General features: G+C 69.1%; 46 protein-coding genes and 9 pseudogenes. 29 read left to right on the top strand and 26 right to left on the bottom strand.

Translation table 11 applies throughout. The features are described 5' to 3' along the window. Positions 1–24 precede the first annotated feature (24 nt). Positions 25–429 (top strand): hypothetical protein, encoded by a 405-nt coding sequence (locus tag ACFT7S_RS20285; RefSeq protein WP_382733697.1) that lies wholly within the window; start codon positions 25–27, stop codon positions 427–429. A gap of 136 nt (positions 430–565) precedes the next feature. On the opposite strand, the gene ACFT7S_RS20280 is transcribed toward ACFT7S_RS20285, so the two are convergent. Continuing rightward, positions 566–1492: a LysR family transcriptional regulator gene (locus ACFT7S_RS20280; RefSeq protein ID WP_382733694.1), complete on the bottom strand. Its 927-nt coding sequence runs from the start codon at positions 1490–1492 to the stop codon at positions 566–568. 134 nt (positions 1493–1626) lie between these two features. Between ACFT7S_RS20280 and ACFT7S_RS20275 the strand changes: the two genes are divergently transcribed. Continuing rightward, a complete protein-coding gene (locus tag ACFT7S_RS20275) occupies positions 1627–2880 on the top strand; it encodes an MFS transporter (protein WP_382733691.1) in 1254 nt (417 codons plus the stop codon). Between the two features lie 58 nt (positions 2881–2938). Here ACFT7S_RS20275 and ACFT7S_RS20270 read toward each other — a convergent pair whose 3' ends face one another. After that, complete coding sequence (locus ACFT7S_RS20270; protein ID WP_382733688.1) at positions 2939–3187, bottom strand: hypothetical protein; 249 nt, start codon at positions 3185–3187, stop codon at positions 2939–2941. Positions 3188–3263: 76 nt separating this feature from the next. On the opposite strand from ACFT7S_RS20270, the pseudogene ACFT7S_RS20265 reads away from it, so the two are divergent. Both ACFT7S_RS20265 and ACFT7S_RS20260 read left to right on the top strand, forming a co-directional pair. Continuing rightward, a pseudogene (locus tag ACFT7S_RS20265) lies at positions 3264–3431 on the top strand (aminopeptidase); the annotation flags it as partial. Between the two features lie 234 nt (positions 3432–3665). Continuing rightward, positions 3666–4730 (top strand): serine hydrolase domain-containing protein, encoded by a 1065-nt coding sequence (locus tag ACFT7S_RS20260; RefSeq protein WP_382733685.1) that lies wholly within the window; start codon positions 3666–3668, stop codon positions 4728–4730. A gap of 59 nt (positions 4731–4789) precedes the next feature. Here ACFT7S_RS20260 and ACFT7S_RS20255 read toward each other — a convergent pair whose 3' ends face one another. Beyond that, a complete protein-coding gene (locus ACFT7S_RS20255) occupies positions 4790–9010 on the bottom strand; it encodes a S8 family serine peptidase (RefSeq protein WP_382733682.1) in 4221 nt (1406 codons plus the stop codon). Positions 9011–9100: 90 nt separating this feature from the next. On the opposite strand from ACFT7S_RS20255, the gene ACFT7S_RS20250 reads away from it, so the two are divergent. After that, positions 9101–10054 (top strand): helix-turn-helix domain-containing protein, encoded by a 954-nt coding sequence (locus tag ACFT7S_RS20250; protein ID WP_382733679.1) that lies wholly within the window; start codon positions 9101–9103, stop codon positions 10052–10054. Positions 10055–10082: 28 nt separating this feature from the next. Here the strand turns inward: ACFT7S_RS20250 and ACFT7S_RS20245 are convergent, their stop codons facing one another. The 3 genes and pseudogenes from ACFT7S_RS20245 to ACFT7S_RS20235 all read right to left on the bottom strand — a co-directional run bounded on the left by ACFT7S_RS20245 (position 10083) and on the right by ACFT7S_RS20235 (position 11784). Next, complete coding sequence (locus tag ACFT7S_RS20245) at positions 10083–10229, bottom strand: hypothetical protein (RefSeq protein ID WP_382733936.1); 147 nt, start codon at positions 10227–10229, stop codon at positions 10083–10085. 52 nt (positions 10230–10281) lie between these two features. Further along, a pseudogene (locus ACFT7S_RS20240) lies at positions 10282–10569 on the bottom strand (DUF6461 domain-containing protein); the annotation flags it as partial. A 414-nt stretch (positions 10570–10983) separates the two neighbouring features. After that, a complete protein-coding gene (locus ACFT7S_RS20235) occupies positions 10984–11784 on the bottom strand; it encodes a helix-turn-helix domain-containing protein (protein WP_382733677.1) in 801 nt (266 codons plus the stop codon). Between the two features lie 88 nt (positions 11785–11872). On the opposite strand from ACFT7S_RS20235, the gene ACFT7S_RS20230 reads away from it, so the two are divergent. Beyond that, the gene (locus ACFT7S_RS20230) at positions 11873–12241 is read left to right on the top strand and encodes a nuclear transport factor 2 family protein (RefSeq protein WP_382733674.1); all 369 of its coding nucleotides are present in this window, start codon (positions 11873–11875) and stop codon (positions 12239–12241) included. A gap of 1059 nt (positions 12242–13300) precedes the next feature. Here the strand turns inward: ACFT7S_RS20230 and ACFT7S_RS20225 are convergent. After that, positions 13301–13843: a hypothetical protein gene (locus ACFT7S_RS20225; protein WP_382733672.1), complete on the bottom strand. Its 543-nt coding sequence runs from the start codon at positions 13841–13843 to the stop codon at positions 13301–13303. A gap of 482 nt (positions 13844–14325) precedes the next feature. Here ACFT7S_RS20225 and ACFT7S_RS20220 point away from each other — a divergent pair, with 482 nt between their 5' ends. The 5 genes and pseudogenes from ACFT7S_RS20220 to ACFT7S_RS20200 form a co-directional block, all read left to right on the top strand. Further along, entirely contained in the window at positions 14326–14763 is a 438-nt protein-coding gene (locus tag ACFT7S_RS20220; protein ID WP_382733669.1) for a hypothetical protein, read from the top strand. A gap of 80 nt (positions 14764–14843) precedes the next feature. After that, positions 14844–15425, top strand: a complete 582-nt coding sequence (locus ACFT7S_RS20215; RefSeq protein WP_382733666.1) for a transposase family protein — start codon at positions 14844–14846, stop codon at positions 15423–15425. Then, positions 15385–15507, top strand: a pseudogene (locus ACFT7S_RS20210) (IS5/IS1182 family transposase); the annotation flags it as partial. The gene ACFT7S_RS20215 and the pseudogene ACFT7S_RS20210, both read left to right, overlap by 41 nt. 73 nt (positions 15508–15580) lie before the next feature. After that, the gene (locus ACFT7S_RS20205) at positions 15581–15856 is read left to right on the top strand and encodes a hypothetical protein (RefSeq protein WP_382733935.1); all 276 of its coding nucleotides are present in this window, start codon (positions 15581–15583) and stop codon (positions 15854–15856) included. A 28-nt stretch (positions 15857–15884) separates the two neighbouring features. Further along, positions 15885–16157 (top strand): annotated as a pseudogene (locus tag ACFT7S_RS20200) (IS630 family transposase); the annotation flags it as partial. Here the strand turns inward: ACFT7S_RS20200 and ACFT7S_RS20195 are convergent. Further along, positions 16099–16305: pseudogene (locus ACFT7S_RS20195) on the bottom strand (hypothetical protein); the annotation flags it as partial. The pseudogenes ACFT7S_RS20200 and ACFT7S_RS20195 sit on opposite strands and share 59 nt — an antisense overlap. On the opposite strand from ACFT7S_RS20195, the gene ACFT7S_RS20190 reads away from it, so the two are divergent. Continuing rightward, a complete protein-coding gene (locus tag ACFT7S_RS20190; RefSeq protein WP_382733663.1) occupies positions 16268–17356 on the top strand; it encodes an amidase in 1089 nt (362 codons plus the stop codon). The pseudogene ACFT7S_RS20195 and the gene ACFT7S_RS20190 overlap by 38 nt on opposite strands. Positions 17357–17369: 13 nt before the next feature. Here the strand turns inward: ACFT7S_RS20190 and ACFT7S_RS20185 are convergent, their stop codons facing one another. Continuing rightward, entirely contained in the window at positions 17370–18560 is a 1191-nt protein-coding gene (locus tag ACFT7S_RS20185; protein ID WP_382733662.1) for a hypothetical protein, read from the bottom strand. Between the two features lie 375 nt (positions 18561–18935). Next, positions 18936–19883 (bottom strand): helix-turn-helix domain-containing protein, encoded by a 948-nt coding sequence (locus tag ACFT7S_RS20180; protein ID WP_382733660.1) that lies wholly within the window; start codon positions 19881–19883, stop codon positions 18936–18938. Between the two features lie 99 nt (positions 19884–19982). Here ACFT7S_RS20180 and ACFT7S_RS20175 point away from each other — a divergent pair, with 99 nt between their 5' ends. Beyond that, on the top strand, positions 19983–21014 hold the full coding sequence (locus ACFT7S_RS20175) for a saccharopine dehydrogenase NADP-binding domain-containing protein (RefSeq protein WP_382733657.1): 1032 nt from the start codon (positions 19983–19985) through the stop codon (positions 21012–21014). Between the two features lie 4 nt (positions 21015–21018). Here the strand turns inward: ACFT7S_RS20175 and ACFT7S_RS20170 are convergent, their stop codons facing one another. Both ACFT7S_RS20170 and ACFT7S_RS20165 read right to left on the bottom strand, forming a co-directional pair. Further along, positions 21019–21915, bottom strand: coding sequence for an aldo/keto reductase (locus ACFT7S_RS20170; RefSeq protein WP_382733655.1), 897 nt, complete (start codon positions 21913–21915; stop codon positions 21019–21021). A 14-nt stretch (positions 21916–21929) separates the two neighbouring features. Continuing rightward, positions 21930–22862 carry an NAD-dependent epimerase/dehydratase family protein gene (locus ACFT7S_RS20165; protein ID WP_382733652.1) on the bottom strand — a complete coding sequence of 311 codons (933 nt, stop codon included), beginning with the start codon at positions 22860–22862 and terminating at the stop codon, positions 21930–21932. Positions 22863–22932: 70 nt separating this feature from the next. Here ACFT7S_RS20165 and ACFT7S_RS20160 point away from each other — a divergent pair, with 70 nt between their 5' ends. Next, positions 22933–23844 (top strand): LysR family transcriptional regulator, encoded by a 912-nt coding sequence (locus tag ACFT7S_RS20160; RefSeq protein ID WP_382733648.1) that lies wholly within the window; start codon positions 22933–22935, stop codon positions 23842–23844. A gap of 130 nt (positions 23845–23974) precedes the next feature. Here ACFT7S_RS20160 and ACFT7S_RS20155 read toward each other — a convergent pair whose 3' ends face one another. The 3 genes from ACFT7S_RS20155 to ACFT7S_RS20145 form a co-directional block, all read right to left on the bottom strand. Continuing rightward, positions 23975–24682, bottom strand: coding sequence for a hypothetical protein (locus ACFT7S_RS20155; RefSeq protein WP_382733645.1), 708 nt, complete (start codon positions 24680–24682; stop codon positions 23975–23977). A gap of 766 nt (positions 24683–25448) precedes the next feature. Next, a complete protein-coding gene (locus ACFT7S_RS20150; RefSeq protein ID WP_382733643.1) occupies positions 25449–26120 on the bottom strand; it encodes a response regulator in 672 nt (223 codons plus the stop codon). Beyond that, positions 26117–27241, bottom strand: a complete 1125-nt coding sequence (locus ACFT7S_RS20145; protein ID WP_382733640.1) for a sensor histidine kinase — start codon at positions 27239–27241, stop codon at positions 26117–26119. Before ACFT7S_RS20145 ends, ACFT7S_RS20150 begins: the two co-directional genes overlap by 4 nt. Before the next feature lie 230 nt (positions 27242–27471). On the opposite strand from ACFT7S_RS20145, the gene ACFT7S_RS20140 reads away from it, so the two are divergent. Then, positions 27472–27975, top strand: a complete 504-nt coding sequence (locus tag ACFT7S_RS20140) for a DUF6223 family protein (RefSeq protein ID WP_382733637.1) — start codon at positions 27472–27474, stop codon at positions 27973–27975. A 24-nt stretch (positions 27976–27999) separates the two neighbouring features. Here ACFT7S_RS20140 and ACFT7S_RS20135 read toward each other — a convergent pair whose 3' ends face one another. Beyond that, the gene (locus ACFT7S_RS20135; RefSeq protein WP_382733635.1) at positions 28000–28176 is read right to left on the bottom strand and encodes a hypothetical protein; all 177 of its coding nucleotides are present in this window, start codon (positions 28174–28176) and stop codon (positions 28000–28002) included. A gap of 68 nt (positions 28177–28244) precedes the next feature. Between ACFT7S_RS20135 and ACFT7S_RS20130 the strand changes: the two are divergent. The 9 genes and pseudogenes from ACFT7S_RS20130 to ACFT7S_RS20090 all read left to right on the top strand — a co-directional run. Beyond that, positions 28245–28475: pseudogene (locus ACFT7S_RS20130) on the top strand (DUF5829 family protein); the annotation flags it as partial. Positions 28476–28786: 311 nt separating this feature from the next. After that, positions 28787–29974: an MFS transporter gene (locus tag ACFT7S_RS20125; RefSeq protein WP_382733633.1), complete on the top strand. Its 1188-nt coding sequence runs from the start codon at positions 28787–28789 to the stop codon at positions 29972–29974. Next, a pseudogene (locus ACFT7S_RS20120) lies at positions 29971–30916 on the top strand (beta-galactosidase). The gene ACFT7S_RS20125 and the pseudogene ACFT7S_RS20120 overlap by 4 nt, the downstream one beginning before the upstream one ends. After that, positions 30916–33324: a beta-galactosidase gene (locus ACFT7S_RS20115; protein ID WP_382733630.1), complete on the top strand. Its 2409-nt coding sequence runs from the start codon at positions 30916–30918 to the stop codon at positions 33322–33324. The pseudogene ACFT7S_RS20120 and the gene ACFT7S_RS20115 overlap by 1 nt, the downstream one beginning before the upstream one ends. A gap of 103 nt (positions 33325–33427) precedes the next feature. Further along, the gene (locus ACFT7S_RS20110) at positions 33428–34507 is read left to right on the top strand and encodes a LacI family DNA-binding transcriptional regulator (RefSeq protein ID WP_382733628.1); all 1080 of its coding nucleotides are present in this window, start codon (positions 33428–33430) and stop codon (positions 34505–34507) included. 326 nt (positions 34508–34833) lie between these two features. Further along, a pseudogene (locus tag ACFT7S_RS20105) lies at positions 34834–35685 on the top strand (chitosanase); the annotation flags it as partial. Further along, positions 35683–36981, top strand: coding sequence for a discoidin domain-containing protein (locus tag ACFT7S_RS20100; protein WP_382733917.1), 1299 nt, complete (start codon positions 35683–35685; stop codon positions 36979–36981). The pseudogene ACFT7S_RS20105 and the gene ACFT7S_RS20100, both read left to right, overlap by 3 nt. Positions 36982–37124: 143 nt before the next feature. Next, on the top strand, positions 37125–38432 hold the full coding sequence (locus ACFT7S_RS20095; protein ID WP_382733625.1) for an MFS transporter: 1308 nt from the start codon (positions 37125–37127) through the stop codon (positions 38430–38432). Further along, positions 38429–39460: a TolB family protein gene (locus tag ACFT7S_RS20090; protein ID WP_382733622.1), complete on the top strand. Its 1032-nt coding sequence runs from the start codon at positions 38429–38431 to the stop codon at positions 39458–39460. The genes ACFT7S_RS20095 and ACFT7S_RS20090 overlap by 4 nt, the downstream gene beginning before the upstream one ends. Before the next feature lie 66 nt (positions 39461–39526). Here ACFT7S_RS20090 and katG read toward each other — a convergent pair whose 3' ends face one another. Next, the gene (katG, locus tag ACFT7S_RS20085; protein ID WP_382733620.1) at positions 39527–41758 is read right to left on the bottom strand and encodes a catalase/peroxidase HPI; all 2232 of its coding nucleotides are present in this window, start codon (positions 41756–41758) and stop codon (positions 39527–39529) included. 418 nt (positions 41759–42176) lie between these two features. Between katG and ACFT7S_RS20080 the strand changes: the two genes are divergently transcribed. After that, positions 42177–42593, top strand: a complete 417-nt coding sequence (locus tag ACFT7S_RS20080; RefSeq protein WP_382733617.1) for a Fur family transcriptional regulator — start codon at positions 42177–42179, stop codon at positions 42591–42593. 31 nt (positions 42594–42624) lie between these two features. Here ACFT7S_RS20080 and ACFT7S_RS20075 read toward each other — a convergent pair whose 3' ends face one another. Then, positions 42625–43257, bottom strand: coding sequence for a GNAT family N-acetyltransferase (locus tag ACFT7S_RS20075; RefSeq protein ID WP_382733614.1), 633 nt, complete (start codon positions 43255–43257; stop codon positions 42625–42627). Positions 43258–43475: 218 nt separating this feature from the next. Here ACFT7S_RS20075 and ACFT7S_RS20070 point away from each other — a divergent pair, with 218 nt between their 5' ends. Beyond that, positions 43476–44105, top strand: a complete 630-nt coding sequence (locus ACFT7S_RS20070; RefSeq protein ID WP_382733611.1) for a dihydrofolate reductase family protein — start codon at positions 43476–43478, stop codon at positions 44103–44105. 79 nt (positions 44106–44184) lie between these two features. On the opposite strand, the gene ACFT7S_RS20065 is transcribed toward ACFT7S_RS20070, so the two are convergent. Further along, on the bottom strand, positions 44185–46971 hold the full coding sequence (locus ACFT7S_RS20065) for a right-handed parallel beta-helix repeat-containing protein (RefSeq protein WP_382733608.1): 2787 nt from the start codon (positions 46969–46971) through the stop codon (positions 44185–44187). A gap of 472 nt (positions 46972–47443) precedes the next feature. After that, positions 47444–47683 (bottom strand): hypothetical protein, encoded by a 240-nt coding sequence (locus tag ACFT7S_RS20060; protein WP_382733605.1) that lies wholly within the window; start codon positions 47681–47683, stop codon positions 47444–47446. A gap of 373 nt (positions 47684–48056) precedes the next feature. On the opposite strand from ACFT7S_RS20060, the gene ACFT7S_RS20055 reads away from it, so the two are divergent. After that, entirely contained in the window at positions 48057–48701 is a 645-nt protein-coding gene (locus tag ACFT7S_RS20055; protein ID WP_382733603.1) for a dihydrofolate reductase family protein, read from the top strand. Between the two features lie 84 nt (positions 48702–48785). Here ACFT7S_RS20055 and ACFT7S_RS20050 read toward each other — a convergent pair. Further along, positions 48786–48899, bottom strand: a pseudogene (locus ACFT7S_RS20050) (AAA family ATPase); the annotation flags it as partial. Between the two features lie 234 nt (positions 48900–49133). Between ACFT7S_RS20050 and ACFT7S_RS20045 the strand changes: the two are divergent. After that, the gene (locus ACFT7S_RS20045) at positions 49134–50234 is read left to right on the top strand and encodes a hypothetical protein (RefSeq protein WP_382733600.1); all 1101 of its coding nucleotides are present in this window, start codon (positions 49134–49136) and stop codon (positions 50232–50234) included. 260 nt (positions 50235–50494) lie between these two features. Here ACFT7S_RS20045 and ACFT7S_RS20040 read toward each other — a convergent pair whose 3' ends face one another. Continuing rightward, a complete protein-coding gene (locus tag ACFT7S_RS20040; protein WP_382733597.1) occupies positions 50495–51985 on the bottom strand; it encodes a hypothetical protein in 1491 nt (496 codons plus the stop codon). Between the two features lie 69 nt (positions 51986–52054). Then, on the bottom strand, positions 52055–52804 hold the full coding sequence (locus ACFT7S_RS20035) for an SDR family oxidoreductase (RefSeq protein WP_382733595.1): 750 nt from the start codon (positions 52802–52804) through the stop codon (positions 52055–52057). A gap of 125 nt (positions 52805–52929) precedes the next feature. Here ACFT7S_RS20035 and ACFT7S_RS20030 point away from each other — a divergent pair, with 125 nt between their 5' ends. Then, complete coding sequence (locus tag ACFT7S_RS20030) at positions 52930–53421, top strand: RrF2 family transcriptional regulator (RefSeq protein WP_382733592.1); 492 nt, start codon at positions 52930–52932, stop codon at positions 53419–53421. Between the two features lie 65 nt (positions 53422–53486). Here the strand turns inward: ACFT7S_RS20030 and ACFT7S_RS20025 are convergent, their stop codons facing one another. The 3 genes from ACFT7S_RS20025 to ACFT7S_RS20015 all read right to left on the bottom strand — a co-directional run bounded on the left by ACFT7S_RS20025 (position 53487) and on the right by ACFT7S_RS20015 (position 57210). Next, positions 53487–53675 carry a hypothetical protein gene (locus ACFT7S_RS20025; protein ID WP_382733589.1) on the bottom strand — a complete coding sequence of 63 codons (189 nt, stop codon included), beginning with the start codon at positions 53673–53675 and terminating at the stop codon, positions 53487–53489. A 171-nt stretch (positions 53676–53846) separates the two neighbouring features. Beyond that, positions 53847–54128, bottom strand: coding sequence for a hypothetical protein (locus ACFT7S_RS20020; protein WP_382733586.1), 282 nt, complete (start codon positions 54126–54128; stop codon positions 53847–53849). Between the two features lie 871 nt (positions 54129–54999). Beyond that, the gene (locus ACFT7S_RS20015; protein ID WP_382733583.1) at positions 55000–57210 is read right to left on the bottom strand and encodes an MMPL family transporter; all 2211 of its coding nucleotides are present in this window, start codon (positions 57208–57210) and stop codon (positions 55000–55002) included. Positions 57211–57378 lie beyond the last annotated feature (168 nt).

Genomic DNA, 57378 nt, shown 5'->3' with positions numbered 1-57378 from the left:
GAACCCACGAGCCCCGGAGATCACATGCTTCACCCTCAGCCCGCTCGGCGGCGCGTCGCCCGCTTCGGTGCCGCGGCACTCTGCGCCGCATCCCTCACCTTCGCCCAGGCCGCACCGGCCGCAGCCGCCAGCCATACCGCGCCGTTCAGCTTCAAGTACCGGCTCGAAACGAATACGTGGGACCAGAACCGTGGCAGGACCACCTTCGCCATCCGCGACTGCGATGAGCCCAACGAGACCATGACAGTGAACCTGGTCCGCTCAAGGGTGGGCAGCGACACCCGCCTCGGTACGGTGACGATGAAGTGCGCCAAGGGCGGCCGGGCCAATTTCGATGCGCCCGACGCGGGCACCTACTACTTCATCCTCAGCAAGCTCGACGACGACAAGTTCTTCATCGGAAGCGCCACGATCAGCTACACCGCCTGACCGACGCGGTGACACGGCCTCACGTCCACGTGCGACTCGACATGAGCCGGGGTTGTTCAGCCGGTGCCCCAGCTCCAGCCGGACAGCCCGGCCTCGTGGAACGCCAATCCGGCGGGCAACGCGGTGGTCCCGACCGCTATGCCCATGCCGGTGTCCAGGTCTCGGCGTCAGAGCGGTCGAACCGCCCGGAGAAGAGGTGGTTGCGGAGCGCGGCAAGTGCCGGGTGCGGGTTGTCGCGGTGCCAGAGCAGTGAGTGCGGGTAGACCGGGGTCGGATCCTTCACGGCGATGCGTCGCAGGCCATGGTCGACGGGCCAGACGAAGCTTGTCTGCTCGCCGACGAAGGTCGCCAGTGACCCGGAGTCGGCGATGGTGTCCAGCAGGGGCTCGGTGCCGAAGTCGGGTCCGGTGATCTCGATGGTGAGATCGAACGCGGCGGCGAGGGCGTCGTAGTAGGCGGCCCACTCGGTTCCGGGAACGATGCCGGGCATCCAGATCCGGTGCCCGACGAGCTCGGTGGGCGTGACCGCACGGACGGCGGCGAGCTCGTGGGCCGGCCCGGTCAGAAGCTGGATGGGCTCGTCGAACGCCCGGGCGACCCCGATGTCGCCGGGGAGCTGCCGGCTGGGCCTGGTGACGGCGCGGAAGGACGCGTCGATCGTGCCGGACCGGACAGCGTCGACGGCCGCGTCGGCGTCGAAGAGGGTCACGACGTCGAGCTCGATCTCGGGATGAGCGCGATGGAAGCCGCGCAGCAGGGCGGCCGGAGCGAGTCGCCGGCCGATCACATCGACGCGCAGTGCCCGGCGGCCGGGTCGAACGGAGTTGATTGCCCGCTCCTCGGCCCGTAGGAGGTCGCGCGCGTGGGGCAGGAACGCCTGTCCGTCGATGGTGAGCTTCGCTCCGCGCGGAGTGCGGTTGAACAGCCGCACGCCGAGGATCTTCTCCAGTGTGGCGATGCGTTTGGAGACGGCCTGCTGGGTGATTGACAATTCGGCGGCGGCGTCATGGAACCGCCCGGCATCCGCGGCAGCCACGAAGGTACGCACAGCATCGAGATCCACGCCGACGATGATATCGACACAACGATTGGTTGTGCTTTCCTCGCGGATCGGTTGTTTGATCTGGGCATGTGTTCCTCGCTTTGATGCCTGTGGTCAGCGTGCGGTTGTTCAGGTCGGCGAGAGGTGCATCGGGTATGGCGGGCAGGCGGGCGCTGGGGCGGCGGTTCGGGTGGTTGTGGGCGTCGTTCGCGGTCAGCTCGTACGGCACAGGACTCGGGTTCGGTGCGTTTCCCCTGATCGCGGTCCTCGTGCTGGACTCCGGGCCGGCCCAGGTGGCGGCGCTGGCTGCTGTGGGGCGGGCAGTGGGGGCCGTGGTCGCGGTGCCGCTCGGCCCATGGGTGGAGTTCCGCCGTAAACGGCCGGTCATGGTGGCGATGGACCTGACCCGGTTCGCGGCGCTGATGAGCGTCCCCGCCGCGTTCGCGCTCGGCCGGCTCAGCTTCGCCCAGCTCCTTGTCGTATCCGTTGTCGTCGCCGCGGCCGACATCGCCTTCAAGGCGGCCGGCGGCGCGTATCTGAAGACGCTCGTGCCGCCGGAGGACCTGCTCGTCGCGAACAGCCGGTTCGAGTCCACGACATGGACCGCGACCATGGTCGGACCACCGCTCGGCGGGGCCGCGATCGGGCTGTTCGGCCCGGTGACGACCTTGGTCGCCAACGCGGTCAGCTATCTGCTCTCGGCACTGGGCATCCGCGCCATCGGCGGGAGCGAGCCGTCCCCCGCGCGGACCGGTGCACCGCGGCTGCGAGCACGCGATCTGCTCGAAGGATGGCGCCACATCCTCACCCACCCCGCGCTGCGCCCGCTGTTCCTCAACACGATTGCGGTCAACGGCCTGATCATGGCGTCCGAGCCGCTGCTCGCCGTACTCCTGCTGGACCACTTCGGGTACGCACCCTGGCAGTACGGACTCGTGTTCGCGGCCCCTTGCGTCGGTGGCCTCGTCGGCTCACGCCTCGCGCGCCGGCTCGTGGCGCGGTTCGGGCAGCACAAGGTGATGCGCACCGCGGGGATGCTGCGTGCGTGCTGGCCTCTCGGACTGGCGTTCGCCCAGCCCGGTGTCCCCGGGATCGTCCTCATCATCGCCGTCCAATTCGGCCTGGTGACCTGCTGCGGCGTGTTCAATCCGGTGCTGGCCACCTACCGGCTCGACCACACCGACCCCGACCGGGTCACCCGTACCCTGGCCGCCTGGCAGATCAGCAGCAACCTTGCCATCGCGGCCCTGACCGCCGTGTGGGGTCTGCTGGCCACAATCACCGGCCCCCGTACCGCGATCGCAGCCGCAGGCGTCCTTCTCCTGGCCACCCCGCTGCTGCTCCCACGCCGCGAGAAGGCGCCCCAGGACGAGACCGCGAGGTCTATGCGCGTTCGGTCGGAGGGCTGAGCATACGGGGCCGGGCGGCCGGTCCCACGGCCGGGAAAGCCGAGGGACCGGGCCGTGTCTACTCCCGCGGATCGGCGTACGTGCGCTGGATCACCGTTCTGCCGTGGCCCACCGCCCAGTCCGGCAGTGCGGCCAGTACCTGCTCGACCGCGTTTCCGGTGTCCAGGAACACCTGGTCGACCGTGATCTTCACCGGGCCGGTGCGCTCGATCGTCGCGGTGTAGCCCTTGGACCGGCCCACGACATCGACCACCGCCTCGGTGCCCTCGAACGGCCGGTCGTTGACCGACAGGCCGGGGCCCGTCACGGTGCCACGTCAGTGCGGCGGACGCGAGCAGCAGGGCGAGCGTCCAGATCTTCATGACCAGCGGGTCGAGAGTCATGTGGAGGTCGACCTCTACAGCCCGTCCACGGTCGATCTGGCCACACTCGTGCCAGGCGTCTCACGCGACCGGGGCGGCCGTACGATCGCCTTCACCGCCGCCGACTTCGCCGAGGCCTACCGGCTGATCCTGCTGCTCGGACAGCTCGCCACCATCAAACCTGCTTAACACCGGCCGTCGCGGTGACTCCCGCCCCTGACCGCGTACGTGTCCATCCGGTTGGCCCCCCGAATTTCCGGGGGGTGGCCCGGGTCGTCCGTTCGCTCCTGTTGTTCCTAGCCTCGAGCCATGAGATTTCGTCGCCTATGGGTGTCAGCCGCCATCCTGACGTTGACCGTGTCGGTGCCGTCAGCCGTTGTGGCCTCAGCGGTCATGCCACCGCGCTCGGCCGGGGACCGGTCCGTGCAGCATGACGCCGATCTGCTGCGGGACACCGGTGTCACAGGGGTATCGGTCCGACTGACGACGCCCGGCGGGACCGTCACAGCCCGTTCCGGGGTCAGTGAACTGGGGAGCAGCCGGCCGGTCCCCGAGAACGGCTACCTCCGTCTGGGGAGCATCACCAAGACGTACGTCGCCACCGTCATGCTGCAACTCGTGGACGAGAAGCGGCTGACGCTCGACCGGACGGTGGAGCAGGTGCTGCCCGGGGTCGTGACGGGCGCCGGGAACGACGGGCGGAGCATCACGATCCGCGACCTGCTCCAGCACACCAGTGGCCTGTACGACTACACGGCCGACGTGTTCCCCGACCCCGGCGCCCGCACGTACTACGCCAACCGATGGCAGGCCTACCGGCCCGCGCAGCTCGTTGCCATGGCCATGCGTCATGAACCCGAATTCCCGCCGCGCACGGACTGGGCGTACTCCAACACCAACTACGTGCTCGCCGGAATGATCATCGAAAAGGTCACCGGCCACACCTGGGAACACCAGGTCCACGACCGCATTCTGCGCCCGCTCGGCCTGCGGCGTACAGCGACCCCCGGCACCTCGCCCCACCTTCCGCACCCTCACGCGTCCAACTACCAGCAGTTCACCGTGGACGGCCCGCTGTTCGACACCACGATCCCCTACCGTCCCTTCGACAGCGGGGCCGACGGTTCGATGACCGGCACGGCCGACGAGGTCAATGACTTCTTCACCGCCCTGGCCGGCGGACGGCTCCTGACGCCCGCCGCACTCGCCGCCATGCGAACCGCCGTCCCTGTGCCGCAGGACAGCGGCCACCCCGCGGGTACGCGGGACGGCCTGGGGCTGTTCTTCACCCCGCTGTCCTGCGGCGGCGGGTACCTCGGTCACGGCGGAAGCGGCTTCGGTTACGTCATCCGGGCTGCCACCACGACGGACGGCCGACGGACCGTCACTGTCTCCGCGCACAGCCGCCCCGCGGATCCGCAGACAGCGGCCCGCCAGGAGGACGCCCTTCGCAGCCTGATCGACAACGCCCTCTGCCGCGGCGCGTGAGCCGGCCGGACCGGGCGTCCCGGTCCGGCCGGCATGTGTACCCTCCTGCGCCGGAAGGATCAGCGGCGCACCGTCATGCGGTGCACACCGCCGTCGACCGTGCCGACATAGAGTGTGCGGCCGTCAGCGGCGGCGGCCAGCTTGGTGGTGTTGGTGTTCTGCAGGCCGCTGGAGACGTTCTGCCACGTCAGACCGCCGTCTGTGCTGCGCAGCACACCCCGGCCGCCTTGGATGAGGCCGGATGCGGAGGAGCCGGTGGTGGCCGCGTAGAGCGCTCCGCCGACCCGCAGCAGGTCCGAGACGTGGATCGCGAGCGCGCCGGTGTCGGCGGTACGGAAGGTCTTGCCGGAGTCGCTGCTGACCCGCACGGACGAGCCGCCGACGACCACGCGCCGGCCGTCCAGCGCGATCGCGGAGACAGGACCTTCGGCGACCTTGGTCTTGGTGACGCCGCCGTCGTCGGAGCGGTACAGGCCCGAGGCGTTGCCGAGCCAGACGCGCAGCGGATCGCGAGGGTCACCGGTCATGACGTCGAAGGGGCGCTCGTGGAAGAGGTTCTTCCAGGTCGTGCCGCCGTCGGCGGTAACGAACAGCCCGTGGCCGAACGCGCTCTTGAAGCTGACCGTCACCCGGTTCGGGTCGGCCGGATGGACCAGGATCGCGGTCGGTGTCTCCGACGACGTGCCCTTCAGCCGCCACGTCCTCCCGGCGTCGCTGCTGCTGGAGACCTTGAAGACGCCGGTCGCGGCGCGCCGGACCTTCCAGATGACCTCGGAGTCCTTGGCCGAGACGGCGAGATGCGACGTGGTGACGCCGACCATGCCCTCCCCGCCGGACTGGCCCCAGTCGGGGCCGGTCACGGGAATCGCGGTGCCGTAGGTGCCGTTCGCCGTCCCGGCGAGCAGTCGCCCGCCGCTGACCGCGAGGGCGAGGGTGGTTCGGCCCTGGATGCCGATTCGCCGGTAACCGGTGCCGTCGGCCGAGCCGCGGTACAGGCCGTCCTGTTCGCTGGACACGGTCACCGAGCCGTCGGCCCAGCGGTCGTAGTCCATCGGGATCGCGGCCTTCGAGGGGGCGGTGACGGTCTTCCAGGTCTTGCCGTGGTCGCGGCTCAGGCGCCCCGCGCCGAGCAGCGTGCGCAGATACAGGTCGCCGCCGGAGACGGTCAGTCCGTTTCCGCCGCTCTGGACGGCCAGCAGTGTGGACCAGGTGCGGCCCTTGTCGTAGGAGCCGAGAACGCCCACGCCTGGAATGTGCGCCGCCACCACGGTGGAGTCGGCCGCCATGCCGTGGACGGTCTGTTGCGGCTTGTCGAGGACGAGTTGTGCCGTACCGGGGTCGCCCGTGCCGACGCCGTCGATCCGCCAGACGCCGGTGAAGGTCGCCAGGTACAGGGTGTCGCCGACGAGGGAGGCCTTGCGGACGCCGCCGGTCACGCCGGTGGGGTACGTGGCCCAGTGGTCGCCCGCGTCCGTGCTGACCAGCAGCGCGTCGTCGACCACCGCGACGAGTGTGCGGGTCCGCTCGTCCGCGACGAACGCGTCGATGCGTGCGTCGGGCACGTCGAGCGTGCGCCAGGTGCGGCCGTTGTCGTCGGTGCGCAGGATCGTGCCCCGGCGAGTGGGGTCGTCGACCGAGTTCACGGCGTACCACCAGCGGTCGGGGCGCCGGGCGTCGACCACGAGCGGTCCGGTGCCGTCGGCGACCGGAAGCCGGCCCAACTGGCGCCAGTTGGCGCCGTTGTCGGTCGTCAGCCAGGGGGCGGCCTTGTTGTACTGCGTCACGACGGCCTGCTTCGGCCGGGCGGGCGAGAGAGCGACGTCGCCGGCCTCGCTGTTCGGGCCGATGGGCGCCCAGCGGCTGGCGCGACTGTTGGCGGGCGTGACCTCGAAGGCGCTGACGCCGGTGAGGTGCCGGCCGGTGGTGGTCGTGGCGCGCGCGGTCACCCGGTAGGCGCCGGCCGCCTCGCCGGTCACAGCGGCCTGGTAGTAGCCGGCGCCGTTCATGGTGGTGGGGAGCGTGACGGGCTTGCCGCGCGGCGGTGTGACGGTGAGAACCGGCGGTGCGTTCAGCGCGGTGGGCGAGGCGATGTGCACGGTGGAGTGGCCGTCACTCGGGTCGGGGGCCGCCTGGACGACCAGGTGCCGGACGACGAGCAGGTACGGCAGCCGGATGGCTGGGCCGCGCGCGGGGGTGGCAGTGATCCGGCCACTGATCTCCGTGTCGGTGCTCGGGCGGCCGACGCGCAGGGTGACGGTGACGGTCGCGGTGTCCCCGGCGGGCACGGTGACACGCTCCGGGGAGACCGTGGTGGGACCGGTGCTGCTGAGCGTGGTGGTCAGCGGCTGCGTGCCGGGGTTGTGCAGTCGTACCTTCGCGGTGGCGTCGACGGTCGTGCCCGCCAGGTCGGCGAGGCCGAACGACACGGACGACGGAGAGGTGCTGAGGGTGGCCGAGGCGGCGGCCGCCACGTCGAGCCGTCCGTTGCCCTGGGTGGTGGGGCTCGTGCCGGTGAGCTGCTTCGCGGCGCCGACCAGCGCGGACCTGATCTCGTCGGGGTTGTGGCCGGGACGCAACTGGCGCAGCAGCGCGGCGGCTCCGGCGACATGGGGGCTCGCCATCGAGGTGCCCGACAGGCGGTACGTGCTTGTCCCGAACGCCGCGGGGACCGTGGAACGGACCTCCACGCCGGGTGCGACCAGGTCGGGCTTCAGGCCGAAGCGCGCCAGGGGGCCGCGCGAGGAGAACGAGGCGATCTCGTCGGTGGAGTCGCTACCGCGCAGCGTGACGGAGACCTTCCCGGCGGCCAGCTCGCGGCTCAACTGGGCGTACTGGGTCGCGTCGATGCCCATGACGACGAGGCGGTCCATGCGCAGCGAGTCACCTGAGGCGCGGGTCCGGGCGGTGTCGATGTGTGCGGGCGAGGCCGGTGCCTGCACCGTTCCCGGCGTGGCGGCGAGCACGGGTCCGTCGTTGGACGAAAGGCCGCCGAGCACGGCGAGCACGCCACGTTTCTCGGCTTCGCGCGCCCACTCGATGTGCTCCAGCGACAGCATCTCGGTGCTCGGCGGCACCAGAAGTTCGGCCCGTACGATTTTGCCGCGTACGTCACCGGCCCTGTCCCAGTCCTCCGCGGTCCCCTTGCCGACGTCCACGAGCGCGGCGGTGACCGGCTGCTGGGGCGGATTCGCGGACACGATGCCACGGTACGTCTGGATCAACTCGGGTTCTTTGCCCGCCAGGTACGCGCTGGGGAGCCGCACCCCGCTGGTGGAGGCACCGACCGCGATCACGCCGTCGGCAGACGCCGGGGTGTTGACGGTGCCGCCGCCCGGCCCATCGTTGCCCGCCGCCGCGACGACGACCACCCCGGCTCGCACGGCCGCGGTCGCCGCGCGTCCCAGCGGGTCGGTGCCGTCACCGGGACCGCCGAGGCTCATGTTGATGACGTCGGCCGGGTAGGGGTTGGCCGGGTCGGTCGCCGCCTCGAGCCCGGCGATGATGTCCGAGGTGTAGCCGCTGCCGTCGTCGGAAGTGACCTTGTAGGCCAGCAGGCGCGCGTCGGGCGCCATGCCGGTGACACCGCCCTTCTCGGCGGCCTTGCCCGCGACGATGCCCGCGACGTGGGTGCCGTGGCCGTTGTCGTCCATCGGATCGTTGTCGCCGTTGGCGAAGTCGAACCCGCCGACGACCTTGCGGCCCTTGCCGAAGCCGCCGCCCAGGTCGGGGTGGGTGTAGTCCACGCCGCTGTCCAGGATCGCCACGACGGTGCCCTTGCCGGTGGCGTTCACCCCGGACGGGTCCTGGCGCTGCCAGACGGCGGGGGCGCCGGTCAGCGGCACGCTGACGTCCGTCCGCACCCGGACCCGGGTGTCGGGGTGGACGGCGGTGACCCCCGGCAGTGCGGCCAGCCGTGCCATCTCGGAAGCGGGCACCGTCATCGCCACGGCGTTGACGAGCAGGCCGAGTTTGCGGGGCGAGGCCGGGTGCAGTCCGGCCTTCCGCGCTGCGCCGACGAAGGTGTCCTGCCGCGCAGCCAGTGCCTGCCGGGCGGCGCCGACACCGGAGACGGTGCCGCCGGACCGGGACGTGAGCGAGCCTTCGGGCGCGGCGGTGACCGCGGCGTTCCCGGACAGTTCGACGAGCACCCGCTGGCGCGGGTCGGGCGTGGTCGCGGTCGCGGTCGTGGCACCCGGTATCGCGGTGAGTGTCCCGGCGAGCACGACGGCTGTGACCGTGATGACCGCCGCGCGACGTGATCTTCGTGAGTTCGTAGCCATAGGGTAGGTCCTAATGCCGAAGTCACTCGCCGTACAACAGATCTTGATGGCCCATTGCTGCCGCTGGCACACGTGGGCCACTATCCGCATATGACCTCCGAGCTCACCGCCGCAGGCATCGACCCGTTCGACGAGAGCGTCTACCGGGCCGTGTTGACCCGTCGTACGGCGGCCCCGGCCGAACTCGCCGCCGATCTCGGCTGTTCCCCGGTCCGCGTGGTCAGGGCGCTGGACAGGCTGCGTGACCACGGCCTGGTCGGTCGGCTCGCGGGCGTCCGCCGCCGGTACGCGGCCATCGAACCGGGAGCCGCGGTGGAGGCCCTGGTGCGGGCCAGGACTTCAGAACTGGACCAAGTCCGTTCTGCGGCAGGTGAGTTGTCCCGCCTCTTCGCGGCGGCGCAGACCGGCGACACGACCGAGGACGAGGTGGAGATCACCACCGGCCGTGAGGCGCTCGGCCGCTGGTTCGTCCGCCTTCAGCAGGAGGCGCGCGAGGACGTCATGACGCTGGACCGGCCTCCGTACGCCCTGACCACCTCCAACCCGGTGGAGGCCACGGCGATGGGGCGCGGCGTACACTACCGCGCGGTCTACGCTCCCGAGGCGCTGGAGTGGCCGGGGGTGCTCGACGACATCCGCGAACTCGTGCGCCACGGCGAGGAGGCGCGGGTGATGCCTGGCCTGCGCATCAAACTCGCCATCGCGGACCGCCGGTTGGCGCTGATGCCGCTCTCCCTGGACCTCAACGACGTGCGCGCCGCGGTCATCCGACCCTCCACCTTGCTGGACGCCCTCACCGACTACTGGGAGCTGTGCTGGAAACAGGCCCTTCCGCTCAACGCCCCCGCCGATGACCCGCTCGGCGAGGAGGACCGCATGGTGCTCACCCTCCTGGTCAGCGGCCTCAAGGACGAGGCGATCGCGCGCCAGCTCGGCTGGTCGGTCCGCACCATGCGCCGGCGCATGAGTCATCTCCACGAACTGCTGGGCTCCGCGAACCGCTTCCAGGCTGGCGTCGTCGCCACCCGCAGAGGCTGGCTCTGACCCACCGCCGGATCCGGCGGCCTTCGAGCTAGGGCGCGACCCGCGTCAGGGGAAGCAGCGTGCCGCTCCAGCGCTCTTCGTCGTCGCCGGGCAGGGTGAGGCGTATACCGAAGGCGTCCTCCAGCAGCGCCAGGAACGCTGTGCAGAGGCGCCGGTTGACCAGAGACGAGCCCAAGCGGCCTCATGAAGTCGTCGAGCCGTGCCGGCTCCTGCCCCGTCGGTGCGATCGCCTGAAGGGTGTGGAAGTCGACGACGGATTCCCCGTCGACTGCGTACTTGAACCAGTGCATCGGCTTCTCGTTGTAATGGAGAGCGACGGCCTCTGTCCCCACGGATGCGGCGCTCAGGATGCGCTCATCGAGTCCGTGCGTGCCGCCCTGTTCCCACGCCCACGTCCAGAGGCCGTCGGTGCCGGTGGTGGCGACCGGTTCGTCCTCGTCGTACAGGCCGTCGCCCAAGTCGTCCGACAAGTCGGTCGCTTCGCGGGGTGCCAGAGTCTCCGGGGCCGCCTTCATCCGGGTGAGCAGCTCAGCGGGGGAGACATCCCGTACGAAGGTCAGTGTGTAGAAGGGGAAGTTCCCCCGCCGGAACAGGTCGAGGGCGCGGCCCGTGGATCCATTCGTCATCCGGCGGATGCTGCCACACGGCACTGACACCCCGCCGCACCACGGCTCCGACCCCCGTACGCCCGCGAGCCTCCCGCGACGACGGGGGCCACCGGGTCGCGGTTTCTTGCACTACTCGGCCGTCGCCAGGACTCTGTCGGCGGCGGGGCCCATGCCTGGCGCGTCCGAGGGAGCCAGGTTGGTACCGATCAGCAAAACGCGCCCGACGTCTCGGGGTCGGCTCAGTTGCCGAGCCCGGCAGGTCGCCAGTCGCTGCAAAGCCCTCGCCGCACGTTCCGACGTGACATGGACAAGCGGCTGGGCCTACACCCCGGGGTTCGTGCCGGTCTCCGCCGGACGAGCGATGCTTCGCAAGATGGCGGCGCTCTCGGGGTCTGCCGGATAGTAGGACTCGATCGAGATCTCTTCGAGCGTGATGTCCTGAGGGGTTCCGAACGTCGTGATGGTCGAGAACAATCTCAATTCGCCTTCTGGGAGGCGGAAGATCATCGGAGTCGCCACCTCCGACTCCAACTGAGGGACTGATCCGTCAGGCTCGTACTCCGCGAGGAACTCGTCAAACAGGGCGCCGACCATCGGATCACCGGTCTTGGCGACTTGGCGCGACAACCGGGCACGAAAGAGCGAACGAACTTCGGCCAGGTTGACGATCCGGGACGCGAGACCCCGCGGATCAAGCCCGAGCCGCACCATGTTGACCGGAGCGACGAGCAGATCGGGATCGACGTCTGCGAGGAAGCGATCGACCGGTGCGTTGACCATCAAGATGTTCCAACGCCGATCCACGACCAACGCCGGATAGGGCTCGTGTGCATGCAGCACCCTGGCCACGGCATCCCGAACCGCCGACATGTCCGGCTCGTCGAGCGGCCGCTCGCGATACTGCGGCGCGAACCCAGCGGCCACCAGCAGACGATTGCGATGCCGCAGCGGCACCTCGAGCTGAACCGCGAGCCGAAGCACGATCTCGGCGCTCGGCCGGGATCGGCCCGTCTCGACGAGGCTGACGTACCGCGGCGAAATGCCCGCCGCCAGCGCGAGATCGAGCTGGCTCAGCCGTCGGCTGTGCCGCCACTCGCGCAACAGGCCGCCTACCGTCTCCACAGGATCGACCTTAGTCGCACCGTCCGACCACGGTCCATGAACTCCGAGTTCATCGACAGTCCTCGACCACGCCGCCACACTCCTGGACATGAGCACTGACTACAGGAATCTGGTCCTGAACTGCCTGGAGCTGTATGGCAAAGCCGACCTCGATGCCGTCGCACCGCTGCTGCGCGATGACTACGTGGATCACGGGCTGCCGTTCCAGACCTCCACGAAAGCGGATTGGATCGCCGCAGCGCGGAAACTGCCCCTCGCCGAGATGCGGATCGACATCCGCCGTCTTGTGGCAGAAGGCGACTACGTGACGATGTTCTCCCGGCGGTGGCTGCCCGGAGGCGAGCTCGACATTGTGGTGGCCGATATCTTCCGTCTCCAGGACGGCCTGATTGCCGAGCGCTGGGAGATCGTCGAACAGATCGCGGCAGATGCTCCGAATCCGGTGGCGACCTTGTGAGCCAGCCGGCCGAGTCGTCGGCGCCCGGGTGCCGTGCTCGGTCGCTCCCTCTTTCGTGGTCAGCGGGGAGCAAGACACCACGTTCGTACTCCTGGTTCCAGCGGGAGTTGGGGCCTTGGCGCTCCGGTGGAGCTCAGTCATCCATTGCCCCGTCGGTCCGCTCCCGTAGGAAGTCGGCACGGTCGCCCTTCAGGTGCGCCACCACAGCTCGCGTACGGAGAGGCTCTCGTCGCTCGTACACCCCACGCTGTTGGAGACCTGCTCGGAGTCCAGGTTCCAGCCGACGACACCATTGCCCTTGCGGCCCAGCTCGGGGAGGCGGTTGCTCTCGGTCTGCTGTTACCGCGCCCCGGAACGGGTGTGCGGGAAGTGCGGCCAGATCCGGCACGTATCGAAGCGTGGCGAGAGCGGCGAACCCGGGCTCTTCGCTACCTGTCGCGTCATCGAAGGTGTTTGCACTGCCTGTGGCCGCTTCCGCCCGGGGAAGCATGTGCGGCAGGCGGGTGGAGCCTTCCACTGCAACAGCTGCCGTCCTCGCCGACTGCACCAGTGCGGAGACTGCGGCCGTACGGACCGCAGCCTGCCGTCCTGGCCGGTCGGCCCGCTCTGCCCTACCTGTTACGGACGTCGACGCCGCAATCCGGCCGCCTGCACCCTCTGCGGCACCACCCGGGTGTTGGTGGGATCAACCGAAGCCGGCGGCGAGGCATGCGGGCCCTGCTGAGGCATCGACGTCGACTTGCCTCCAGGCGGATCCGCCAAGAGGCGGTGAACGGGTCCTCCGTCGGACCAGACGTGGTGGACGAGCTCCGCTCAGCCCTGGAGTACATCCAGGAGGCGTGCGGGCGGTTGGCTGTCCGCATGCTCAATCAGATCGAAGTCATCACGACGAGCCCTCTGCCATCACCAGGCTAGTGGCTCGGCTCGCATCGTTGGCCGGGTAATCAACCTGCTGTCCGGCGGTCAGCAGACCGTCTCCAGGACCTGAAGAAGGGCGTGGTCCCTGCCCCGAACTGTCCGGAGCAGGGACCACGCATCTCTCTGGAAGGAACGACTCCGTCAGGAGCCGACCCGCTCGTAGCGGAGGGAGGTGTAGCCGTAGGCGTCGGAGTAGATCCGGCCGATGGTTGCCGTCCCGACGGCATCGATCCGCCGGGCCTGCAGCCGGATCGTCGTCGGCTTCTTCACTCTGATCAGCTCGCTGATCGGTGCGGTCTGATTGCCACCCACCTCGGCATCACCCGCGTTGGCGTCGATGATCTGGTTGACGAGTCGCCGGCTCTCCGGCACGGCGGTGCCGGATGTGACGTTCCACAGCCGTGCGGTGATGAAGGTGTTGACCGGGGGAAGGCCTTGGAGGCGCCCGCGGACGTCTGCGTTGAGTTCGTAGGTGCCGGTCCTGGGGAGGGTGATTTCCAGGGGAGTGTTGGTCCAGGCGCCAGCCGGCAGGTTGACTTGGGTGTGCAGATGCTTGATTCCTGTGGCCGCTGATGATGCAGGCGAAGCCGTGCTGGTGTCGCTCTGCGCAGCTACCGCGGTAGTGGCGCCAACAAGCAGTGCTGTCGCTGCGATGGCAGTGAAGCCGGTGCGCCTGGTCGGCATATTTTCTCCTGAACATAGGCGGATGAGATGTGCCCTCTACAAGGTACAAATCCACACACGACGGATATAGCCGCTGAAGGAGTGATGACAGATCCCGAGGTAGCCACTTACAAGCGGGCGTACGCCCCTGTTCCAGGCGGACCGACGCCCCTCCTCCAGGCTCACAGGCCGGACAAACACTCCTGGGCGACGCCCCACGACCACCTCCACGATCACAATCTGGAAGCAGCTGCCGTGCAACGGACGGAGGATCAGTTAGCTGGCTAACGGCCTGGGGAGGATTAGAGGATCCTTCTGATTCACTGAGGCACATGGGGATCGGGGTACTCATCACACGGACGAGACGGCTGGCGGAACACGAGGGGCGGTGGATGGCGAGCCTCGGGCTGTGGGTGGCTCGGCGCTCAAACGGGGTCGGGGACGCGGACATCGCGGTCGGGTACGCGCGGGCTCAGGCGCCAACGGCGTATGGACTGGTTTTCGTGTTCGTGGTTGAGACGGTCGGGGTGTCCTTCATGCTCGCCCCGTATCCGGTCGCTCACCTGGTCATGCTGCTGCTCGACCTCTACACCGTGTTTCTGGTGCTGGGGCTGCACGCCGCCGCAGTCACACGCCCACACGTCGTGGGGCCGGACGGGCTGCGAGTGCGGCGCGGTACGCGGCTTGATCTGCGGATACCGCTGGACCTGATCGCGTCCGCCCGTTACGACCTCCAGTTCCCGGACGCGAACAAGTCCGAGGACGGTGTTCTAGACGTGGCTGTCGCGTCGCAGACTTCGATCACTGTCCACTTGGCCCGCCCAGTCACCACCGTGAGTCTGTGGGGGCGGCGCGCGGAGGTTCATACGATCCGCTGCCACGCCGACGAACCACAGACCGCTGTCGCAGCGATCAAGAAGCTGCTGCCGATCGATAGCTGACTGGATCGGCTTTGTCACCGCAGATCGGTCATACGCAACCGCGGCGTGACATGAGAAGAACCGCACGAGTTAGGTGAGTTGTGAAGCTGACCTGGGCCCGTGCGGCCTGCTCCCATCCTGCCCTGTCCGGTGTCTCCCGCGCACACTTCGGCGAGTTGCTCGACGAAATCGCGTCTCCATGGGCAGCAGCTCGCGAGTCGGCTCTACGTGATCAGCGTGGCGGCCCCCGGCGTCGATCGGTGGGGGCCGGACGTAAGCCGAAACTGCTCTTGACCGACCGGCTGCTGGTCACCCTCGTACACCCGCGGCACGGGCTGGCGCACGCGGTCCTGGCCGAGTTCTTTGACGTGGGCCGCTCCACTGTCTCCACCGCGATCCGCCAGGTCCGTAATCTGCTGGCGGCCCGGGGGTTCGCCGTCCCTGACCGTCGCGGCCTGAGGCTGAAGACGTTGGAGGACGTCTTCGCCACTCCGAGGCCGAGGAGGTCGAGCTGCGGCTGGACGGGGCGGAGACGCAGGTTCGGCGCCCGCAGACGGGCCGGCCCGGCCGCCGGGCATCGTCTCAGGCAAGCGCAGGCAGAACACAATCAAGACGACGACGTTCAGCGACGGCCAAGGACGCATGCTGTTGTCCGGAGTCGTGCGACCGGGCCGTATGCATGATCAGACAGCGGTCCGCAGCGAGGGCATCGCCGAGCAGTTCCGCCATCGTCCCCGTGTGAAAGCCAGGGTCGACTCCGGGTATCAGGGGCTGGCCAAAGAGTTTCCCCGTCAGGTCAGCGCCCCACCGAAGAAGCCGACGGGCGAAGCCTGCGCCGGTGACAAAATACGCCGGGCGCGAGGCGCGGCGCCGCCAGTCCTCGGCCCGGATCTGCGTCGAGCACACCAACGCCGAACTGCGGCAGTGGGCTCCGCTCCGGCGGTTCACCGGCCGCCGTGAAACGTATGCCGAGACCCACATCGCGATCGCCTGCCTTGTCTCGGACAAAGCCGCCAAGCGCCCCAGCCGCCCACGGACAAGCACCGGTCCTTGCGTCGTCTCGAACACTCCGGACTCTCCCGACCACTCCGACGAGCGCCGGGTAGGAGAATAGCCACGGTCCGAATAGGGCCCCTTTGCCAGTAGTCAAGAAGGCCCGCGTCGAACACCTCTACGCGATCGCCGACGGCGAGGTCATACCCGACGAGGGCGAGCCCGAAGTCATCTTCTGCATTGGACGGGTTCGGCCCGCTCAACCTCATGCCCCACCCCGGGAAGCAGTGGGCCAAACGCGGCGGCAAGTACAAGGACCCAACCGTGAGCCGCGCCGGCGGCGCCGGGCGACCTACCACCGCTACGGCGGGGTACGGCACTTGTTCGCCGCCCTGGACCTGGCCAAAGACAAGCCCCGTGGACGATGTGGCTGCGGTTCAGCTTGGTGCTCACCTGGACGGTGAGGTCGTAGGACTGCAGGGCCGTGTACGTGTACGGGGTGTCGGGCGCCGCGAGGACGAAGTTGCCGCCCATGCCGACGAACACCTTCACCTCGCCGCGATGCATCGCCGCCCCCGAGTTCTCCATCGCGACCTTCACGCACAGCCGGCTGTGGGGTGTGACCCGCAACCCGTGGAACCCCCGGTTCACCCATGGCGGCTCCTCCGGCGGAGCGCGTGCCGCCCTCGCCGCGGGCACCACGCTGCTCGCCTCGGCCTCCGACATCGGCGGCTCCACGCGCATCCCCGCCGCCTTCACCGGCACCGTCGGCTTCAAGGCCCCCTACGGACGTATCCCGGGGGTCGCGCCGCTGTCCGCCGACCACTACCGCGTCCACGGACCGATGGCCCGGACCGTGGACGACTGCCTCGCCTTCGCCAACGTACTAGCGGGCCCGGACCCGCGTGATCATGTGTCGCTGCGCCCGAAGCTGGTCCTGCCGAGCGCATACGACCCGGTCGCGGGGATGCGTATCGCGCTGTGCGTCCGCCTCGGCGCATACGACGTCCACCCGGAGGTCGAGGCCAACACCCGCGCACTCGCCCAGGCGCTGACGGATGCGGGCGCGGAGGTCGAGGAGATCGAACTCCCCTGGACCAAGCAGGACATCCTCATATGCCTCGCGGCGCACTTCTCTGCCATCTTCGGCGCGGTCGTCTCCGAGGTCGAGGCGGCACACCGCGAGCAGATGTCGGCGTACGCGGCGGCGTTCGCCGACAACATGGCGGTCGCCCGTGAGCGCATCAGCTACCTGGATGGCCTGCGGGTGGAGACCAGACTGCAGCGCGAGCTTGGCGAGGCGATGGCCCCCTTCGACGCCTTGATCTGTCCCACCTCGGCCGTCCCCGGCCTGCCCGCCGGGGACGACCTGCTGGGGCGGCTGGTGGTGAACGGCGAGGACCACGGCGAGCCGCTGTGGGCGCCGATGACCCTTCCCTTCAACATCAGCAACCGCTGCCCGGTCCTCAACGTGGCCAGCGGTCGGTCGAGTTGGGGTCTGCCGACGGGAGTCCAGATCGTCGGCCACACCTACGACGATCCGACCGTCTTCCGCATCGGCAAGGCACTGGAGCAGCTCCGCCCCTGGGCCTACACCCCGGATCACCAGCCGGCTCTGTGACGGAGTTACGTCGTCACTCCTGAGCCTTCTCCCTCCGGACCGGGCAGGCGGACGCCGCTGTCCTGGCGGAGGCGGTGGGCAACCTGCCCGGTCCGCCGAGCTGGTTCAGGATTTCGCCGGAGATCAAGTCCTCCTTGCCCTTGAACGCATCGGCGACCACCGGATCGGTGGGGAAGACCATCTCGGCTGCGACATTGTCCTGCACGATACGGGCGAGATTGTCCAGGGCTACAAAGACCGGGTCCCGGGGAACTTCGACGGTCGGCAGGTCGATCAGGTGCGTGGCGACCTTCGCCGGATTCATGCACCGTTCGATGATGACCGACGCCTGATTCAGCTCGGAAGTCGTCCAGATCGACAGCACGACCGTATACAGGTCCTGCCATGCCTGATTGCCGATCCGGTTCCGCCACTGACGCATAAGACCTTCCACACCGGAGATCTGCGCCTCGGCCGCATACGTCATATTCGTGCGGATGCTGGGGTACGTCCTGCCCGAGAACTCCTGGAACGACGCCATGTCGAACGTTCCGCGCCCCACGGAATCACTGATGAACGTGAGCGATTCGTCGAGAATCCTTCCGCAGGAAATCTCCAGCTCGCGCGACAGGTTCGCTTCACCGAGCCGCTGACGGGCGGTCGTGAGCGTGACGGCGTAGTCCTGAAGCGGGCTGATCCAGCCGTCCGCCCGAGGTCCCTCGAACGCGACCATATCCAGGTCGTGCGGGTCGATGCGGTCGGCATTGGGGAGGTTGGGGACCTTGTCACTCACGTACGCCGCGATGGTCGAGAAGATCCCTTGAGGTACATGACTGATCGACTTGGCCAGCTCGAACACCTCGGGCACAGGGCTGACGGATTCCTGGCTCCCGTCGTGAACGAGGGTGAACCTGCCGCCCTTGGCGTCGTTCTGGACGACGATGACCGGACTCAGGCGACTGATCAGTTCGGACTTGAGCGCGGCGTAGTTGGTTCGCATACCGGCGTTGGCGGCACGAATCGCGTCGCGCGCCGCGAGCTGGGCGTCCGTCGCGGCTGCGCCCGCATGCGCGGTGGCGGCGGAGGCCGGCGGGGAGCTGCCAAGGAGCGTCGCAGTGCCGGCTGCGGATACGCCGCCGAGAAATCCTCTGCGTGTGGCCATGTCCTGTCCTTCTGCCTTCGCTGAAAGCTGTGCGTTCTGTCCTGGCGCGGCGCCGCGGGACATTTTCTACGAAGTAACGCGGCCTGCGCGGTCGCCACGCACGATCCGAAGGAAAGAGATGGCCGTCCTCGTCTGGCTTTTGTTAGCCGTCATACCTGTCCGAAACGCATCCGCGCGGCGACTATGGATCGGCATATACGCCGGTGCCTCCCTGCTCATCCTCCTGGGCGCGTTCATATACAGCGCAGATGGCCGGCGCGGCTTGTCGGCCGATACCGTTCAGGAGCCCGTATCCACCGCCTTATGACCGGCAGCCCTTCCCACCTGTGCAGCAGCAGCCCGCCCCCCAGGGCCCTTCCTCGGGGCATCCTGTGCCACCTGCGGCGCCCCCGCCGCCGACTATCCCTCCCGCAGTGTGACCGCGAAGGCCCGTACCGGTCAGGCGGGCCTTGTGCTGCGAAACGAGCGGCGGTAACTGTCGGGCGGTACCCCGACGATTCGTTTGAACTGGCGCCGGAGTGTCGTGGCCGTGCCCATACCCGTAGCCACGGCAACCGCCTCGATGCTCTTGTCCGTGGCCTCCAGCAGTTCCTGCGCGCGGCGTACGCGCTGGATCAGGAGCCACTGAATCGGCGTCTGCCCGATCACCGACCGGAACTGCCGTCCGAGATTGCGCGGGCTCGTGTTCGCCTTCCGCGCCATGTCGGTCACCGTCAGCGGCTGGTCCAGCCGTTGCTGGACCCAGGCGAGCAGGTGGGTGAGCATGTGCTCGCCCGTGACCTGCACCGGAGTGGCCACGAACTGGGCCTGTCCGCCCGGCCGATGGGGCGGCATGACAAGGCGACGGGCGACGGAGTTGGCGATGGCCGCGCCGTGATCGAGGTGGACCAGGTGGAGGCAGAGATCCACGGCGGCGGCCTTGCCCGCAGCCGTGAGCACGCTGCCGTTGTCGGTGTAGAGCACGTCAGGGTCGACGACGGCCTGCGGATAACGCGCACTCAACTCCGCGGCATGAGCCCAGTGGGTGGTGGCCCGTCGGCCGTCCAGCAGGCCCGCGGCGCCGAGCACGAAGGCTCCGGTGCAGAGGGAAGCCACCCGCGCCCCCGACGCGTGGGCCGCACGCACGGCCTCGATGAGCTCCACCGGCGGCGGATCATCGACGTCGGCGCATGCCGGCACGATCACGGTATCGGCGCCCACCGCGCGGTCGAGCCCGTGGTCGGGCTCGACCATGAACGGGCCGACCCGCACCGGTCCTGGCCCGCAGAGCAGTACGTCGTACCAGGCACCCGCTGAATCGCGCGGAGGGTTGCCGAAGATCTCGTAGGCCACCGCCAGCTCGAAGTGCAGCAGGTGACCGGCGGTCAGCAGTGCGACAGTCGGCATGTCCGGAAGTGTACGTGTGATGTCCTTCCGGACCATCACGCCTTGGTGCCACCCGAGTTGAGACTGGACTCATCAGAACAACGAGAACGGGGGAAAGCGATGAGTACGATGGCTGCAATGGTGGTTTACGGGGCGACAGGTCACACGGGGCGCTTCATCGTCGCTGAACTGCAAAGGCGTGGTTTCGCCACCGTCATCTCCGGCCGTAACGCAGCCCAGTTGGAGGCGCTGGCGGCCGAGTGGCCGGATGTGGTCGTACGTCCGGCGACCGTGGACGACGCGAGCTCACTGGACCGCGCCCTCGACGGCGCGGCGGCTGTCATCAACTGCGCCGGACCGTTCGCGGTGACGGGAGGCCCGGTCGTCGAGGCAGCCCTGCGCGCGGGTATCCCGTACGTCGACGTCGCGGCAGAGATCGAGGCGAATGCCTCGATGTTCGCCGACTACGCGGAAGCGGCCCGGAAGGCGGACATCGCCGTGGTGCCGGCGATGGCCTTCTACGGTGGGCTGGGCGACCTGCTGGTGACAGCGGCCATGGGGGAGTGGACGGCGGCGGAGGTGGCGCACGTCGCGTACGGGCTGACCAGCTGGCGCCCCACGGCGGGTACCCGAGCCGCCGGTCAGGTGTCCCACGAGCGTCGTGCGGGCCGACGGGTGCGATTCGTCGACGGCGCGCTGCAGTACCACGACGACAAGGCATGGGAGCAGGAGTGGGTCTTTCCGGAGCCGCTGGGCCGTCGCACGGTGATCTCCGAGTTCACCATGGCCGATGTCGTCACCATTCCCAGCCACTTGGCCGTGTCCGAAGTCCGCAACCACATGGCCGTCGAGGCGGCGAGGGACCTGGCCGAGAAGGACACACCGGCGCCGGAGGCGGTCGACGCTCTGGGACGGTCGGACCAGATGTTCGTCGTCGACGTCCTGGTCCGCGCGGGGGGCGTCGAGCGACGCGCCACGGCTCACGGGCAGGACATCTACGCGGTCACCGCACCCCTGGCGGTGGAGGCCGTCCAGCGAATCCTGGCCGGGCAGACGCGGACAACGGGTGTGGCATCGGCGGGCGCCATGTTCGACGCGGCGGACTTCCTCCGGTCGCTGGCCCCGTACCTGTCCGTCGAGCTCCCGCACTGAACAGTCACGCGTTTGCGTTCGTCTGCCGGGTGGCTTCGAGCCGCGACACCTCCGCCTCGCTCAGCTTCAGCTCCGCGGCCCGGGCGGAGTCGTGGACCGATGCCGGGCGGCTGGCGCCCGGTACCGGGATCGTCGTGGGGGAGCGGGCGAGGAGCCAGGCCAGGGTGATCTGCTGCGGGCTGACGCCGTGCTCGGCGGCGATGTGATGGAAGGCGGTCCCCGTGGAGGTCGGTCCTGAGGGGCCGTCGAGTGAGCTGCGAGAGATGCCGCCCAGGGGACTCCAGGGCAGGAAAGCCAGACCCAACTGCATGCTCAGCCGTAGTTCGGGCTCGCTGTCGCGGACGGCGGGGGAGTACTGGTTCTGTACGGAGACCAGTCCGTGGCCGAGCATCGCGTGCGCCTCGCGGATCTGGCCGGCGTCCACGTTGGAGATTCCGGCGGCGCGGATCGTGCCGGCGTCGAGCAGCTCGCGCAGCGCTCCGACGGAGTCGGCCCAGGGCACGGCGGGGTCGGGCTTGTGCAGCTGGTAGAGGCCGATGGCCTCCACGCCCAGTCGTTTCGCGGAGGCCTCGGCGGCGTGCTTGAGGTGCTCGGGGGTACCGGTGACGGTCCAGTTGCCGTCGCCCGGCCGGCCGCGGCCGCCCTTGGTGGCGACCAGGACGTCGGAGGTGTCACCGCCGTAACGGGCCAGGGCGCGGGCGACGAGCAACTCGTTGTGACCTGTCTCGTCGGCGTGCCAGTGGTAGCTGTCGGCGGTGTCGATCAGGGTGATCCCCGCGTCGACGGCGGCGTGGACGGTGGCGATGGCCCGCGCCTCGTCCGGGCGTCCCTCGATGGACAGCGGCATGGCTCCAAGGCCGATAGCGCTGACAGTGGTGCTTCCGATGGTGCGGTACTGCATGGTGGATCTGCTCCTCAGACGATGTGGGTGCCGACGACTTCGGCGACGGCGCCGGGCAGCCAGTCGCTGGTACGGGAGAAGGGAAACCCCAGCTCCTTCGCGCGGGTGTTGCTCATGGCGTAGGGGCGGTCGAAGGAGAACGGTGATGCGGTCTCCCCGGCACCGACGGTGCGGTAGGCGGCCTCTCGGCCGGTTTGCGCGCCGATCAAAGCACTCAACTCACGGACATCGAGCAGGCCGTCGGAGCAGGCGTTCAGCGGTCCGGTGAAGTCGGTGGCCGTGGCCGCCCACAGGAGCAGGTCGGCCAGCTCCTCGTAGTGGATGAAGACCGTGGGCCGTGCCTCGGCATGCACGGCGATCTCCGTGCCCCGGGCGATGCGCTCGATGTAGTGGGCCAGTCGGCCGGTGAACTCCTGTGCACCGCCCCCGAGTACATGGGCACTGCGCACCGAGGCGAACGCGAACCCGCTGTCCCGGGTGAAGACGGCCTCCGCCTGACGCTTTCCCTCGGCGTAGTGCGCCTCCAGGTACGTGTCGTCCTGCCAGGGCAGGTCCGGCCGAACCGGCCATGAGGCCGGGTCCACAGTTCCTTCCGGAACCGGGGTGCCGCGCGGAACCGTCGGCAGTGCGCTGGTCGCCGGGTCGTACACCTCGATCGTGGACGTCATGACGTACCGCGAGGTACGACCCCGGAAGGCGCGGGCCGCGATCGCAGCCTGCACCGGGGTGTAGCAGACCTGGTCGACCACCACATCGAAGGTGGTGGAGCCGAGCGCGGCAACGAGGGCGGCCTCGTCGTCGCGGTCGGCGACAAGGTGGTGCACACCGGCGGGTGGCCGGGTGGAGCCGCGGTTGATCACAGTGACCTGGTGTCCGGCCGCGTGAAGGCGCTGGACCAGGAGTTTGCCGAAATAGCGGCTACCGCCGATGACGCAGATCTTTTGCATGCGCCTATCCTGACCGTGTCCCGTCATCAGCAGAAGTGCTCGCTTACTGGATACGTATGAAGGAAAACTGTTGATCGATATACAGCGTCTGCGTGTCCTGCGGGCGGTTGCGGAGCGCGGCAGCTTCAACCAGGCGGCGGCGGTACTCCACCTGACCCCCTCGGCGGTTTCCCAGCACATTGCCGCACTGGAGCGCAGTCTCGGTGCCCAGGTCGTCGCCCGCAGCACCCGCGGAGTCACCCTCACCCAGGCGGGCCGGATCATGGTCGGGGCCGCCGAGTCGGTCGCAGCCGAACTCGTGCACGCACAGCAACAGGTGGACCGGCTGAGCACGGGCCGCACCCAGCTCACCGTCGCCACGTTCACCAGCGGCGGCAGGATCCTGCTTCCGGGTGCTCTGGCAGAACTGACGGCAGCCCATCCCGGCACCGTCGTCCATGTCAGGGAGGGTGAGCCCGAAGACAGCCTGCCGATGGTCCGGCAGGGCGCCGCGGACCTCGCGCTCGCCTATCACTTCGACGGCCCGCTGCCGGGATTGCCGGGCCGGAGTTCCACCCTGGAGTGGACCGCACTCATGGAGGACCCGTTGCACGTCGTCCTGCCCGAGGGGCATCGACTGGCCTGCCGCGATGCGCTCGACATCGCCGAACTGGCGGCCGAGCCCTGGGTTCTCGGCTGTCTCAAGACCGAGGCGTACCTGCGCCGTTACGCCGGGCGTGCCGGCTTCGACCCGGACATCCGCGGCACGACGACCGACTACTTCTTCGCTCGTTCGCTCGTCGCCGCGGGCCTGGGAATCTCACTGATCCCATTCATCGCGCTGGCACCGGAGGTACCGGGCCTGCGCACCGTCCCGATCAGGCCGTCGGCTCCGACCCGGCACATCGGTGTCGCCGGGATCGGCCACCGCCGCGAACGCCCGCAGGTCGCGACGCTGATCCAGGCCCTCCAGCGACAGGCGGCGACACTCGGCGAAAGGTGACCGCGGATAGACTCCCCCGCCGACGTCGCGGAGGACGCCACAAGTCAAGACACCACGTGTCTCGGCGAATTGACTCTCTTGGCCGCCCTCCGCGCTGCTCGCCCCCGCGACGTGGTGTGTCCTTCAGCCGTCAGGCTGTCGCGGACACCTCTACGTCTGCCGCCTCGGAATCGGCGGTCGACTTGGGCGCTGTGTACATGGCCGATCCCTGCTGGATCTCCTTGCTGATGATGCCCCTCTTGACCAGGGTTTCCAGGCTGTTGCGCACCACCTGAGCCGAGGTCTTGCGGTCCGGGTACACCTTCTCCAGATCCGCGTGCACCTCGCGCACCAGGCGCGGCTCTCCCGCGGGCAGGAACTCACGAAGGAGCTGGTGCAGCGGAGCCTCGGCGTCCTTGGGACCGGCTGCCTCGGTGGCCTTCTTCGCGATCGCGTTCCCGCCGGATGCCTTCTTCACTGTCTTGCTCGAGGTGCTCTTCGCGGCGGCAGCAGGCTTCTTGGCAGCAGCCTTGGGCTGCGCGGCCTTCGTGCGGGTGCCCTTGGCGGACCGCGGCTGCGGGACGGCCTTGGCGTCCGGCGTCGTGTCGGTCAGGGGTGCGGTCTCTGTGGCTTCGGTGGGGAGGGGCTGCGCGGTGGGAGCTGCGGTCGGCAGCGTGCCCTGCATGCCGGCCAGCCAGCCCTCGTCCTTCTTGAGCTGCTCCAGCCGCGTCTGCAACTGCGCGATGGTTGCCGTGAGTTCGCCCTGCTCCGAGCGATTGGCCACGAGGTCGGCGGCGAAACGCTCTGCATACGTGCTCTGCACGCTCTTCGGGTCAGTGTCTTCCAGCCTGTTGGCCACGGTCGTTCACACTCCTTGTACATGGGGATTGCTGCCGGATGCTACCCATGATGAACGGTCTGTGGTTACCGTCGCGCACATCCAACACTCGTACGGGCGTCATAGTGCCCCGACCCGGCCCATCAACTCGCCGCTGTGCGGGCCCGTTTGCGAAGCCGTACGGCGATGACACGGCAGGCCCTGCACGAACATCGGTGCACAACCGTCATACAGGCCATGGTTGTCACTCTTTGTATCCAGACTGATACGCTGCGGCACTGTGTGCTCGTGATCGGCAGCTGACTCGGCGACACCGCCTGCGGCCATGGACCCGATACGGCGACGCCTTGTCGGCCCTCGTGGTCCGGGATGCGGCGGGCAACCGATCAGTGGCTCACGGCGCTCCGGGGGAAGCGCCTTGTAACCCCCCTGCCCTGTCTGCCGGTTGTCCACCTGGAGGATTTGCATGCAGCTCTTGACGTCGCACGGTGCAGGCGCCAAGGAACATGCATGTCAAGCCAGTGTGTCCACACCCAAGTCGTCCCCGCCCTCGCAGGCCGGTGACGTTCTCTTCGATGTCGGCCTCCAGTTGGTGGAGCGGCACGACGCGGGGAGGGAGTAGCGCGAGTTCGAGTTGATGTGAGTGGCGGGGCTGGTCGATCGGCCGACTGCGCTCATGCACCCACGCGTTCTCCTGGGCGCTCCCCGGCGTCAGGAGGAAGCGAAGCAGCACCTGTTGAGTGACCGGGTTCCTCAAGGCTCCGGCGTGACCCCGTCCTGATGCGCTTCAGCGCTTGGGTGGTGGGGCCACCAGGCCGGATTCATAGGCCAGGACCACGAGTTGGGCGCGGTCGCGGGCATGGAGCTTCGTCATGGCCCGGTTGATGTGGGTCTTCGCGGTCAGGGGGCTGATCACCATGCGGTCGGCGATCTGGTCGTTGGACAGACCCTGCGCGACCAGGGCGACGGCCTCGCGCTCCCGGTTGGTCAGCTCCTCGAGTCCCGGGGCCGTCGCGGAGCCGGTGGTGGGCGGCTGGCTGACGTACTGGTTGATCAGCTTGCGGGTGATCGACGGTGCGAGGAGGGCGTCGCCCCGCGCGGCGACACGGACGGCGTGCAGGAGGTCTTCCGGCACGATGTCCTTGACGAGGAAACCGGCAGCCCCGGCCCGCAGCGCGTTGAGAACGTACTCGTCGAAACCGTAATTGGTGAGGATGACGACGTGCACCCGGGCCAGGGCCGGGTCCGCAGCGATGAGCCGGGTCGCCTCGACGCCGTCGAGTACCGGCATCTGGATGTCGATGAGAGCGACATCGGGCAGGTGCTTCTTCGCCAGGGCCACGCCTTCCTTCCCGTCACCGGCCTCGGCCACCACCTCGATGTCGTCCTCGAGGTCGAGGAGCGCGCGGAACCCGCTGCGCAGCAGCGGCTGGTCGTCGACCAGGAGGACACGGATCACGGTGTCCGCTCCACGGGGAGTTCCGCGTGGACGGTGAAGCCACCCTCGTCGCGCGGTTCCGCCCGCAGGCGACCGCCGAGTGCGGTGACGCGTTCGCGCATGCCGAGCAGCCCGACGCCGGGTGCCGGAGCGGTGGCCGGCGTAGCCGTACCGTCGTCATCGACTCGTACGGTGACGGCGTCCGGACCGTAATCGATCCGTACCGACGCCGTCGTCGCGGCGGCATGACGGGCGATGTTGGTGAGTGATTCCTGAACGATCCGGAAGACGGTCCGGTCCACTGCTGCAGGCAGGTCGTGCCGTGGTCCTTCGATTCTGAGCGCCGCGCCGAGGCCGGCCATCCTGGCCCTCTCCACCAGCTCCGGGACGTCGTCGAGACCGTGCGGCGGGGTCTTGTCGTCGTCGCGAAGCGCCTCCAGAGTCGCTCGCAACTCCCGGGTTGCCTCACGGGCGGCCTGCTGGATCGCCAGCAGGGCCTCCGGCACCTGTTCACCACGTTTGCGGGCCACGTGGACGGCGACCTCGGACTGCACCTTGATGATCGAGATCTGGTGGACGAGCGAGTCGTGCAGCTCCCGCGCGATGTGCAGCCGCTCCTCGTCGGCGCGGCGCCGGGCGGTCTCCTCGCGGGTGCGTTCCGCTTCGTCCGCCCGCCGCTCCGCCTGCCGCAGCGCTTCGCCCGCGGCGCCCGCCGCGATCAGCCAGGCAATCTCCAGGGCGCCTCGGGCCTGTGCGAGCGCCTCCGTCGTGTCGTGCAGCGAGACCAGGGCCGCGAGAGGGAGAGCCGCCAGCATGGTCACACTCGCGGCCACCGTGACGATGCGGTGCCCCGCCCGTACGGCGGCGTACACCGCGAACAGGAACGCGACGGCCGGCACGTCGAAACCGGCTGCCTGGTACCCCACCGCGCACAGCCCGGTGACCGCCAGGACCGGAACGGGAGCCCGACGACGCGCGACCAGCGCCAGACCGCCGGCCGCCAGCAGCACATAGCCGAGCGGGTCGAGATCCCCGGCGGCGGGACGCGCGGACACGCCCGTGACCAGGAGCGCCGCTGCCACACCGACGGCGATCGCCCAGTCTGTGACACCGGCCGGGACACCGGTCCGTCCTGTGCTCATGCGCGCACCTTAGCCCCGATGCCACTGCGGGCGAGTCACGCTCGGGGACGAGCGGGTGCCTACCACGCACGCGGTACCTCCACGGCGCCGGCGGCCTCCGCAGCAGCCGGGTGCACCATCGGCGGCACCCCGAAGTGCATCCGTCTGCAGGACGACCGGCGCTGCGCCCGACGACATGATCGGGCGACATCCACACCTCGAAACGAGGCGTACGAAATGAGGAGAGGGACATGAGCTCATCACGAGCCCTGACGTCGGTCCGACCCGTGCTGGCCGCGACCGGAGCCGCCCTGCTCGGGGCCTTCGTGCTCGCCGCACCGGCGGCCGCACACGCTTCCGTCGTCGCCGCCGGTGACACAGGTACCGGCTCCGGCCGACTCGGGGCCATCGTGGCCGCAGTGGTGGCGCTGACCGGCATGCTCGTCGGCGGGCTGTCTCTGGCCCGCTCCACCGGCCGCATCGGCCCCGGCACCGGCCGCATCGGCCCCGGCACCGGCCGCATCGGCACCGGCTCCGGCACCGGCCCCGGCACCGGCTCCGCGCGGCTCGGGGCCGTGGTGGCCATGGCGGTGGGGTTGCTCGGCGTGATCCTCGCGGCGCTGCACCTGGCCAACTCCACCGGTGGCTTCGGCACCGGCAACGGGCGAGCGGGGGCCATCGTGGCCGCCGTACTGGGGCTGATCGGCATGGTCCTGGGATGGCTGGCCCTGTCCCGCTCCCGCCGTACGGCCTGACGCTTCCGCCAGGTTCTGCGGATCCTAGGGGCGGGCAGCGAGGCGGTGGGCTTCGGCCGTGACCTCGGCATCGATCAGGGTCGACGTTCTGCCGTACTCAAGGATGTCGTACTCGTCATCGAGTTCGGCGAGCCGTTCAGTCAGGGGCAGCTCAAGTCCGTAGCGCCGGTGAACCCGGAAGGTGAACTCCCAAGGCGTCAACTCACCGGCGAGCATGCGGCGTGCGAGCGCTCGGGCGGCGGCTTCCTCGGCGGAACCGCCGCCGATCGGCCGGCGGTTTCGCTGTACGGTCCCTCGATGGCGGTGGCGTCGTTGCGCAGGGTGGTGGCACCACCATCCGGATCGACGCCGTTCCGCGTGACCGGGTCGGCCTGCGACAGGTCAAGTTGTCGCTCAACCGTCCCGTGGAATACCGGCACGAGGAACGGATCGGCCGTTCAACCCTCGTCGTCGGCCCAGGAGCCCGTGCCGTATGGAAGTTCGACGACATGGACCAGTAAGCCGTATCTGCGGACGCCGTCACCGAGCCCCCGTAATGGCAACCTGATGGTACGTCAGATTCTGTACCCTCAGGGGTAATTGACCGTACTCTCCACAAACGCGCGCAAGGCGTCGGACCCCTGCGCCACCCGTGCTCCAGGGCTTCTTGACGTCATTTAAGTTACCGGTAACATCGATCCCGCCTCGAGTGATCCTTCGTGTCCGACCGGTGCCGCATCGTTCGTCCGGCGGCCAAGTGCAAGGAGTTCGTGCTGTGCAACCGAAGAGTCAGACGTCCGGCAGCAGGAAGCCGACCCCAACGGTGCACACTGTGCCTGCCTTCAACGGGGCCGCCGTGGTGGCGTCCTGTATCGGCTTCGTCCTGATCGGCGCGCTCCAGGCGCTGTACGGCCCGGCCATCCCGGCGTTCCGTACGGAGTTCGGGCTCTCGCCCTCCGGGGCCGGTCTGGGGCTCAGCGCGCACTTCGTCGGTGGCGTGGCCGGCGTACTGATCTTCGACCGTCTGTACGGACGCATAGGGAACCGCCGTCTCCTGGGAGGCTCCTACCTGCTGATGGCCGTCGGTGCCGCGGGGTTCGCCGTGGCACCGACCTGGCCGGTGGGGCTGCTTGCGGCGCTCCTCGCCGGGCTCGGCTTCGGTGGAATCGACTACGGCCTCAACCAGCTCTTCGCCACCGGATTCGGCCACCGCTCCACAGCGATGCTCAACATCCTCAACGCCCACTTCGGGGTGGGCGCCATCCTGGGCCCGGCGCTGATCGGACTGGTCGGTTCCGAGCACTACCCGGCGGTCTTCCTCGGCTTCGCCGCCCTCACCCTGCCCCTGCTCCTCTGTCTGCGCGGCGTCCGGGACCAACCCCTGCAGCAGCACGCGGAGGCCAATGCAGCCCCGGCCCCGGCCGCGCCCCGCGTCCTCGGCCGCAGTCTCGGAACCGTACTGGCCGTCTTCGTCGTGCTGTACGTCCTGCATGTCGGCATCGAGGCGGGTGTCGGCGGCTGGGAGCCCACGCACCTGGTCACGGTCGGATACGGGGCGGGAGTCGCGGCGACCGCCACGTCCGTGTACTGGCTGATGATGACCGTCGGCCGATTCCTGGTCGCGCCCATCGCACTGCGCTTCTCGCCGCAGTCCATCATCACCGTCTCCTGCGCGGGCATGACGCTCTGCCTGTTCGCCGCCGCCGTACCTGCACTCGCTCCCTACGCGTACGCGGGCGTCGGCCTGTTCATCGCGCCGATCTTCCCCACCGCGCTGCCGTGGCTGATGGAGGCCGCCCCGCAGGCGCGCCGGGCAGGAGCCCTGGTTATCGCGGCCTCCATGGTCGGCGGAGTGGCCGCAGGACCGGCGCTCGGCAAAGTCATCGAGCGGGCGGGCATGAGGGCGGTTCCCCTGCTCCTGGCCGTCGTCTCGCTCCTGTGCCTCGCCGCCACCCTGTGGCTGATCAGCGCCACCCGTACCGCACCGGACCTCTCCGCAGAAGGACGCATCGAGACATGAGCCCGCTCACCACCACCGCCGACGGCTTCACGCTGCGCGGTGAACCCTTCCGGATCATCTCCGGTGCCATGCACTACTTCCGTATCCACCCGGGCCAATGGGCGGACCGGCTGCGCAAGGCCCGGCTGATGGGACTGAACACGGTCGAGACGTACGTCCCCTGGAATCTGCACCAGCCGACCCCCGGCACGCTCGACCTCGACGGCCTGCTGGACCTCCAGCGCTATCTGCGGCTGGCCCAGGAGGAGGGACTGAACGTCCTGCTGCGGCCCGGACCGTACATCTGCGCGGAGTGGGATGGTGGTGGGCTGCCCGCCTGGCTAGCCTCCGACCGCGACATCAGGCTGCGCAGCAGCGACCCTCGCTTCAGTGCACTTCACCCATGGTGTGGGCGACCGCGCGCAGGTCTTCGTGGACGGCGCCCCGGCCGGCGTCCTCGAACGCGAGCACCACCAGGAGAGCCTGACGGTGCGTGTTCCGCGCGCGGGGGCCGGACTCGACGTGCTGGTGGAGAACATGGGCGGGGTCAACTACGGACCTCGCATCGGTGACGACAAGGGCCTACTGGGACCGGTGTCCCTCGACGGCGTCGTACTGGGGGAGTGGGACTGCTACCCCCTGGCCCTGAACGACCTCGCCCCCCTGACCCACGCCCCGCACGACGAGGCGCAGGCAGGACCGGCGTTCCACCACGGCACCTTCCACGTCGAGGCACCCGCCGACACCTTCCTCGCGTTGCCGGGCTGGACGAAGGGACAGGCATGGATCAACGGCTTCAACCTCGGCCGTTACTGGAGCCGCGGCCCGCAGCGCACCCTCTACGTGCCCGGACCAGTCCTGCGTACCGGAGCCAACGAGCTGGTGCTCCTCGAACTCGACGCCACGGTCACTTCACGAGCCCTTCTGACCGATAGCCCCGACCTGGGAGTGGAGAAATCCTGATGCGAAACCACCTGCGGCTGCCGCCCCCTGCTGCCCCTCCGCTGTCGGGGCACCTGCCGTTCAGTGACGCGCCCGACGTCACCGACCCCATCGAGGTGACCAGCCGCTACCTCACCCGGGGCGGCCGTCCCTGGTTCCCCGTCTCCGGCGAGTTCCACTTCAGCCGTTACCCCGCAGGACAGTGGGAGGAGGAACTCCTGAAGATGAAGGCGGGCGGGATCACCGTCGTCGCCGCGTACGTGATCTGGATCCACCACGAGGAGATCGAGGGCCGCATCCGCTTCGACGGCGACCGCGATCTGCGGCACTTCGCCGAGCTGTGCGCCGTCCACGGTCTCGACTTCATTCCCCGGATCGGGCCCTGGTGCCACGCCGAGGTCCGCAACGGCGGCCTGCCCGACTGGGTGCTCGGCCTCGACTGCGTACCGCGCACCGACGACCCCGCCTATCTGGAGCCCGTACGGCGGTGGTTCGCGGCCATCGGCGAGCAACTGCGGGGACTCGACCGGGCCAACGGCGGCCCCGTGGTCGCCGTCCAGATCGAGAACGAGCTCTACGACCGGCCCGGCCACCTGCTCACCCTCAAACGGCTCGCCCAGCGCAGCGGCCTCAGCGCGCCCCTGTGGACGGCCACTGCCTGGGGCGGCGTCCACCTGCCCCCCGACGAGTTGCTGCCGCTGTACGGCGGCTACCCCGAGACCTTCTGGACCGAGGCCCACGGCGGCTGGCCCGACACCTGCCGCACACACTTCTTCTTCACCCATCAGCGCGACGACGAAGGCATCGGCGCCGACCTGCGGCCCACGACCCTACGGGGCGGGGAGGGCGCGCCCACCGACCGGTTCCCCTGGGCCACGTGCGAACTCGGCGGAGGCATGGCCCACTCCTACCACCGGCGGCCGCGGGTCGACGCCGCCGATGTGGCCGCGCTCGGACTCACCAAGATCGGCTGCGGTTCGACCTGGCAGGGCTACTACATGTTCCACGGCGGTACGAACCCGACGGGCGAGCTCAGCACCCTGCAGGAATCACACGCCACCGGCTACCCCAACGACCTGCCGGTTCTCACGTACGACTTCCAGGCTCCGCTCGGCGAGTACGGCCAGTACCGGCCCTCGTACCACCAACTGCGCCTGCAGCACCTGCTGCTCGCGGACTTCGGACACCGCATCGCACCCATGACCTCCGTCCTGCCCCAGGAGCAGCCCGTCGGACAGGACGACCGTTCCACCCTGCGCTGGGCGGTGCGCTGCGACGCCGACGCGGGATTCCTGTTCGTCAACAACCATCAACCGCACGAACCGCTGCCCTCCCACCCCGGCACCACCTTCGGGATCGACCGGCCCGACGGCACCGAGCTTTCACTGCCCAGCACGCCCGTAACGATCCCCTCCGGCGCTTCCTTCTGCTGGCCGCTCCGCATGCCGGTCGCGGGGGCACGGCTGGAGTGGGCAACCGCCCAGCCGGTGTGCCGGGTCGACAAGGACGGGCAGACCGTCCTCGTCCTCGCCGCCATCGACGGCATCGAACCCGAACTCGCCCTGGACGCCTCCACGGTGTCTTCGGTGAGTGCACCGAGCGGCGACATCACCCATGTCGACGGGCGCATCCTGGTCACCGGCCTGACAGCGGGAACCGATGCGCTCGTGGAGATCGAGACCGCCGACGGAGGCCGCGTCGGCCTGCTCGTACTGGACGCGGCGACGGCACCGAGCGTTTACCGGGGCCGTGCCTGGGACGCCGAACGCCTGGTGCTGTGTCATGAAGGGGTCGTCTTCGACCACGACGAGGTACGCATCCACAGCACCGCCGCGGAACCGTCCTTCGCGGTCTTCCCGGCCCCGCAGCAGCCGCTGAGTGCGGCCGACGCCCAGGTGCGCACGGAACCGGACGGGGTCTTCACCCGCTACCGCCTCACTGCGCAACAGCAACAGCAGCAGCAGCCGGCGGCGGCGGCGGAGATCCCCGCGCCCCTCACTGTCCGGCTCATCCGCCCCGCCGGACCTGCCCCCGTGCCGACGGCCAACGCCCTGGGCCGGTCGAGCGCTCCGGTCGACAAGGACTTCGAGACCTCGGCTGCCGCGTACCGCATCGACGTGCCGGACGCACTCCTCGACCGGCCCGACGGAGTGCTCCTGCGCATCGACTGGACGGGCGATGTGGCGCGCGCCTACACCGGCGAGACACTCGTGGCCGATCAGTTCCAGGCCGGCCGGCCCTGGGAGATCGGCCTGGACCGGGTGGACGCGAGCGTGGCACGCGCCCACGGGATGACACTGCGGCTCCTCCCGATGCACGCCGAGCAACACGGCGTGCACCTCCCGTCCGGCACTGCGGAGCACCAGGAGGCTCGAGTCATCGGTGCCACGTGGAGTGCGAGGAGGGCCTGGCCGGTCCGTCAGGGCTGAGCCCATGGGTGACGTCATGGCCGTCCGGCATGTTCTCGATCCGGATATCCTTGATCCGGCCGGACGGCCATGACCGATGACCGGTGCTCCCGAGGAGACCACGATGTCCGCTGCCGCTGCCGCTACCGGCAAACCGGCTCCGACCGGGCGCAGCCGTCGCAGCTTCGCCGGAATCAAACCGGTCATGGACGATGTCGCCCGGCTCGCGGGTGTCTCCAAGCAGACCGTCTCCAGGGTCCTCAACGAGAACCCTTCCGTGCGGCCCGAAACGCGTACGAGGGTCCTGGCGGCGATGAACGAGCTGGGCTACCGGCCCAGTTCGAGCGCTCGCTCGCTGGCGAGCGGCCGCACCCGGATACTCGGCGTGATCTCGTTCGACGCGGCTCGACACGGTCCCGCCTCCATTCTCACCGCGATCAACCTCGCGGCTCGCGAGGCCGGATACCTGATCAGTTCCATAGCTCTGCCCCTGTCCGACGCGGACACCGTGATGCAGGCCGTCGACCGGCTGGCCGCGGAGGGTGCGGACGGTGTCATCGCCATCGCTCCGCAGCAGCACACGGACACGGCACTGGCCGACGTCGCCCCCGCCATACCCCTGGTCACACTGGAGAGCCACCTCGGCTCGGACACCCCCGTCGTCACCTCGGACTCCGCCGCCGGAGCCCGCCTGGCCGTCGAGCACCTCCTGTCCCTCGGGCACTCCACCGTCCAGCACATCGCCGGGCCGAGCGGCTGGCTCGCCGCCGAGCAGCGCGTACTCGGCTGGCGCCAGGCTCTGGAGGCAGCGGGTGCATCCGTCCCCGCCCCGCTCATCGGCGACTGGAGCGCGAGCTCCGGCTACTCCCTCGGCCGGCAACTGGCCTCGCAGCCGGACGTCACCGCCGTATTCGCCTCGAACGACCATATGGCGCTGGGCGTTCTGCGGTCCCTGCACGAGGCGGGACGCCGGGTGCCCGACGATGTCAGCGTCATCGGCTACGACGACATCCCCGAAGCCCCGTACCTTCTGCCTCCTCTGACCACCGTCCACAACGATTTCGCCGAGACGGGCCGGCGCGCCCTCCAGCTGTTGTTGCGGCAGCTTCGGGGGGATGGGGAGAGCGGCGTCCGCTCGATCGTCCCGGTCGAGCTGATCGTGCGGGCCAGCACGGGACCGGCGCCCCGGCGGACAGACGGCTGAGGTTCCCGCCGTACAGGTTCGCAGGTTCGCAGGTTCGCGAGTTAACAAGTTCGCAAGTAGATACCGGACGTACTGCCTCCATGCCGGCGTGACGCCACCCGAACGCGGGCGCGAACCGGCCAACAAGCGCTGCCCTGCTCCGGATTACTGCTGTCGGGACCCTTGCGGGGAGGGGAGCGGCACGCTCCAATGGACGCGGTCCAATGGAAAGGAAACTTTCCTAACAGAGTCATCTTCCCCGGCTGAGCTGTGCCCGTACGCCCCTCCACGACGCCCTGTGCGTTCGGCGTCCGGCACGTCGCAAGAGATCGGAGAACCACATGCGTATGCGCATGCCCCACCGCATTTCCCGTCGCACTCCCCGTCCGGAACGGCCGCCGCGCCCCGCGCACCGCCGACGGCGCACCGGCGTGCGGATCGCGCTGGCCATGGCACTGGCCGCGATTCCCGCCGTGGTCGTCCTCAACACCGGGCAGGCGGCCGAGGCGGTCGGCCTCGACGATCCGGTGAAGAAGGAAATCGCCATGCAGATCGTCTCCACCGCCGAGAACTCGTCGCTCCAGTGGCGCGATCAGTTCGACTACATCGAGGACATCGATGACGGCCGCGGATACACGGCCGGCATCATCGGCTTCTGCTCCGGCACGCACGACATGCTCGAACTCGTCGAGTACTACACAGATCAGGTACCCGACAACCCGCTGGCCGAGTACCTCCCCGCGCTGCGCGAGGTCGACGGGAGCGACTCCCACGAAGGCCTCGACCCCGGCTTCACGACCGCCTGGGAAGAAGCCGCTGCCACCGAGGAGTTCCAGGCAGCTCAGGAACACGAGCGCGACCGGGTCTACTTCGGCCCCTCGGTCTCACGGGCCAAGAGTGACGGACTGCGGGTGCTCGGCCAGTTCGCCTACTACGACGCCATCGTCATGCACGGTCAGTCGGGCTTCGAGAGCATCCGGGCCGAGGCCATGAACGACGCCAGCACGCCGGCCGAGGGCGGCGACGAGACCCAGTACCTCGACGCCTTCCTCGACGCCCGTGTGGTGGAGATGAAGAAGGAGGCGGCGCACGAGGACACCAGCCGTGTCGACACCGCCCAGCGGGTCTTCCTGAGGAACGGCAACCTCGACCTCAACACCCCGCTGGCCTGGGCTGTTTACGGCGAGGACTTCCGTATCGACACCGACCCGCAACCTGGCCCGGGACCGACGGACCCGCCCGGCGCCGAGGCGCTGATATCGCGGGGCAAGCCGGCCACCGCCTCGTCCTCCGAGGACTCGACCCTGGCTCCCGGCAAGGCCGTCGACGGCGTCGCGACCACCCGCTGGGCCAGTGCCGAGGGAGTGGACCCGCAGTGGCTCCGCGTCGACCTCGGCGAAGGGGCGGCCGTCTCCCGCGTCGAGCTGACATGGGAGGCCGCCTACGCGAAGCAGTACCGGCTGGAGGTCTCGGCGAACGGTACCGACTGGACCAGCCTCGCCGCGGAGACCGCGGGCAACGGCGGCACCGACACCTGGACGGGCCTGTCCGGGAAGGGTCGGTACCTGCGCGTGTACGGCACCGCACGCGGCACCGCGTGGGGCTACTCGCTGTGGGAGATCGAGGTGTACGGCAGCGTCGGGGGCACCACGCCCGACCCCGACCCGACCGACCCGCCGGCCAGCGGCGCGTTCACCGTGGTCGGAGCCGGTGACATCGCCGACCAGTGCAACCAGAGCGACGCCGGGTGCCAGCACTTCAAGACCGCCGCACGTGCGATGGCGATCAACCCGGCGTTCTACATCACCATGGGCGACAACCAGTACGACGACGCCCACATCGAGGACTTCCGTAACTACTACGACAAGTCATGGGGCCGGTTCAAGGACAAGACCCACCCCGTGCCCGGCAACCACGAGGCGTACGACGACTGGGACAACCAGGACGAGGTCGCCTACCGGGAGTACTTCGGTGACCGCGCCACTCCCCAGGGCAAGATGTGGTACAGCTACGACTACGGCAACTGGCATTTCGTCGCCCTCAACTCCAACCGGTTCGACGAGCGCGAACAGCTCGACTGGCTGAAGGCCGACCTCGTCAAGAACAGCAAGAAGTGCGTGGCCGCGTACTTCCACCACCCGCTGTTCAGCTCCGGAAGCCACGGCAACGACCCCGTCGGCAAGCCGGTCTGGTCCATGCTGCAGGCAGCGGGCACCGAGCTGGTGCTGAGCGGCCACGACCACCACTACGAGCGGTTCGCCCCGCAGAGCCCGGACGGCCAGGCGGACCCCAACGGCATCGTCGAGGTCCTCGGCGGTATGGGCGGCAAGGACCTGTACGGCCAGGGTGACACCGTTCAGAAGAACAGCCAGAAGCGCATCTGGGACAAGTTCGGTGTGATGCAGCTCGACTTCACCGACACGAGCTTCACCTCGAAGTTCGTCGGTACAGACGGAACGGTCCTGGACACCGGCCCGACGTACAGCTGTCACTGACCCCCACACCTGTCACTGATCCCCACCCCGTCCGCCGTGGTCCGGCTGCCGTGCTCCGGCGGCCGGCCACGTCCGGCCGAGGAAGCCGCCCGGAGCGCCGGTTGTGCAGCCGGAGCTCCGGGCACCGCGTACCAGGAGCGTGCATGTACCTCGCCGTCGGCAGAGGCCGCCCACCGGACGGTCCCGCCCCCACCCGGACCCCACCACCCGCACGGCCCGCCGGCCGAAGGCGCCTCACCGGTACAGTCGTCGCGCTCGGTGCGGTCAGCCTCGTCACCGACATCTCGTCCGAGATGGTCACCGCCGTACTGCCCCTCTACCTCGTCCTGGGCCTGGGGCTCAGCCCGCTCCAGTTCGGCTTCCTCGACGGCCTCTACAACGGCGTCACGGCGTTCGTCAGGCTCGCCGGCGGGCACGCCGCCGACCGCTGGCAGCGGCACAGGCTCGTCGCCGGAACCGGCTACGCGCTCTCCACCATCTGCAAGCTCGGCCTGCTGCTGGCGGGCAGTTCCACCCCCGCGCTGTCCGCCGCCCTCGCGGCCGACCGGGTCGGCAAGGGTGTGCGAACGGCGCCGCGCGACGCCCTGATCTCGTTGAACTGCGACGAGCGGGACCTCGGCCGCGCCTTCGGTGTGCACCGGGCGATGGACACCACGGGCGCCATGCTCGGACCGCTCGTCGCCTTCGCCATCCTGTGGGCGACCGTCGACGCCTACGACGCCGTCTTCGTCGTCAGTTTCTGCTTCGGTCTGCTGGGCGTGCTGATCCTTTTCGCGTTCGTCCCCGGCCGCGCGGCCGCGCCGCCACGCGCCCCGGGCGCGGCCGCGGCCACGCTCAGGGAGACTCTGCGGCTGTTCCGCGTCCCCGCCTTCCGCCGGATTCTCATCACTGCCACGATGCTCGGCCTGGCCGGCGTGGGTGACGGGTTCCTCTACCTGGTCCTGCAGAAGCGGCTCGGCCTCGACGTGGAGTACTTTCCGCTGCTGCCGCTCGGCAGCGCCGCGGTCTACCTCCTGCTGGCCGTACCGCTGGGCCGGGCCGCCGACCGGATCGGCCGTCGCGTCCCGTACCTGCTGGGGCATGTCGCGCTGCTCGGGGTGTACGTCGCGCTGTTCTCGCCGGTGGCCGGATGGCCGCTCACCGTCATGGTGCTCGTACTGCACGGCGCGTTCTACGCGGCGACCGACGGGGTCCTGATGGCTCTCGGCGGACCGGTCGTCCCGGCGGACCGACGCGCGGGCGGGATGGCACTCCTGCAGACCGGCCAGGGGGTGGGCCGGCTGATGTCGTCCGTCCTGTTCGGAGCCGTCTGGACGGTATGGGGCATGGACACCGCCCTCGTCCTGGCCGCCGCGGCCCTCGGCACCCTCCTGGTCCTCGCGTGCCTACTCCTGCCGGCCGCGCCCCTGCCCGCCGACCCGACACCCGTCACCGCCCCGGAGCCCTCATGACCTTGCCCCCTCTCTCCTTGCGCGCGCGGATCACCGCGCTCCTGGCGGCCACCGCTGTACTGGCGGCCGTCGCCGTCGGCTACACGGTCGCGGCAGCCGACGGCGAAGGCCGGGCGCCGGCGTCTGCCGCTGCTCCGGGCCTCACACTCGACAACGCGCCCGGCCTGTACCACGGTTCGCGGAAGGGCAGCGTGCTCTCGACGCCGTACAGTCCCTCCGGCACGGGAGCGGCCAACGGGGCGCGGAGCAGGAACACCGGTCTGTCCTGCCACCGTTTCTACGCGAGCGGGCGGACGGCCGTCTGTCTCGCGAGTCACCCGGGTCTCTCACAGAAGACGAAGGTGACCGTCCTCGACCGCGAACTGGACACCCGCCGGACTGTCGTGGTCGGCGGCATACCCAACCGGGCGCGGGTGTCCCCGTCGGGCCGGATGGTCGCGTGGACGTTGTTCGTCAGCGGCGACTCGTACGCCTCGTCGTCGTTCTCGACCAGGAGCGGCATCCTCGATACGCGGACCGGCTACCTGATCAAGAACGTGGAGACTCTCCAGCTGTACCTCGAGGGCCGGCGCTACCACGCGCCGGACGTGAACTACTGGGGCATCACCTTCGCGGACGACGACAACCGCTTCTACGCGACGGTGGCCACCAAGGGGAAGACCTACCTCGTCGAGGGCGACATGAAGACGTGGAAGGCGCGCACAATCCGCCAGAACGTCGAATGCCCCTCTCTGTCACCCGACGGCACCCGGATCGCCTTCAAGAAGCGTGTCCGCAAGGGCACCCAGGACCCGTGGCGGCTCCACGTCCTGGACCTTAAAACGATGCGGGAAACTCCACTGGCCGAGACCCGCAGCGTCGACGACCAGGCGGCGTGGCTGGACAACTCGACCCTCGCGTACGCGCTCCCCGGCCGGACGAAGGGCACCTCAGACGTCTGGACCGTCCCCGCCGACGCCTCGGACACCGAACCGAGCCTTCTCCTGAGCGATGCGTCCTCGCCTTCGATGGTCCGGGGAGGCGTGTGAGACCGAGCAGCCCGCAGGGACCGGGAAACGCCCAGGCCGGCCGATGGGCCGACCTGGGCGTCTTGGTCAGCTGAGGTCGAACCGGTCGAGGTTCATCACCTTGTCCCACGCGGCCACGAAGTCCTTCACGAACTTCTCCTTGGCGTCATCGCTCGCGTAGACCTCCGCGAGCGCGCGCAGCTCGGAGTTCGATCCGAACACGAGGTCGGCACGGCTGCCCGTCCACTTGACCTCGCCCGTGGCGGCGTCGCGGGCCTCGAACGTGTTCGCGTCCCCGGACGTTGCCTTCCACGCCGTGTCGAGGTCGAGCAGGTTGACGAAGAAGTCGTTGGTCAGGTGCCCCGGGGTCGTGGTGAGGGCGCCGAGCGGCGAGCCCGCGTAATTCGCGCCCAGGACGCGGAGGCCACCGACGAGAACCGTCAGTTCGGGAGCGCTCAGGTTGAGCAGATTCGCCTTGTCGATCAGCAGGTACTCGGCAGGCAGGCGGTTGCCCTTACCGAGGTAGTTGCGGAACCCGTCGGCGGTCGGCTCGAGCGCGGCGAACGACTCCACGTCGGTCTGCTCCTGGGACGCGTCCACGCGGCCCGGCGTGAAGGGGACCTCGACGTCGAAGCCGGCTTCCTTGGCGGCCTGCTCGACGCCGGCAGCACCGGCGAGCACGATCAGGTCGGCGAGCGAGATCTGCTTGCCGCCCGTCCCGGCGCTGTTGAAGGTCGCCCGGATTCCCTCCAGGGTACGCAGCACCGTTGCCAGCTCATCGGGGTTGTTGGCCTCCCACCCGATCTGCGGCTGGAGACGGATGCGCGCACCGTTGGCACCGCCGCGCTTGTCGCTGCCACGGAAGGACGAGGCCGACGCCCACGCGGTCGACACGAGCTGGGACACGGACAGGTCCGAGGCGAGGATCCGGCTCTTGAGGGAGGCGATGTCCTCGGCGCCGACGGGCTCGTGCGTCACGGCCGGCAGGGGGTCCTGCCACAGCAGCGTCTCGCTGGGCACCTCCGGGCCGAGGTAGCGCACGACCGGGCCCATGTCGCGGTGGGTCAGCTTGAACCACGCCCGTGCGAACGCGTCCGCGAACGCGTCGGGGTTCTCCAGGAAGCGGCGCGAGATCTGCTCGTAGGCCGGGTCGATGCGGAGCGAGAGGTCCGTGGTCAGCATCGTCGGGACGTGACTCTTCGAGGCGTCGTGGGCGTCAGGCACGGTACCCGCGCCGCCGCCGTCCTTCGGCCGCCACTGGTGCGCACCGGCAGGGCTCTTGTAGAGCTCCCACTCGTAGCCGAACAGGATCTCGAAGAAGCTGTTGTCCCAGGTGGTGGGGGTGGTCGTCCAGATTCCCTCGAGGCCGCTGGTGATCGCGTCACCGCCCTTGCCGGTGCCGAAGGAATTCCGCCAGCCCAGGCCCTGCTCCTCGATCGGGGCGGCCTCGGGGTCGGCGCCGACGCTCTCCGCCGGCCCGGCACCGTGCGTCTTGCCGAACGTGTGACCACCCGCGATGAGGGCGACCGTCTCCTCGTCGTTCATCGCCATCCGGCGGAACGTCTCACGGATGTCGCGGGCTGCGGCCAGCGGGTCAGGGTTGCCGTTGGGGCCCTCCGGATTGACGTAGATGAGGCCCATCTGGACCGCGCCGAGAGGGTTCTCCAGCTCGCGGTCGCCGGTGTAGCGCTCGTCGCCGAGCCAGGTGGTCTCGGGACCCCAGTACACGTCCTCGTCGGGCTCCCATACGTCGGCGCGACCGCCGCCGAAGCCGAACGTCTCGAAGCCCATCGACTCCAGGGCGACGTTCCCGGTGAGGATCATGAGGTCGGCCCACGAGATGTTCTTGCCGTACTTCTTCTTGACCGGCCACAGCAGACGGCGGGCCTTGTCGAGGTTCCCGTTGTCCGGCCAGCTGTTGAGGGGGGCGAAGCGCTGCTGCCCGGCCCCGGCACCACCACGGCCGTCGCTGATGCGGTACGTGCCCGCGCTGTGCCACGCCATCCGGATCATGAGCGGGCCGTAGTGGCCGAAGTCGGCGGGCCACCAGTCCTGCGAGGTCGTCAGCACCTCAGCGATGTCCTGCTTCACGGCCGGGAGGTCGAGCGTCTTGAACGCCTCGGCGTAGTCGAAGTCCTCACCCAGGGGGTTGGCCACGGCGGGGTTCTTGGCAAGGATCTTCAGGTTGAGCCGCTCCGGCCACCACTGACGGTTTCCACCGCCCTGGGTAGGGTGCGGGGCACGCCCGTGCGCGACCGGGCAGCCGCCCTCGCCCTCCGTTTTCGCGTCGGTGACGATTGCATCGTGGTTCTCAGACATGGGAATCCTTCCGGACGGGGCGGATCGCATTGCTCAGGAGTGCGGGCGGTGGCACAGCCGGGGGACGGTCGACGGCGTTGATGTGAGGGGAGACGCGGCCCACGCGATCACGCGCCCCGGAAGCGATCGCCCCGACGTCGTGGTGGCCACTGTCCCCGGACGGTCTCGGCGAGCGCGACGCGGGAGGCCGTCATTCACAGGCCGGCACCACGCAGCAGCTGCTCGGCGATGGTCCCGTCACGTCAGTCTCCCGTCGTGCTGGAGTCTTCCTGTCCCTTGGCTATTGCCGTAACCGATCCTACGATGGACAGAATCCAAGTCAAGAAGCGAACCAAGTCTTTCCACTCGGAAGCCGGATGAGCGGACGTGCGCCTGTTGACTCGGGCGTATCCCATCGAACCCGAATAGGTGAACCGATATGAGCGGTCTGCTGGAGCGACTGCGGGGGCGTGGCTGGCGGATGACCTCTCAGCGGCGCGTCGTTGCGGAGGTTCTCGACGGCGACCATGTGCATCTCACGGCCGACGAGGTGCACGCCCGGGCGGTGCGGCGACTGCCGGAGATCTCCCGGGCGACCGTCTACAACGCCCTGGGTGAACTGGTGGCTCTCGGTGAGGTCGTGGAGTTCTCCACTGACGGCCGCGCCAAGCGATACGACCCCAACGCGCACCAGCCGCACCAGCACTTGGTGTGCTCCGGCTGCGGAATCATCCGCGACGTCCACCCGACCGGCGATCCGCTGGCCGGCCTCCCCGCGGAGGAACGGTTCGGTTTCACGGTCTCCAAGGCCGACGTCACCTATCGCGGACTGTGCCCGTCGTGCGGGCCCGGGTAAGTGGCGTTGCCGGCGTCGGAGAGATCCGCCCTCAGTTGCTGCGTCCGAGGCCGCGAGCGATGCGCTCCTCAAGCCTCGTACGGCAGTCCGGCCACTCCGACGCGGTGATCGAAAAGATCGCAGAGTCGCGGAGTCGGCCGTCCTCGCCCGGTGCCCAGGACGGGGACCAGTTTCGCAGCACTCCCTCGAAGCGTGCGCCCACGCTCTCGATCGCGGCCCGTGAACGTTTGTTGCGCGCGTCCGTCTTCAAGTCGAGGCGCGACACTCCCCAGTTCTCGAATGCATGCCGGAACAACAAGTACTTGGCCTCGGTGTTCATCCCCGTGCCTTGGGCCGACGCCGCGAGCCAGGTGAAACCGACCTCGATCGCGGACAGACTGTCTCCCGTCGGCCACGGTCGCGGATCCCAGTAGGCGGTGCCTCCGACCGCTCGTCCCGACGCCTGCTCCACCTGTACGTACGGGGCCAACTTTCCAGCAGCGGCCCGGGTGAGCTGGGCATCGATATATCGCTCGACCTCAGCCGCCTCGGGCACCCAGGTGAACCCATAGGAGCTCCGATCCTCTTCTGCCGCCGCGGCCAAGTCCCCGGCGTGACGGTGATCGAGTGGTTCCAGCCGCACGAGTGTGCCCTCCAGAGCTGGTCCCACAAGCGTGAAACTCATCCCTCACCCATCCAGTGCCGGTACGCAATGTTCGTATCAAGGCCGTAGGCCCCAGCCGCGTAGCGTTCCAGATCCGTTGTGTCGTGTCGCGCGAATTCTGCACAACCACTGGGTCGTTGGCATCCTGAGCTCAGAGACCCTAGGTGCGGGCGGACCGGCTGCGGCCGTCGGCGGCCCCGGCCGGAAGCCATGCGGGCAACCGAACCAAGGAGAGCGTCATGCCGAAGCTGCGCGTCCACAACCTCACTGTCTCGCTGGACGGGTTCGCCGCCGGTCCCGACCAGCGCCTGGAGGCACCGCTCGGCGACGGCTTCGAGAGTGCGCACGAGTGGATGTTCGCCGCGATGCAGGATCGTGCCGACGGCACGTCGGGGATCGAGGTCGACCGCGTCGAACGCAGTGAGCAGAACATCGGCGCCACCATCATGGGCCGAAACATGTTCGGGCCCCTGCGTGGAGCGTGGCAGGACGAGTCCTGGACGGGCTGGTGGGGCGACAACCGGCCGTATCACCACGACGTGTTCGTCCACACCCACCACCTGCGGCGGCCGCTGCCGATGGAGGGCGGGACCACGTTCCACTTCACCGACGAGCCCATCGAGACCGTGCTGCAGCGCGCGTACGAGGCAGCGGGCGGCAAAGACGTCCGTCTCGCCGGCGGGCCGGCCACCATCCAGCAGTACCTGCGCGCAGGGCTGGTCGACGAGCTGCACCTGGCCATCGTCCCGATCCTCGTCGGCAGCGGCGAACGCCTGCTCGACAACCTCGGCGACGGTATCGACGGCTACCAGGTCGCTGAGCTGGTCAGCTCCCCGGCCGCCACGCATGCCCGACTGATCCGCCGCTGAGGGGCTGTGCACCCCGGGGCCGGGTGGCGAGGCACCTGCCCCGCCACCCAGACGTCCGCGTCGGCGGCTCCGAGGCCGGTCAGCGCGTCTTGAAGCTGTCCACGATGAAGTACGAACCGGTCTTCATGACGCCCTTGAGGGTGTGTTCACCCGGAGTGAGACCCGATGTGCTGAACACAGTCTTCTGATGGACGCGCGTGTCGTTGTGGTTGTCGATCGTGGTGACGAGCACCCCGTCCAGGTAGAGGTCCACCTCGCCCTCGTCGGAGTTGACCTGGGTGATGACGTCGATCGCGGTGCCGTTGAAGGTCAGCTGGAAGGAGTCGCCCTGCGCCTGAGTGGCGTGGACGTCGTCGAGATACCCGCCCCCGCCGCCCCGGGAGGCGTTCTTCCAGTCCCAGCCGGCTCCGGCGTACACCACCCCTGACGTGTTGTTCAGCTGCTCGCCGTCGACGGGACGGCGCAGCGTGACCTGCGTCGACGCCTGATTGCGCCAGACCGTGAGCGTCACCTGGGCACCGGGTGCCGTCCTGTTCCAGGCGTTCCAGAAGCTGTTGCGGTCGGTGACGGGACGGCCCTCGATCGCCCGGATGACGTCGTTGCCCCGCAGCCCCTGCCGGTAGGCGTCGGAGGTGTCGGGTGCACTCTGCAGGTAGAGCCCGTCGGTGTCGGTGAGGCCGGTGGACGACTTGATCTCGTCCGAGTAGATACGGGTGACCCGTGCCCCCAACAGGGTCTCCGCCAGCGCGTCCATGGTGTCCTGGGCGGCAGGCAGACGCCAGTCCAGCGGTGGCGGAGTCGGGGAGCCGGCCTTGCCGAAGCCGGTCATCGGAATGTTCGTGAAGCCCAGTGCCAGCGCCGGGGAGTCGGGTGCGACTGTGTAGTCGAGCTTGCCCCAGTCGGTGAAGGGGCTGGTGCCGGTGAACTTCGGGTCGGCGATCACCGAGTGGGTGTCCAGGCCCTTCGCTCTCCAGGCGTCGTCGACGTCGGTGACGGCCTTGCCGTTGTTCCAGAAGAGGTTGTTGTCGATGCGGGGCTTGCTGCGGTCCATGTCGACCTGGATCAGGTCGTAGGGGTCGCCGGTGATGAAGAGGTTCTTCTCCACCACGTCACCGTTGTCGGCGTACCAGACGTGGAAGTGCCCGCCGCCGTTGACGAAGATGTTGTTGCGGACGGTTCGGTGGAAGCCCTCCCTGAGTTTGACACCGCCATTGAGGAGGAGGTTGTTCTCGACCAGGTAGTTCGACGAGCCGTCGTCGAGGTCGATGTCCCAGTGCTCGGAGTGCCGGATCCGGTTGTGCCGGATGACGGTGGTGTCCGCGTCGAGCTTCGCGTACGACTTCTTCGTGGCGTCGTCCGCGGCCAGCGGCCAGAAGCGGTCGCGTCCCCAGGCGTTGATCGGCCCGTGGTCGGACGTCTCCTTGACGCAGTTGAAGATGTCGTTGTTCTCGATGACGTGGCCGCCCCAGGTGCCGTCGTTGATGTCGACGCAGGCGCGCGGGCCGTCGTGGATCGTGTTGCCGTCGACGGTGACCCGACGGCTCATCGAGATCTGGACGCCCGAGGTCTGCTTCTCGAACTGGCCGTTGTCGTGCATGTAGTTGTCGCGCACGGTGATGTCGCGGGGGTAGTTCTCCGACTGCGGCCCCGGGGTGGTGTCCGTGATGCTGGAACGCATCGAGTCCCAGGTGGAGGGTTCACGTACCGCGTCCCTGTTGCCGATGACTGCCACATCAGTGGCGCCGGAGCGGCTGAACTCGTTGCCGGACACGGTGGTGCGGCTGTTGTAGCCGTCGATGAAGACACTGTTGCCGCCCAGTTGGTCGAAGGAGGACCCGCTGACGGTCACATCCTCGGTGTTCTTGAGGTGGACAGCGCCGGCGCGGGCGATGGCCCAGTCGCCGAGCTGGAGCTTCTCGTACGGCTGGTTGAAGAGGGTGCGGTGGGTGCGGGTGTAGGTGAAGCCGTCGAAGGCGAGGTGACGGACCGGCGTACCCGCGTCCGTGCCTCTGACGCGGATCAATTCGTCCTGCTCGGCCGTCTCCACCCTGGCCGCCGCGAGGTCGGTGCCCTGGGGCGGGAGGAAGTAGAGCTTGCCCGCGGGCTTGTCGTAGAACCACTCGCCGGGTGCGTCGAGTTCCTCGAAGACGTTCTCGACCATGCGATACGTGGAGTGCATACCGCTACCCCGGTTGTTGTCGCCGACCCACTGCAGGGTGGGGTCCCCTGCGGTGTCCACACCGGTCACCTTGAAGGAATTGCCGCCCCACATGCCGTAGTGCAGACCGCGCACGAGGGCAGTCGTCGGGTTCTTCCAACCGGCCACCCGCTGCCGGGATATGGCATCTTCGGCGTACCCACCGAGGATGGCGGTCTTCGGGTCGAGGTTCGGGTAGCGGGCCAGTGTCTGGCGTGCGCCGTCGAGGAAGAGCCCGTCGAAGTCGAGTCCGGTCCCGATGTCGGCGACCTGTATCCCGTTCGCGTACGGAGTCCACTGCGGTGCGAGTGACCGGCCGCCGCTGAGGACGGGGTGCTCGCCAGGGGCTGCGGAGTAGCGGACGGGCGCGTCAGCGGTTCCGGAGTCTGCCGCGGTGAAGGTCAGCGGGGCCGCGAGGTGGTAGGTGCCTCCGTGCACGACGACCTGGATGGGGCGATTCCTGAGCTCTTTCGCGGCCTTGCGGGCGGCCTTCTGGGCGTGTTCCAGCGTGCGGAAGGGGCGCGCCGCTGTGCCTTGCCCCGCGTCTCTGCCGGACGGATCGACATGAATCGTCACGCTGCTGGGTGCGGCCGACGCGGTGGGCTGGACAGGAACGAGGGCGAGGCCGGCGCCGAGTGCGCAGACGGTCACGGCGGTGACGGCCCGCATGGTCGGCAGGCTATGGGTGGAGCGTGGTCTGTGGTGCGGCTCTGACGTCCCGTTCACGAGCACTCCTGAAGTAATCCGATGTATACATGGACTTCAAGCGAATGGTGCAGGGGGTGTGGCTGATAGTTATGGATACATCGGATGACTGTCAATGAGTATCGCGGAGTTCGTGCCTAGGAGTCGGCCGGCACGTCGCACCGTGCTCGGTTTGGCGCCACCCCACCCTGCTCGGGGCGCCACCCACCAGCGCGCCCCGGCACCCTCGCTTCACGTCGCGTTCAGAGTGACCGCCGGGTGGAGGCGAAGGGCGGGAGGCGCGGATCGCTGGATAGAGGCGGTCCGCCGCCACCGCGCCGAGGACGCCACCGGGAGGCGCTCGTTGGCAGGGCGGATGCGGGCATCGACGTCGGCGGTGGCCGTGTTGAGTTGAGGGCTCAGCGGGTCGAGCGTCGAGAAAGCGCGCCGACTGCGTTCACTGGGCGGCCTCTGTCGCGTGCAGCCACTCCACGGCCTCGCGTACGACTTCCTGTGGACGGGCCGCCCACCGGAAGTGGTCGGTCTGTGCGAGGCCGAGGCGCTCGGCGGAAATCCTCCGCTCGGTCACGCGGGCCGAGCGGAGTTTCGCGGCGAGGTGGGGGCAGGCGCCGGGGACGTACCGGTCCCCTGGAAACGTCCGGTGCACCTGGAGGTCGGTCGTGTTGCCGTCCGGCACACATTCCGTGAAAGATCTTGAGTCCGGCTTCACCGGAGCCCAGTGACGCGTGGTCCGCGCAGGTCACGTGACGAGCGCCTCCTGCTGGCGCGAGCTAGCGAGATCTTTCACGAAATGTGTGCCAGAGCCCGAGAATTGACGTCACTGCGTGGGCCGCCCGCCGTCTGTGGCAGTTCCTTCAAGCCTCCTCGATGACCGAGCAGATAGTGAAAGGCTCCGCGGGGGCTGGCGCCGTCACCACAGGAGCTTGCAAACCGTGCAATCCTCACAGGTCGTGACACTGGGTAGCCGAGTTTCTGAACGGTCACGGACGCAGCGATGAGTTTTCCCGGCCCGGCAAGTCTCACCACCGTCGACAACACAGGAGGAACATGTGGCTCAGCTACTGAGAGTCCAGAACTTCAACGTCTCGAGTGACGGAATCGGTGCCGGTGAGGACCAGACCCTCGAGAGGCCATTCGGTCATGTCGAGCCCGAGAGGCTGTTCGCCTGGGCCGGGGCCACGGCGAGCTGGCCCATGCGCACCGACCCCGGGGGCAGCCGGGGCCTGGACGATTACCTCACGCGGGACTACGCCCGCAACATCGGCGCCGAGATCATGGGCCGCAACAAGTTCGGGCCCCAGCGCGGGCCCTGGCACAACCATGAGTGGCAGGGCTGGTGGGGTGACGAGCCCCCGTTCCACACCCCGGTATTCGTGCTGACCCACCACAAGCGTCCTTCGCTCACGCTCTCCGACACCACGTTCCACTTCGTCGACGGCGACCCTGCCACGGTCCTCGAACAGGCCCGGGAGGCGGCGCAGGGCAAGGACGTCCGACTCGGCGGCGGGGCTACCACCATCCGGGAGTTCCTTGACGCCGACCTCGTTGACACGCTGCACGTGGCGGTCTCGCCGGTGAAGCTCGGGTCCGGAGTACGACTCTGGGAGTCCCCCGATGAGCTGCTCGACCGGTTCCACCTGGAGGTCGTTCCCAGCCCGAGTGGGGTGACGCACTACCTGTTCTGGCGAAAATGACCGCTCCTCAAGGCTGGCCCCGGCCGGCTGTTTTGCCTCCCGGGGCCTGCCCTGAGGCGGGCCGTTGAGTCGCACCGCGGGCGGTCAGCCGGCCGTGGCGGTTTCCTCAGCTCGTGCCCGGGTGGAGGCGATCCGGTAGGAGTCGGTGCCGGTCCCGATGATCGTGCCGTTGAACGTCAGGCGGTCGACGATGGCCGCGTCGTCGAAGGACACGTCAACCGCATCAAGATGCTCAAGCGCCAGATGTTCGGCCGAGCCGGATTCGCTCTCCTGCGTAAATGCTTCTTCCCAGGAGCAGACACTGACAGTGACCGATCACGGGACAAGCACGCTGAGTGATGGATGACGGTCCTCCAGGCCCCTGCCCGAAACTCATTGGCTGGCCGCTGCCGAGCTGCGATGATGCCTCATTGTTTCCCAGGCGGAGGACATTTGTTCGTCTTCGTGTGTGCGGGGTGCGGCGCCGAGCTGAGCACCCCGCTGTCCCAGGTCACCCTGCCGGCCCACGCCCATCAGAAGTACGGGAACGGCATTCAGCTCCCGGTGCTCATGGAACCGGGCACGTTCGCCGTGGACCCGGAGCCCTGGGGGCCGCCGTGGCGGACGTGGGACGAGATCCATCCGGACGAGGCGGCCGTCCGCGGTGTCTACGCGCCGGTCTACGCCCTGTCCGACGGCGCGCCCGGCGCGATCGTCATCGCACCCGGCGACGCCCGCGGCACTCTGCTGATCCCGGAGAAAGGCGGCGGTTACTGTTGCGGCCTCGACGGCGCCGACGGCCCCAACATGGCCTGCGAGGCGTGCGGCCTGCCCGTGGCGAGCCGGATCGACGACTGCTCGCTTTGGCAGGCGGTGTGGCTCGTCCCGGACACCGTGCGCCGCCTCCCCGTTGACGGCGCCGACGCCGCACCGCTCTCCTGGGCGGAGCTGATGGCGGAGGGGAAGGGCACGCCCCCGTTCGAGCCGATAGCCACGTGGGGGTCGCAGCTGGGGACGAGCCACTGGTGGTCCTGGAGCCCTCAGTGGGAGGCTGCGGCCGGCCGGGCGCTCGCCCACCTGCTGGCGGCCTCGCAGGGCCTACCGCTGACGGTCCCGGACGGCCTGACTAAGGAAATGTTCCAACGCGCCCTCGACGCCCTGCTGCCCGCCGGCCCACCGGCGCGGCGCGCCGTCATGGCCGGGCCGGGACGGCCCGCCCCCGACGCCGACATCTTCTTCGTGCCGACCCATCCGCAGACGGGGGAAGCCTGGACCCCGGCCGACCCGACCGCCTCGGCGTACCCGGTGCCGCTGCCGTTCGGGGTGTGGCTGTGGCTGGCCTTCCCCGAGCCGTACCTGCCCGTCCCCGCGTCGGGCAGCATGCCTGACGGCGTCCTCCGCGACGACCCGCCCGCGCCGCGCCCCCATCACCTGTTCCGGGCCGACCCGGGAGCGTTCCAGCACACCCTGGTCCGGCTGCCGGCCGTCCGAAGCCCATGGCTACGCGAGATCCTCGAGAACCTCATGCAGCACATGCGAGCCCGCCTCTTCTAGCCCGCCTCCCCGGTGACGTGGTCGGCCGGACCACTGCCTGCGGGGCCGAGCCGAGGACGCGGTCCACGTACGGGTTGGCGAACACGCCGACCAGGTCGAGGGAGTCGCGCCAGGCGGTGAAGTCGGCGCAGTGCTTGGCAAGTTGCGAAGCCGCCCGGAGGGGCTCATTCGTCACTCAGCGTGGCCCCTCCACAGAAGTTGAGCCAGAACGCAAACCCGTGAACAACTGACGGCACTACTCGTAACGACAACGCTCGTGATCAATACACCTGGCGGCTGACGCCGGCGAGATCGAGTAGCTGGTGCATCAGCTCTGGGGGCAGTGAGGGGTTGAGAGCAGCGGTCTGCGGCTTCCCACCCTCGCCCAGCATCTCGATCAGCCTCGTGTGGGGCAGGCGCGGGTCCTGTACGGCCTGGCGGCGGACCACGTCGTTCTCGTCGTACGAGAGCCGTTCGACGAGCTCCGGTTCGGCTTCGGGGTCGAAGAGCGCCGCATACCGGAGCCGGTGGTTCGGATCGTCCGCGAACCGTGCGAGACCGGGGCGGGCGAAGTTGCGGCGGAAGGCCAGCATGCCCCAGCTCAGTCCCTGCCAGTCGGCGAACATCTCCACGAGCAGTTCGTGCGGGGCGTGGTCGTTCTCGCACAGCATCAGCCGGACGTAGTAGTCGTCATCGCCGGCCAGCCGTTCGACCACATCGCCGGGCAGCTCCGGTGCACACGTGACGCCCCGGCGCAGCAGGACGTGGGAAGAGGCGGCGATCTCCCGCAGCGCTTCCGGGTTGCCGAAGTGCTCCTCGACCCAGGCGGGCACCGGATGGCGGCCCGCGGGCAAGGTGTAGTCGACCGCCGCGCGCTGTTCCTCGGTGAGGTCTCCGCGCAGGGAGACCGCGAGACGGACGTAGGCGTCCGGGTCGGTGGCCAGCGACAGGGCGAGCGCCGTCGGGGTGTGGGGATTGCAGGCAGCCGCATGGCGTATCCGATCGTCCTCGTGCGTCACAAGGAGCCGGGCCAGCGCGGCCTCGACGGGCGCCCTGAACGCGGCGTCGCGGCGACGGCGGTCGTCCTCTTCGGCGAGGAAGTCCTCGACCGTGGCCGGGAGCGGCACTTCGACATGGGTGGCGCGCTCGACTGCCTTACGCACCTGGGGATCGGGGTCGGCCTCGGCTGCGGCCCGGACCCCCGGGCGGAGCCGGGGCCAGCTCCATGGGCCGATAGCGGCGGCCCGGACACGCGGATCGGGGTCCTCGGCCAGCGAGAGCCGAATTTCGTCCGGCAGCCCGGGCAGTGCCGTGGCCCAGTAACGCAGCCGTGCCTCGGGGTCGGTGGCGACCCGGACCATGACTTCTGTCGGCAGCTCGATGCCGAACTCGCACGCCATGATGACTGCGTAGCGGCGCGCTTTCGGGTCCGGGTCGTCGACCAGTACGGCGCGCGCTTCCGGCGGCAGGGTCTGATTCTCGGCGAGAACCTGACGGACCTGCGGATCGGGATGTGCCACGGCGGCCATCGCCAACTGGGACGACAGATTCCGATAGAGCAACCAGGCCCTGGGTTGGGGCAGCGGGTCGACCGTGAAAACGCGCCGGAGTATCGAAACCGGTGCAGCGCGGTTCACGGCGAGCCCCACGATCCACTCCGCGTGCAGGGCCATGTCGGCCCCGAGTAACCGCAGGGCTTCGGCCCGGGTGAGACCCGATGCCTCCAACGCGCCGAGCATCGTGCGTGTTTGCTGTTCACCCGTGTCTTCCACGGAGTGATCCTTGCAGAGTGCCCGGCCGACTCGGCCGCCGCCGTAGCCACCAGGCCCGGCCGCGGCAGGTTACGCGGGTTGGCGAGGCGTGCTGAGCCAGTCCTTGTAGTGAGTGGGGGCCAGGCGCGCGTCGGGGCCTGCGATGAGAACGTCACCGTCGACGGCAGCGAACATGCCCGCCTGCTCGTCGGTGAAGACGGTGCGGTGGTCCTGTCGGGTCGACAGGGTGAGGCGACCAAGCTCGTCCAGAGCGAAGACGTCGGGCCCGGCGACATCCAGCGTGCCATTGAGTGGCGCGTCGGTGGCGATGTCGGCGAGGGCGTCGACCACGTCGACTGTTGAGATGGGCTGGATGCGTGTGGAGGGCAGCCGGACGGTGCGATCGTCGGCGGTCCAGGACATGACAGCGTCCATGAACTCGAAGAACTGGGTGGCACGCACGATCGAGTACGCGGCGGGCCCGTTCCGCAGCAGGTCCTCCTGCAACGTCTTCGCGCGGTAGTAGTCCAGCTGTGGCACCTGGTCGACCCCGACGATGGAGAGGATGACCTGGTGGCGAACGCCCGCGCGTTCGCCCGCGGTCAACAGGTGCCCCATGGTGGTGCGGAAGAAGTCTGGGGAGGCTTCGTCGAACGTGGGGGAGTTCGTCACGTTGACGACCGTGTCCGCGCCTTCGAGCGCCTGGTCGAGCCCCGTGCCGGTGAGCAGGTCGACTCCGGTCGACAGGGACGAGGGTGTCACCTCGTGTCCGGCCTCGCGGAGTCTGGAGACGAGCTGGGAACCGATCAGTCCGGTGCCGCCGATGACCGTGATCTTCATGATCGAGCCCTTCTGTGAGCCGAGTACCGAGTGCGGCCGACGCTGTCACTGCCGCCGCAAACTCGGATAGCTGTTGTCCGAGATGATACTCGGATAGTATGTGTCTGAGTCAAATAGGAGCGCGCATGAAACTGTCCGGTGGCGTGGAATGGGCGCTGCACTGCTGCGTGGTACTGACCGCAGCAACCGAGCCGGTCCCGGCTGCCCGACTGGCGCAGCTGCACGACGTCTCGCCCAGTTACCTGGCCAAGCAGATGCAGGCCCTGTCCCGGGCGGGCCTGGTGGAGTCCGTGCAGGGCAAGACGGGCGGATACGCGCTGACCCGGGCTGCCACCGCGATCACGGTTCTGGACGTGGTGCAGGCCGTCGACGGGGCCGACCCGGCATTTGTGTGCACCGAGATTCGCCAACGGGGTCCATTCGGGACGCCGCCCCAGGACTGCACGAAGCCGTGCCCCATCGCCCGCGCGATGGCTGCCGCCGATGCTGCCTGGCGAGCCTCGCTCCAGGGTGTCTCCATCGCGGATCTTGTCGGCACGGTGGAACAGGACAGCGGGCCCGAAGCTCTGCCACGTATCGGCACGTGGCTCAACTCGGCGAGCAGCTCCCGCGGTTGAGGAGCGCAGCGCATGCCGCGGCCACCGCGGAAAGCCTGGGAGTCCGGCATGGCCGACTGCAGCACTCAGTTCGGACGCGTCGGGTTGGATGAGGCGAGCAGTTCGTCGACAGCGGCGCGGATGGCTTCGTCCTTGGTGAAGCCGCGCCAGCCGCCGTTGCAGCGAAGCGGCTGGCTCTCGTAGCGCCGCCTGGCCGAGTGCGAGGACCAGTTCCAGACGGGTCGCTGGATCGTCTTCCACGTGCAGGCGCGCAACAGGGCCGGCAGCGTCAGCTCACCGGGGCTGTCACAGGAAGCGGTGACATCGGCCGCGGCCGTCGAATACCAGGCTCGGGATCGTCCAACAGAGCAAGAACCTCGGGCAGGGCCCGCTCCCACGCCGACGGCCAGGCCGGATCCAGGAATCGTTCGGAGGCTTTCCCGGCCTCATAGGCCAGCATCGCCAGCAGTTCCAGCACCCGTGCCCCGGCTCGGCACACCGGGAGTGGCAGCAAGACGGAGCAGAAACGGCAGCGAAGCCGAGGCCGCGGAGCAGATCCGGCCGCCCTGATGGAACATCAGGTTGAGCAGCTCGTCCGCCGCGTTCTCGGCATCATCCGGGCCCGGTCCCGGCCCCTCGCACCGGCGCAGCAGGCCGGGCACGTCCTTGGTCGGCCCGTAGTTGTGCTCCAGCGAAGCCCAGTTGACCGCGTTCAGTCCCACCCGCATGTGCGCGACCATAACGCCGCACGCGACACCCGGTCGAAGGACTTACGCCTCCTGGAGCCCGCGTATGCCCCGCACCTCTCCGCGTGAGAACGGTGAGTGACAAATATCAGCGAAAGCGATGAGAAAACACAGCAGTTCGCCGACAGCGCGGTCCCTAGCCTTCCAGTAGGGCACCACGTGCTCGCGCACAGCGCGCACCGTCCGCGAAGGAGATTTCCATGCCGCGTCAGGCCTCGCTCCCCTTGAGGAGCACCCTCAGGACCACCGGAATCAGCAGGAGACGGGGGCACCGCGCTCGCCGGAGGACTCGCTGCGACCGTCGCCGTCGGCACCCCCGCCTTCGCATCGTCGCCCCGCCGGACGCCGGGTGAGGTCCAGCCGCCCGTACGGCTCGTCCTCCCGCGACCGAGCGGCCCCCATGCCCTCGGCACCGTGGCGCTGCATCTCAAGGACCGCAGCCGCCGGGACCCCTGGGTCGCTGCACGGCCCGTACGGGAACTGATGGTTCAGCTCTGGTACCCGGCAGGCACCGCCGCCGGTCTGCCCAGGGCGCCATGGATGACCGGACAGGCCGCCCACGTTTTCCAACAGACGGGGTATCTCCTTCCCGAGTACGTCACGCTGCCGGACACACACGCGCGTATAGGCGCAGTGGCGGACACGCGTGGAGGCCGCCGTCCGGTGATCCTCTACTCCCATGGGCACGGGCAGCACCGCAGCTCCAGCACGGCGCTGGTCGAAGGGTTTTCCTCGTTCGGGCCTGCCCCGTCTGGTCCACCGGACCGAAGTGGTCCACCCGAGGAACCCGGATGACTGGGTGCGCGCCGCTGTCGCCGGGCTCATGCACCCCTGAGGCGCTCCGGTCCAAGCCTCAGTACGCCGTGACCTGATCGGGTTCCGGGGCAGGTGTGGTCGCACGGTGCTGCGGGTGGCCGCCCGCGGTGGGCCGCGGGCGGACCGGCCACCAGATGCTCCGGCCGAGGAGTGCGGCAAGGGCGGGGACGAGCACCAGCGAAAGGACGAGCGCGGAGAGCATGATGCCGAGCGCCATCGCGAAGGCGACCTGTTCGCTTCCCGGGGTCGTGGCGAGCGTGGCGAAGGAGCCGGCCAGCACCAGCCCGGCCGTCGCGATGGCCGGTGTCGTGTGCCGTACCGCGCGGGCCACGGCGGCGCGGGCCGGGCCCGGTCGCTGCATCTCCTCCCGAATCCGGTCGGCGATCAGGATGTTGTAGTCGGTGCCCAGTGCCACGACGAACAGGAACAGCACCAGGGGGAGGGTGAAGCTGACGCCCGGCTTGCCGAGGGCGTGCTGGAACAGCAGCGTGGATGCGCCGAGGGTGGCGGCGAAGCCGAGCCCGACGGAGAGCATCAGGACCACCGGTGCGAGCAGGCTGCGCAGGAGCAGCAGGAGGATCAGCGCGATCAGCGCGGCCGCGACCGGGAACACGATCTTCAGGTCGTGGTCGACGGCGGTCGAGACGTCGGCGAAGATCGCCGCTGTCCCGCCCACGTGTGCCTTCGTCCCGGCGGGCGTGTGCTGGGCGACCGCCGCCCGGATCGGTCCGGCGGCCAGGTCGCGGGCCTGCTGGCTCTGCGGGTCGGCGGTCGGGTAGAGGTCGATGCGGGCGGCGCGGTGGTCCTTGTTCAGCACGGTCGGTGCGACCTTGCCCACGCCGTCGACCTGGGTGAGCGCTCGGGAGAGGCCGTCGAGTCCGGCGGTGGTGAGGGTGCCGCCGTCCGTGACGGTGACGAAGACGCTTGTCGGGTCCGACACTCCGGCCGGCAGTGTGCGGGAGATCTCGGCCGCGGTGGCCGCGGCGGGGGTCCGGTCACCGGAGTCGCCCCGGCCGTAGTCCATGCGGATGCCGATCAACCCGGCGGCCAGCGCGGCAAGCAGGGCGACGGAGGCCGTCAGCATCATCAGCGGCCGTCGCGTGACCAGCGCGCCGAGGCGGGCGCCACGGCCTTCGCGCGGCTTGTGGTGCAAGGTTTGGGAGGGCCAGAACATCTTGCGCCCGGCGGCCGCGAGCAGCGCCGGCAGCAGGGTGAGACTGCCGAGCAGCATCACCAGGACCGCGACGGCGATCGCGGGGCCCAGCGAGCGGAACTGCCCGAAGGTCGCCAGGCCCAGCGTGGCGAACGCGGCCACGATGGTCAGCGCCGCCGAGGTGATCGCGGTGCCCACCCGGCCGGAGACCTGCTCGGCCGCCTCGCGGGCGGACTGCTCGGGCCGGTTGCGCAGTTGCTCGCGGAAGCGGAACAGCAGGAACAGCAGGTAGTCGATGCCGATGCCGAGCAGGACCACGTTGATCAGCCCCGGGGTGCCCGCGTCGAGCTTGCGCCCGGTGAGCATCGCGGCACCCGCCACGGCTCCCGCCGCCACGCCGCCGATCACGGCGACCGCGAGCAGTGGCAGCAGGGCCGCCAGCGCACTGCGGAACACCAGCACGTTGAGCAGGACGATGAGCCCCATGACGAGGGCGCTCCCGACCGTCGCGGCGGTCTTGTGGGCATCGGTGGTGTCGACGGTCTCGGCGAGACCCCCGGTGAAACCGGTGCGCATCCCCGCCTCGGAGAACTGCGTCCGGGCGGCGTCCCGGAAGGTGCGGTAGACGCCCTGGACCCCCTTGTCCGAGGGATTCCCGGTCAGTTGGACGGAGAGCAGTTCGAAACTCCGGTCGGGCGCCATCATCGCCGGGGCGATCCGGGGCGTCTGGGAGCGGTCCGGGACCAGGAACTCCGGGATGTCGTCTTCCCTGGGCATGATCACCCGGCGCTGAGCCAGCTTCGCCGCCTCGGCCTCGACCCACTTCCGGTCGGCGGCGCCGAGTGCCTGGCCGTCGGATCGGGCGACCAGCACCGTCACCGTGGTGGCGTCGGGGTTCACCCCGAACTGTTCCTGGGCGATGTGCAGCGCGGCGGCCGAGTCGTAGCTGCGGGGCAGGAAGTCCCCGGTCTGGTGCTGGGTGACGCGGGCGATCAGTATCGGAGCCAGGGCACTGAGTGCGATACCCAGCACCGCCCATAGGGCGATGACCTTCCACGGGTGTCTGGTGGAGTATCCGGTCAGGGCGCGGATCACTATGTCCTCCGGCGGACGGACTTGAATGCGGACGTCTGCCGGGGGTTCCCGGCCGGTCTCCAGACCATCACTCGAGGGGCCGGGAGGCGTCGTGGCAGCGGATGATCCGGACCCGGGCCCTGGGTCCTGACCCGCATCGGGACCAGGACCAGAGTCCTGGTCCCGATG

Source organism: Streptomyces sp. NPDC057136, assembly GCF_042670885.1.
Classification (GTDB): domain Bacteria; phylum Actinomycetota; class Actinomycetes; order Streptomycetales; family Streptomycetaceae; genus Streptomyces.
Note: the sequence above shows the minus strand (reverse complement) of the source record. Positions and strands in the feature narration are given on the sequence as shown.

Coding starts and splice junctions, on each gene's coding strand:
- ACFT7S_RS20065 (WP_382733608.1), bottom strand. CDS start 46,971: ATGCGGGCCGTCACCGCCGTGACCGTCTGCGCACTCGGCGCCGGCCTC.
- ACFT7S_RS20185 (WP_382733662.1), bottom strand. CDS start 18,560: ATGTCCCGCGGCGCCGCGCCAGGACAGAACGCACAGCTTTCAGCGAAG.
- ACFT7S_RS20225 (WP_382733672.1), bottom strand. CDS start 13,843: ATGCCGACCAGGCGCACCGGCTTCACTGCCATCGCAGCGACAGCACTG.
- ACFT7S_RS20035 (WP_382733595.1), bottom strand. CDS start 52,804: ATGAAGATCACGGTCATCGGCGGCACCGGACTGATCGGTTCCCAGCTC.
- ACFT7S_RS20250 (WP_382733679.1), top strand. CDS start 9,101: ATGACCTCCGAGCTCACCGCCGCAGGCATCGACCCGTTCGACGAGAGC.
- ACFT7S_RS20075 (WP_382733614.1), bottom strand. CDS start 43,257: ATGAGTTTCACGCTTGTGGGACCAGCTCTGGAGGGCACACTCGTGCGG.
- ACFT7S_RS20180 (WP_382733660.1), bottom strand. CDS start 19,883: ATGCCGACTGTCGCACTGCTGACCGCCGGTCACCTGCTGCACTTCGAG.
- ACFT7S_RS20190 (WP_382733663.1), top strand. CDS start 16,268: ATGCCGACGAACACCTTCACCTCGCCGCGATGCATCGCCGCCCCCGAG.
- ACFT7S_RS20030 (WP_382733592.1), top strand. CDS start 52,930: ATGAAACTGTCCGGTGGCGTGGAATGGGCGCTGCACTGCTGCGTGGTA.
- ACFT7S_RS20175 (WP_382733657.1), top strand. CDS start 19,983: ATGAGTACGATGGCTGCAATGGTGGTTTACGGGGCGACAGGTCACACG.
- ACFT7S_RS20165 (WP_382733652.1), bottom strand. CDS start 22,862: ATGCAAAAGATCTGCGTCATCGGCGGTAGCCGCTATTTCGGCAAACTC.
- ACFT7S_RS20115 (WP_382733630.1), top strand. CDS start 30,916: ATGCGAAACCACCTGCGGCTGCCGCCCCCTGCTGCCCCTCCGCTGTCG.
- ACFT7S_RS20145 (WP_382733640.1), bottom strand. CDS start 27,241: ATGAGCACAGGACGGACCGGTGTCCCGGCCGGTGTCACAGACTGGGCG.
- katG (WP_382733620.1), bottom strand. CDS start 41,758: ATGTCTGAGAACCACGATGCAATCGTCACCGACGCGAAAACGGAGGGC.
- ACFT7S_RS20230 (WP_382733674.1), top strand. CDS start 11,873: ATGAGCACTGACTACAGGAATCTGGTCCTGAACTGCCTGGAGCTGTAT.
- ACFT7S_RS20095 (WP_382733625.1), top strand. CDS start 37,125: ATGTACCTCGCCGTCGGCAGAGGCCGCCCACCGGACGGTCCCGCCCCC.
- ACFT7S_RS20090 (WP_382733622.1), top strand. CDS start 38,429: ATGACCTTGCCCCCTCTCTCCTTGCGCGCGCGGATCACCGCGCTCCTG.
- ACFT7S_RS20285 (WP_382733697.1), top strand. CDS start 25: ATGCTTCACCCTCAGCCCGCTCGGCGGCGCGTCGCCCGCTTCGGTGCC.
- ACFT7S_RS20080 (WP_382733617.1), top strand. CDS start 42,177: ATGAGCGGTCTGCTGGAGCGACTGCGGGGGCGTGGCTGGCGGATGACC.
- ACFT7S_RS20020 (WP_382733586.1), bottom strand. CDS start 54,128: ATGCGGGTGGGACTGAACGCGGTCAACTGGGCTTCGCTGGAGCACAAC.
- ACFT7S_RS20110 (WP_382733628.1), top strand. CDS start 33,428: ATGTCCGCTGCCGCTGCCGCTACCGGCAAACCGGCTCCGACCGGGCGC.
- ACFT7S_RS20170 (WP_382733655.1), bottom strand. CDS start 21,915: ATGCAGTACCGCACCATCGGAAGCACCACTGTCAGCGCTATCGGCCTT.
- ACFT7S_RS20255 (WP_382733682.1), bottom strand. CDS start 9,010: ATGGCTACGAACTCACGAAGATCACGTCGCGCGGCGGTCATCACGGTC.
- ACFT7S_RS20275 (WP_382733691.1), top strand. CDS start 1,627: ATGGCGGGCAGGCGGGCGCTGGGGCGGCGGTTCGGGTGGTTGTGGGCG.
- ACFT7S_RS20140 (WP_382733637.1), top strand. CDS start 27,472: ATGAGCTCATCACGAGCCCTGACGTCGGTCCGACCCGTGCTGGCCGCG.
- ACFT7S_RS20070 (WP_382733611.1), top strand. CDS start 43,476: ATGCCGAAGCTGCGCGTCCACAACCTCACTGTCTCGCTGGACGGGTTC.